Annotated in this window: 35 protein-coding genes (2 of these 35 only partly in view); 24 read left to right on the forward strand and 11 right to left on the reverse strand. The window is 70.6% G+C overall.

The window, feature by feature from the left end:
• Together ACH4S9_RS17925 and ACH4S9_RS17930 are read left to right on the forward strand one after the other, a co-directional pair.
• On the forward strand, nucleotides 1–134 hold the 3' end of the coding sequence (locus ACH4S9_RS17925; protein WP_398372802.1) for a class I SAM-dependent methyltransferase. 529 nt of this gene lie to the left of the window's left edge; 134 of the gene's 663 nt are visible here — the last part of the coding sequence; its start codon lies off the left edge, out of view; it ends in the stop codon at nucleotides 132–134.
• A gap of 7 nt (nucleotides 135–141) precedes the next feature.
• Complete coding sequence (locus ACH4S9_RS17930) at nucleotides 142–309, forward strand: hypothetical protein (protein WP_311721677.1); 168 nt, start codon at nucleotides 142–144, stop codon at nucleotides 307–309.
• Between the two features lie 65 nt (nucleotides 310–374).
• Here ACH4S9_RS17930 and ACH4S9_RS17935 read toward each other — a convergent pair whose 3' ends face one another.
• Nucleotides 375–1,568, reverse strand: a complete 1,194-nt coding sequence (locus tag ACH4S9_RS17935) for an MFS transporter (protein WP_398372804.1) — start codon at nucleotides 1,566–1,568, stop codon at nucleotides 375–377.
• Nucleotides 1,569–1,655: 87 nt separating this feature from the next.
• Between ACH4S9_RS17935 and ACH4S9_RS17940 the strand changes: the two genes are divergently transcribed.
• Nucleotides 1,656–2,237, forward strand: coding sequence for a TetR/AcrR family transcriptional regulator (locus ACH4S9_RS17940; protein ID WP_398372806.1), 582 nt, complete (start codon nucleotides 1,656–1,658; stop codon nucleotides 2,235–2,237).
• A gap of 126 nt (nucleotides 2,238–2,363) precedes the next feature.
• Nucleotides 2,364–3,065, forward strand: a complete 702-nt coding sequence (locus tag ACH4S9_RS17945; protein ID WP_398373018.1) for a 2-phosphosulfolactate phosphatase — start codon at nucleotides 2,364–2,366, stop codon at nucleotides 3,063–3,065.
• Between the two features lie 10 nt (nucleotides 3,066–3,075).
• Here ACH4S9_RS17945 and ACH4S9_RS17950 read toward each other — a convergent pair whose 3' ends face one another.
• Nucleotides 3,076–3,597 (reverse strand): GNAT family N-acetyltransferase, encoded by a 522-nt coding sequence (locus ACH4S9_RS17950; protein ID WP_398372808.1) that lies wholly within the window; start codon nucleotides 3,595–3,597, stop codon nucleotides 3,076–3,078.
• A gap of 300 nt (nucleotides 3,598–3,897) precedes the next feature.
• On the reverse strand, nucleotides 3,898–5,214 hold the full coding sequence (locus tag ACH4S9_RS17955; protein ID WP_385338730.1) for an MFS transporter: 1,317 nt from the start codon (nucleotides 5,212–5,214) through the stop codon (nucleotides 3,898–3,900).
• A gap of 136 nt (nucleotides 5,215–5,350) precedes the next feature.
• Between ACH4S9_RS17955 and ACH4S9_RS17960 the strand changes: the two genes are divergently transcribed.
• The 4 genes from ACH4S9_RS17960 (at nucleotide 5,351) to ACH4S9_RS17975 (ending at nucleotide 9,603) form a co-directional block, all read left to right on the forward strand.
• Nucleotides 5,351–7,135 (forward strand): IlvD/Edd family dehydratase, encoded by a 1,785-nt coding sequence (locus ACH4S9_RS17960; protein ID WP_398372810.1) that lies wholly within the window; start codon nucleotides 5,351–5,353, stop codon nucleotides 7,133–7,135.
• A gap of 19 nt (nucleotides 7,136–7,154) precedes the next feature.
• Nucleotides 7,155–8,171 (forward strand): sugar kinase, encoded by a 1,017-nt coding sequence (locus ACH4S9_RS17965; RefSeq protein ID WP_398372812.1) that lies wholly within the window; start codon nucleotides 7,155–7,157, stop codon nucleotides 8,169–8,171.
• A gap of 61 nt (nucleotides 8,172–8,232) precedes the next feature.
• Nucleotides 8,233–8,853: a bifunctional 4-hydroxy-2-oxoglutarate aldolase/2-dehydro-3-deoxy-phosphogluconate aldolase gene (locus tag ACH4S9_RS17970; RefSeq protein ID WP_311721684.1), complete on the forward strand. Its 621-nt coding sequence runs from the start codon at nucleotides 8,233–8,235 to the stop codon at nucleotides 8,851–8,853.
• Nucleotides 8,854–8,904: 51 nt separating this feature from the next.
• Nucleotides 8,905–9,603 (forward strand): FCD domain-containing protein, encoded by a 699-nt coding sequence (locus ACH4S9_RS17975; RefSeq protein WP_311721685.1) that lies wholly within the window; start codon nucleotides 8,905–8,907, stop codon nucleotides 9,601–9,603.
• Between the two features lie 28 nt (nucleotides 9,604–9,631).
• Here ACH4S9_RS17975 and ACH4S9_RS17980 read toward each other — a convergent pair whose 3' ends face one another.
• From ACH4S9_RS17980 to ACH4S9_RS17990, 3 genes are all read right to left on the reverse strand, one after another.
• Entirely contained in the window at nucleotides 9,632–10,792 is a 1,161-nt protein-coding gene (locus tag ACH4S9_RS17980) for an oxygenase MpaB family protein (RefSeq protein WP_398372815.1), read from the reverse strand.
• Between the two features lie 95 nt (nucleotides 10,793–10,887).
• Nucleotides 10,888–11,943 carry a polyprenyl synthetase family protein gene (locus ACH4S9_RS17985; RefSeq protein ID WP_398372817.1) on the reverse strand — a complete coding sequence of 352 codons (1,056 nt, stop codon included), beginning with the start codon at nucleotides 11,941–11,943 and terminating at the stop codon, nucleotides 10,888–10,890.
• Nucleotides 11,933–12,211 carry a polyprenyl synthetase gene (locus ACH4S9_RS17990; RefSeq protein ID WP_398372819.1) on the reverse strand — a complete coding sequence of 93 codons (279 nt, stop codon included), beginning with the start codon at nucleotides 12,209–12,211 and terminating at the stop codon, nucleotides 11,933–11,935. Before ACH4S9_RS17990 ends, ACH4S9_RS17985 begins: the two co-directional genes overlap by 11 nt.
• Nucleotides 12,212–12,509: 298 nt before the next feature.
• Between ACH4S9_RS17990 and ACH4S9_RS17995 the strand changes: the two genes are divergently transcribed.
• The 4 genes from ACH4S9_RS17995 to ACH4S9_RS18010 all read left to right on the forward strand — a co-directional run bounded on the left by ACH4S9_RS17995 (nucleotide 12,510) and on the right by ACH4S9_RS18010 (nucleotide 24,023).
• A complete protein-coding gene (locus ACH4S9_RS17995) occupies nucleotides 12,510–15,641 on the forward strand; it encodes a discoidin domain-containing protein (RefSeq protein ID WP_398372821.1) in 3,132 nt (1,043 codons plus the stop codon).
• Between the two features lie 490 nt (nucleotides 15,642–16,131).
• The gene (locus tag ACH4S9_RS18000; protein WP_398372823.1) at nucleotides 16,132–18,165 is read left to right on the forward strand and encodes a flotillin family protein; all 2,034 of its coding nucleotides are present in this window, start codon (nucleotides 16,132–16,134) and stop codon (nucleotides 18,163–18,165) included.
• A 75-nt stretch (nucleotides 18,166–18,240) separates the two neighbouring features.
• Entirely contained in the window at nucleotides 18,241–23,082 is a 4,842-nt protein-coding gene (locus tag ACH4S9_RS18005; protein ID WP_398372825.1) for a DNA repair ATPase, read from the forward strand.
• Between the two features lie 89 nt (nucleotides 23,083–23,171).
• A complete protein-coding gene (locus ACH4S9_RS18010; protein WP_398372827.1) occupies nucleotides 23,172–24,023 on the forward strand; it encodes a phosphotransferase enzyme family protein in 852 nt (283 codons plus the stop codon).
• Nucleotides 24,024–24,107: 84 nt separating this feature from the next.
• Here ACH4S9_RS18010 and ACH4S9_RS18015 read toward each other — a convergent pair whose 3' ends face one another.
• The 3 genes from ACH4S9_RS18015 to ACH4S9_RS18025 form a co-directional block, all read right to left on the reverse strand.
• Nucleotides 24,108–25,094 (reverse strand): WD40 repeat domain-containing protein, encoded by a 987-nt coding sequence (locus tag ACH4S9_RS18015; protein ID WP_398372829.1) that lies wholly within the window; start codon nucleotides 25,092–25,094, stop codon nucleotides 24,108–24,110.
• Nucleotides 25,095–25,177: 83 nt separating this feature from the next.
• Complete coding sequence (locus ACH4S9_RS18020; RefSeq protein WP_398372831.1) at nucleotides 25,178–26,653, reverse strand: FG-GAP-like repeat-containing protein; 1,476 nt, start codon at nucleotides 26,651–26,653, stop codon at nucleotides 25,178–25,180.
• Between the two features lie 243 nt (nucleotides 26,654–26,896).
• On the reverse strand, nucleotides 26,897–28,276 hold the full coding sequence (locus ACH4S9_RS18025; protein WP_398372833.1) for a helix-turn-helix domain-containing protein: 1,380 nt from the start codon (nucleotides 28,274–28,276) through the stop codon (nucleotides 26,897–26,899).
• Between the two features lie 158 nt (nucleotides 28,277–28,434).
• On the opposite strand from ACH4S9_RS18025, the gene ACH4S9_RS18030 reads away from it, so the two are divergent.
• Nucleotides 28,435–29,061 (forward strand): DUF4232 domain-containing protein, encoded by a 627-nt coding sequence (locus tag ACH4S9_RS18030; protein ID WP_311721696.1) that lies wholly within the window; start codon nucleotides 28,435–28,437, stop codon nucleotides 29,059–29,061.
• Between the two features lie 122 nt (nucleotides 29,062–29,183).
• Nucleotides 29,184–29,789: a helix-turn-helix domain-containing protein gene (locus ACH4S9_RS18035; protein WP_361181839.1), complete on the forward strand. Its 606-nt coding sequence runs from the start codon at nucleotides 29,184–29,186 to the stop codon at nucleotides 29,787–29,789.
• A gap of 12 nt (nucleotides 29,790–29,801) precedes the next feature.
• Here the strand turns inward: ACH4S9_RS18035 and ACH4S9_RS18040 are convergent, their stop codons facing one another.
• Nucleotides 29,802–33,122: a right-handed parallel beta-helix repeat-containing protein gene (locus tag ACH4S9_RS18040; protein ID WP_398372836.1), complete on the reverse strand. Its 3,321-nt coding sequence runs from the start codon at nucleotides 33,120–33,122 to the stop codon at nucleotides 29,802–29,804.
• Between the two features lie 152 nt (nucleotides 33,123–33,274).
• Between ACH4S9_RS18040 and ACH4S9_RS18045 the strand changes: the two genes are divergently transcribed.
• On the forward strand, nucleotides 33,275–34,546 hold the full coding sequence (locus ACH4S9_RS18045; RefSeq protein ID WP_398372838.1) for a S8 family serine peptidase: 1,272 nt from the start codon (nucleotides 33,275–33,277) through the stop codon (nucleotides 34,544–34,546).
• 335 nt (nucleotides 34,547–34,881) lie between these two features.
• On the opposite strand, the gene eccCa is transcribed toward ACH4S9_RS18045, so the two are convergent.
• Complete coding sequence (gene eccCa / locus ACH4S9_RS18050) at nucleotides 34,882–38,859, reverse strand: type VII secretion protein EccCa (protein ID WP_398373020.1); 3,978 nt, start codon at nucleotides 38,857–38,859, stop codon at nucleotides 34,882–34,884.
• A gap of 381 nt (nucleotides 38,860–39,240) precedes the next feature.
• On the opposite strand from eccCa, the gene eccD reads away from it, so the two are divergent.
• From eccD to ACH4S9_RS18095, 9 genes are all read left to right on the forward strand, one after another.
• Nucleotides 39,241–40,641 carry a type VII secretion integral membrane protein EccD gene (gene eccD / locus ACH4S9_RS18055; protein ID WP_385338696.1) on the forward strand — a complete coding sequence of 467 codons (1,401 nt, stop codon included), beginning with the start codon at nucleotides 39,241–39,243 and terminating at the stop codon, nucleotides 40,639–40,641.
• Nucleotides 40,642–40,673: 32 nt separating this feature from the next.
• A complete protein-coding gene (gene eccB / locus ACH4S9_RS18060; protein WP_398372841.1) occupies nucleotides 40,674–42,125 on the forward strand; it encodes a type VII secretion protein EccB in 1,452 nt (483 codons plus the stop codon).
• Between the two features lie 53 nt (nucleotides 42,126–42,178).
• Nucleotides 42,179–42,514 (forward strand): hypothetical protein, encoded by a 336-nt coding sequence (locus ACH4S9_RS18065; RefSeq protein WP_385338690.1) that lies wholly within the window; start codon nucleotides 42,179–42,181, stop codon nucleotides 42,512–42,514.
• A gap of 76 nt (nucleotides 42,515–42,590) precedes the next feature.
• The gene (locus ACH4S9_RS18070) at nucleotides 42,591–42,914 is read left to right on the forward strand and encodes a WXG100 family type VII secretion target (RefSeq protein WP_385338687.1); all 324 of its coding nucleotides are present in this window, start codon (nucleotides 42,591–42,593) and stop codon (nucleotides 42,912–42,914) included.
• 110 nt (nucleotides 42,915–43,024) lie between these two features.
• The gene (locus ACH4S9_RS18075) at nucleotides 43,025–43,513 is read left to right on the forward strand and encodes a type VII secretion system-associated protein (protein WP_361181833.1); all 489 of its coding nucleotides are present in this window, start codon (nucleotides 43,025–43,027) and stop codon (nucleotides 43,511–43,513) included.
• A gap of 100 nt (nucleotides 43,514–43,613) precedes the next feature.
• Nucleotides 43,614–47,507, forward strand: coding sequence for an AAWKG family protein (locus tag ACH4S9_RS18080; RefSeq protein ID WP_398372844.1), 3,894 nt, complete (start codon nucleotides 43,614–43,616; stop codon nucleotides 47,505–47,507).
• A gap of 82 nt (nucleotides 47,508–47,589) precedes the next feature.
• Nucleotides 47,590–48,054 carry a YbaB/EbfC family nucleoid-associated protein gene (locus ACH4S9_RS18085; RefSeq protein ID WP_385338680.1) on the forward strand — a complete coding sequence of 155 codons (465 nt, stop codon included), beginning with the start codon at nucleotides 47,590–47,592 and terminating at the stop codon, nucleotides 48,052–48,054.
• Nucleotides 48,051–48,458 (forward strand): hypothetical protein, encoded by a 408-nt coding sequence (locus ACH4S9_RS18090; RefSeq protein WP_385338677.1) that lies wholly within the window; start codon nucleotides 48,051–48,053, stop codon nucleotides 48,456–48,458. Before ACH4S9_RS18085 ends, ACH4S9_RS18090 begins: the two co-directional genes overlap by 4 nt.
• Nucleotides 48,459–48,462: 4 nt before the next feature.
• On the forward strand, nucleotides 48,463–57,671 hold the beginning of the coding sequence (locus tag ACH4S9_RS18095; protein WP_398372847.1) for a lonely Cys domain-containing protein. It continues 52,372 nt past the right edge of the window; 9,209 of the gene's 61,581 nt are visible here — the first part of the coding sequence; its start codon is at nucleotides 48,463–48,465; its stop codon lies beyond the right edge, outside the window.

The following is a 57,671-nucleotide window of genomic DNA, read 5'->3' on the forward strand; positions in this document are numbered from 1 at the left end:
CTCTTCCGCAGGAGACCCTGGAGGACATCCGGGCCGCGGCCGCGCAGGAGCTGCCCGGCGCCCGGATCCGGCGTCGCCTGTTCTGGCGGTACAGCCTGGTTTACGACGCTCCCGCCGGGCACAGCCCGGCCTGATGCCGTTTTGGCATCGGTCACCGACGTCGAGGGCGGTCACCGAGCCGCCCAGGGCCTCCGTGGCGGCTGTCAGCCCCCGGCCGCCGAGGCCGCCCAGCTCATGCGCGACCACATCACGTACAGCCTCACCGCGACCGCCATCAGCGCCCTCGAAGAGAGCGAAGGTCACGCCTGAGCCCACTTGCCGGCGGGACAATCCCGCCTCCGCCTCGTGTGGTGCCGTCCGTTCGTCGGCGCTGTTCACGGAGTATGTGCAGGGTCGGTTGTGCGGGCGGCGGGTGTGGCGAAGGACGCGGCCAGCACGAGTATCAGGACCAGGAACAGTGCGTTGCGGAGTCCGAAGTGCTCGCCGAGCTGGCCGAGTGAGGGAGGCCCGACGAGGAAGGCGACGTAGCCGAGGGTGGCGGCGAGGGAGACCCTTGCGGCGGAGTTGTCGCCGGAGTCGCCGGCCGCGGAGAGCGCGACGGGGAAACCCAGGGACGCGCCGATGCCCCACAGGACGGCGGCCGCTGCCGCGACGGCCTGGTTGTCGACGAGGATCACGAGTGCGATGCCGACGGCGCCGATGACCGCGCTGGCGCACAGGGCGGCCGCGCGTCCGTAGCGGTCGACGAATCGGCCGCCGGCGAAGCGGCCGACGGTCATCGAGGCCGCGAAGACCACGTACACGGCCGATCCGAGCGCCGGGTCGAAGCCATGGCCGTCGACCATGACCAGCGGCAGCCAGTCGTTGGCCGTTCCCTCGGCCATGGCAAGGGCGAGGATGATGCCGCCGATGAGCAGGAGCCTCGGCTCCCTCCACACCGCGGGGCGCGCGGAGGCCTGCGCGGGCGTGCCGCTGCCGCTGCCGTTGCCGGTTCGTCGGCCCACTCCGGCGGGAACATATCGGATCGTCGGTGCCAGTACGGCCAGTACCACGGCGGTGACGATGGCCAGATGCCACAGGACGGGGAACGAGACGGCGGTCAGAATCATGCCGCCGGCCGCGCCGACCACCGTGCCGAGACTGTAGAAGCCGTGCATCGCGGGGAGGGTGGAACGGCCGAGCAGCCGTTCCACCTCCGCCCCTTCGATGTTGAGGGCCACCTCGCCGCCGCCCATCCCGAGGCCGATCAGTCCGAGCCCGAGGGCCACGACCGCGTCCGCGCCCGCAGCGGCCCCCAGGCCGATGACACCGGACCCCGCGGCGGTCGCCAGTGTTCCGGCGGCGATGAGGGGCCGGGCGCCCCAGCGGGCAACGAGCGGCCCCGAGCACAGGATGCCCGCCATGGACCCGACCGAGAGCCCGAACAGGACCAGGCCCATGCGTCCGGTGGAGGCCCCGAGCAGGTCGCGCACGTCGGGGGTGCGGGTCACCCAGGACGCCATGGCCAGGCCGGGCAGGAAGAACAGGGCGAACGCGGCGGTCCGACGCCGGCCGGGGCTGACAGTCACGGGGAATGCCTCCAGGAGATGACCGAACACAGAAGTCTGTACGATCGTACACACTTGGGTGGAGTCGCCTTGTGACAGATTGGGGGCGTGAGCGGCACACGGCGCGCGATCCCGAACGACCCCGGACGCAGGGACCGGATTCTCGATGCCGCCCTCGACGTCATCGCCGAGGGTGGTGTTCACCGGACGACCCATCGCAAGATCGCTTCACGGGCCGGCGTCCCTCTGGGCTCGCTGACGTACTACTTCGACGGCATGGACGATCTGCTGGCGCTGGCGTTCGCCCGCCTCGCCGACACGATGTCCCAGCTCTACCGCCGCACCGTGGCCAGCGCCGGGTCGACCGCGGAGGCGGAGGCGGCCGTGGTCGAGCTGATCTGCGGGCCGGCCTATGCCACTGACCGCGACATGACGCTCATCTTCGAGATGTACGCCTACGCCAACCACAACACCGCGGTAGCCGCAACCACCCGCTCCTGGCTGGCGCGCAGCCGCGAGAGCCTCGCCCTGCACTTCACCCCCGGAGTGGCCCGAGCTCTCGATGCCCTGGTCGAGGGCTGGCCCATGCACCGCCGCTTCGATGCTGCCCCCCTCAACCGGCAGCTCGTCGCCGGAGTCGTGCACGCCGTCGTCGACGCCGCGCCTCACCTCCCCGACGAACAGCTCTGATCTCCTCGCCTTCGCCGCGGGCGTCGCCGCGGCGTAGAGCAGGTGTGTGTCGCATTCCGAGACCGTCGATATGACGTGGATCACTCACTGGCCGCTTTGGGCCGGGCGTGCGTGATCATGATCGGAATGGACACTCGTTTCGTTGGCATCGCTGAGCTGGTCGAGGCCCCGTCCGTGGCGGTCGTAGTCGACGTCATGCGTGCTTTCACCGTGGCTGCTTGGGCCTTTGCCCAGGGGGCGGAGAAGATCGTTCTTGCTGAGTCGCTGGACGACGCTCTGGCGCTCAAGGCTCGCCACCCGGATTGGGTGGCGCTCAAAGACGGTCCGCCCGCGCCCGGGTTCGACATGGTCAACTCGCCGGGCCTGCTGCGGTCTGTTGACCTTGGCGGACGGACCGTTGTGCAGAAGACCACGGCAGGGACGGTCGGCGCCCTTGCGGTCAAGGAGGCGTCGCTGGTGCTGTGCGCCGGCTTCGTGGTGGCGGAGGCAACGGCTCGGCTCTTGCGGACGCGCAAGAGTGACAGTGTCACGTTCGTGGTCACTGGCGAAGATGGGCAGGCCGATGAAGATCTGGCGTGTGCTCAATACATCGCTCGCAGGGTCACCGCGGCTGGGACGGACGCTGCTGAGTTCCTCCGCCGCGCTGCCGAGTCGCGCGCCGCTGCCGAGCTGGCGGAGGGTGTGCGTCAAGGAGTCCATCCTGATGACGTCGCACTCTGTCTTGAGCTCGACCGGTTTCCCTTTGCCATGGTGGCGGCCTTGGAAGACTCGCTCATGGTCCTGCGTCGGTGCGCCGTGCCTTCGCCGGCCGAAGCCGGGCAGGGGTAGGCGGCAGTGGTCAGCCTCGCTGTCGAAAGTCCAGCATGTAGAAGACCTTGTCGTAGCGGCGTTCGCCGACGGCGACGAAGCCGGGCAGACGGCCGTATTCCGTGAAGCCCAGCGACCGGTAGAGGTGTAGGGCATTGGCGTTGTCGCCCCGGGCGTCCAGGGTGAGGACCTCGATCCCCACCTCCCGGGCGTCAGTGATCAAGGCAGCGGTCAGCGCCCGACCGACACCACGACCATGGACAGCAGGAGCTACCGCGATCTTCTCCAGATCGGCGTGTGGCCGATGAGTCGGTCGGGCATAGCGCAGCCAGTACCCCAACCCGACCAGCCGACGGTCGAGGTAAGCGGCGCGCAGGGCCGCATCCCCGGCCTGCACCGCAGAGACGACGTGGCCGAGAAGTTCCGCCACCTCATCCCGCGAGGGTGGTTCGACCCAGCCCAGCGCGGCACCTCCACCGACCAGATCCGCCAGCATCCGGTGGGCCGACTCCGCAAACCGGACCTCCAGCTCCGGATCGGAAGTCAGCTCCATGGCGTCAAGGATGACAGGCTCAGGGGTCACACCGCTGATCACAGTCGGCAGCATAGCCAGCACAGGGCCCAGCCGGGGCCCCGCGCTCCAGCCTCTGCGCGGTCAGGCCGCTGACAGCACCGGTGGACCTCGACGTGCCGTCGCCATCGGCTGGTCACCACGGACCTCCCTCGGGGTGGCCTCGCCTCGCCGGTGGGGTCCCCTCCGCCTCGGGCGCGTCGGCCGTGGCTGCTTCGGCGGCCTGGGCGCCGAGTGAGCCGGCGGAGGGGCAGGCGGTGGCCGGGCGGTGGCCGGAGTGGATCAGACCGTGGAGCGCCCGCGCTCGGTGTCCTGCTGCGGTGTGTCCGCGATGACCGGCCTGCGCTCGATCAGCCGCTTGATGCCGAAGGTGGCGACAGTGGCCACGACCATCGCGGCGACCAGGAACCACAGACCGGTGACAGGGGACGAGGTGCGGTCCACGATCACACCGATCCCCATGGGGCCGAATCCGCCGCCCAGGTTGCCCACGGCGTTGATCATGGCGATGCCCGAGGCGGCCTGAACGCCCGCGAGGAACCGGGACGGCAGTGACCAGAGCACCGGCTGTCCGGCGAAGATGCCCACCGCGGCCACGCTGATGAGCGCCATCTGTAGCACGTGGTTGTCCACCAGCGCGGTCGCGGCCAGGCCCAGGGCGCCCACGGCCGTGGTGGCGGCGATCCACGGGTAGCGGGAGCCGCTGCGGTCGGCGAGCTTCGGCACGACGTACAGGCCGAGGGCGACGAAGACGTAGGGGATGGCGGTGATGAAGCCGGTGGCCGTGGAGGACAGGCCCCCGAAGCCGTCGACGATGGTCGGCAGCCAGAAGCTGAGGCCGTAGGCGCCGAGAGGGAAGCACAGGAAATACAGCGCCATGCACACGACGCGCTTGTCGCGCAGTGCGCTCAGCGGGTTCTCGTGGGCCGCGCCCAGCGCGTCCGTCTCTCGGGCGAGTTCATCGGCGATCCAGCCCTTCTCGTCGGCGGACAGCCAGCGCACCCCGTCCGGCCCATCGGGGAGCACACGGAGAGTGACGAAGGCGAGCAATATGGCGGGCAGTCCGGTGGCAACGAAGATCCACTGCCAGCCCTCCAGACCGAGGGTGCCGTCCAGGTCGCCGAGCGCACCCATGAGCGGATTGCCGATGATGAACGCGAGCGGGGACGCCATCATGAACCAGCCGGTCATCCGCGCCCGGTAGCGGTAGGGGTACCACTTGGTGAGGTAGTAGAGGACGCCGGGGTAGAAGCCGGCCTCGGCCACGCCGAGCAGAAAGCGGGCAGCGTAGAACTGCCAGCTGGTGGAGACCAGGGCCGTGAGGACGGTGACCAGGCCCCAGCTGACCATGATCCGGGTGAACCAGCGGCGCGCTCCGAACCGCTCGAGAAGGATGTTGCTGGGCACTTCGAAGATCGCGTACGCGACGAAGAACGCGACCTGTCCGAAGGTGAACGCGGCGCTGGACAGCCCCAGTTCGTCTTGGAGTGTCAGCTTGGCGAACCCGACGTTCGACCGGTCGACATAGGCGACCAAATAGAGCAGCACCAGGAACGGCATCAGCCGCCAGGTGACCGTTTTCATCACTTTCGCTTCCACGCGGCTCTCTCCCAGGAGTTCGACGTTGATCCTCTGGACGGTGACGGACGGTATCGTGATTTGATAGCACCATTGAAGAGGTGGATGGGACACAGCTTGGTCACGGCCACCTCAGCGCACGGAAAGGACATCGCGCATGGCCGCGCTCGACCCCCTGCCCACCGCCACCGCCGACAGCGCCACCACCACCGCCAAGGCCGGCGGCGCCGCCCCCCTACGCAGCCGCGCCTGGTTCGGCGACGGGGGGAAGAACGGTTTCATCTCGCGCCACCATCTGCGCGCCATGGGCCGCGGCGGTCATAACTTCGACGGCCGCCCCGTCATCGGCATCTGCAACACGTACTCCGAACTGACGCCGTGCAACGGCCACTTGCAGATCCTCGCCGACGCCGTGAGGCGCGGTGTGCTCCAGTCGGGCGGTTTCCCGCTGGAGTTCCCCGCGATGTCGCTGGGCGAGCCGTTCCTCCGCCCGACCTCGATGCTCTACCGCAACCTCGCCGCCATGGAGATCGAGGAGCAGATCCGGGCCAATCCGCTGGACGCCGTCGTCCTCCTGACCGGCTGCGACAAGACCACCCCCGCCGCGCTGATGGGCGCCGCGAGCGCCGGGGTGCCGGCGATCGTCTTCACCGGTGGTCCGATGCTCAACGGCCGGTTCCGCGGCCGCAACGTCGGCTCGGGTACGGACATCTGGCGGATGACCGAGGAGTTGCGGGCGGGCACGATCACCCAGGAGGAGTTCACCGAGTTCGAGTCCTCGCTGAACCGCTCGGCGGGCCACTGCATGACCATGGGCACCGCTTCGACGATGGCCTGTCTCGCCGAGGCGCTGGGCATGATGCTGCCGGGCGCCTCCGGGCTGCCCGCCGTGGACGCCCGCCGCGGCACACTCGCCGAGGCCACCGGCGCCCGTGCCGTCGAACTCGCGGGCAGCGCCCTCACTCCCGGCCGGATCATGACCCGTGAGGCGTTCGAGAACGCCATTCGGGTCAACGCGGCGATCGGCGGCTCCACCAACGCCGTCGTGCACCTCCTCGCCCTGGCCGGCCGCCTCGGCGTACCGCTCGCGCTCGACGACTTCGACCGGCTCGGCGCCGAACTGCCCCTGCTGGTGGACCTGATGCCGTCCGGACGCTTCCTGATGGAGGAGTTCGCATACGCCGGCGGGCTGCCCGCCCTCATCAACGATCTGCGGGACCGGCTGCACCAGGACACCGTCACGGTGACCGGCAGGAGCCTCGTCGACAACTGCGCGGGCGCCGAGGTGTACGACCGTGAGGTGATCCGCCCGCTCGACCATCCGGTGCAGCCCGCCGGCACCGGCACCGCCGTGGTCCGTGGCAACCTCGCGCCCGACGGCGCGGTCGTCAAGCAGTCCGCGGCCGACCCGGCACTGCTCCGGCACACCGGCCCCGCCCTGGTCTTCGACTCCCTGGAGGAGTACCTGGCCGTCGCCGAGGACGACGACCTCGATGTCACCGCCGACACCGTCCTCGTCGTACGCAACACCGGCCCGCGCGGCTACCCCGGGATGCCTGAGGTGGGCAATCTGCCGCTCCCCAAGAAGCTCCTCGACGCCGGGGTCCGGGACATGGTGCGGATCTCCGACGCGCGCATGTCCGGCACGGCCTTCGGCACCTGCGTGCTGCACGTCGCCCCGGAGGCGGCGGTCGGCGGCCCGCTGGCGCTGATACGCACGGGGGACCGGGTCCGCCTCGACGTACCGGAGCGGCGCCTGGACGTGCTGGTCGAGGACGCCGAACTGGACGAACGGCGGGCCGAGTGGCAACCGCCGAAGCCGCCCGCCGACCGCGGCTGGACGTATCTCTACACCCGGCATGTCACCCAGGCCGACACCGGCGCCGATCTCGACTTCCTGGTCGGCTCCACCGATTCCGCCCCGCCGCGGCAGGCGTTCTGAGGCCTTCAGAGGAGTACGCATGTCCTACGAAGAACAGACACACATGGCCGAGCGTTTCCCGCCGGAGCGCGGGAGTGCTGCCCCAGGGCGGGCGGCGCCCGAGTTCGTGACCTGCGGCGAGGCGATGCTCCTGATGGTGGCGGAGCCCGGGGTGCCGCTGGAGCGGGCGACGGTGTTCCGGCGCTCCGTGGCGGGCGCGGAGACCAACGTCGCGACCGGGCTCGCCAGGCTCGGACACCACACGCGCTGGCTCGGCCGCGTCGGCGACGACCCCTCCGGCCGGTCCGTGCTGGCCGCGCTGCGCGCGGACGCCATCGACACGTCGTACGCCGTCGTGGATCCCTCCGCGCCCACGGGGCTGCTGCTGAGGGACAGCCATCCGGCGCGGGCGATCGATGTGCAGTATCACCGGGCCGGCTCGGCGGCGTCCCGGCTCACCGCCGACGAGCTGACCGCCGAGATGGTGGCGGGCGCCCGGCTGGTGCACATCACGGGCATCACCCCCATGCTCTCGGACTCCGCCCACACGGCGACGCTGCGGCTGCTAGAGCTGGCCCGCGCGGCCGGCGCGACGGTCTCGTTCGACCCGAACATACGGCTGAAACTGGGCACTACCGAGCGCTGGCGCACGGTCGTCGCGCCGCTGCTGGAGCAGTCGGACATCACTCTGGCCGGCGAGGACGAGCTGGAACTGCTGGGCATGACGGCCCACGGGCTGCTCGCCGCGGGTGTCACTACGTCCGTGGTGAAGCACCGCGACAAGTCGGCCACCTGTAGTACGGCGGACGGCACGTGGCGACAGGACGCATTCCGGGTACCGGCCGCCGACCCGGTGGGGGCGGGCGACGCGTTCGCCGCCGGGTTTCTCTCCGGGGTCCTGAGCGGCACACCGTACGACCGCTGCCTGGCGGCGGCGGCCGCGGTCGCCGCGCTCGTGGTGCAGTGCACCACCGACACCGACGGCCTGCCCGATCGCCCGGGCCTGGCTCGCGCGCTGTCGTCGTTCACGGGCGCCGCGGAGACCGTCAACCGCTGACGCACCGCACTCACCGCACCGCACCGCACTCACCACACACCGCACCGCACCAGGAGCACGCATGTATCGATGGGACATCGTCCGGGCCGTCACCGCACAGCGGGTGTTCGGGATCGTCCGGACGGCCGGGCCGCGCGAGGCCCTGGCCGCGGCCGTGGCCGTGCTCGACGCCGGGCTGAACGCCGTGGAGGTGGCGCTGACCACGCCGCGCGCGCTGAGCGCCGTCGCCGAGTTGACCGCGGAGCGGCCGGACGCGCTGGTCGGCGCCGGCACGGTCATCGACGCCCCCGCCGCGCGGGCCGCGGTGGAGGCGGGCGCCCGGTTCCTGGTGTCGCCGAGCCTGCACCCGGAGGTGATCCGTACCGGACACCGCTACGGCGTGCCGGTCTTCCCCGGAGTCGCCACCCCGACCGAGATGGTCCGTGCCCTGGAGGAGGGCGCGGACGCGCTCAAGCTCTTCCCGGCCTCCGGCGCATCGCCGTCCTGGCTGCGCGACGTCCGGGCCGCGCTACCCCAGGCCCCCGTGATCCCGACTGGTGGTGTGACAATAGACAACGCACCGGAGTGGATCGCGGCCGGGGCCATCGCCTGCGGCATGGGCTCGGCGCTCACCTCGGGCGGCGCCCAAGCGGCGGGCGAGCGGGTTGGCACGCTCCTCGGCCGACTCGCACAGGCCCGCTGAAACCCCGGGACGGTCGAAGGCGGTCAAGAGCAGGACGGAGACGCGGAGCGCGTGGAACTACAGGGGCTGCACGGACAGGTCGTGGACCAGATCGGCCTGTCCCTCGCCGCGGAGGAGACCCGCGCCGGCGAGGTGCTGCGCCTGGAGGACGTCCAGGAGCGCTATGGAGTCTCGCGGACCGTCGCCCGGGAAGCGGTCCGAGTGCTGGAGTCCAAGCGGGTCGTCACCTCCCGCCCTCGCGTCGGCATCACCGTGCGGCCGATGACCGAGTGGAACCTGTACGACCCCCAGATCATCCGCTGGCGGCTGAACTCGCCGCACCGCGGGGCCCAGCTGCGCGAACTGGCAGAACTGCGCGCCGCCGTCGAGCCCTCCGCGGCCGCGCTCGCCGCGGCCTCGGGCGACGACGAAACCTGCGAGGCGCTCGTGGCGCACGCCCGGGCGATGGCGACCGCGGCCGCCGAGGCGGACACGGCCGGGTTCGTCGCGGCGGACGCCGCGTTCCACCGGGCGCTGCTCACCGCGTCGGGCAACGGAATGTTCGCCCAGCTCGCCGAGGTCACGGAGGAGTTGCTGACGGCCCGCCGCGAGCTGAGCCTGATGCCGGAGCGGGTCGACGAGGCGGCGGTCCGGCGCCACCAGGAAGTCGCCCAGGCCGTCGTCGAGCGGCGCCCGGCGGAGGCCGCGGCCTGTGTACGGTCCATCGTGGACACCGCCCACAGCGAGGTCGAGGGCCTGCTCGACGTCTGAGGGGGAGTCAGGGTCGAGCGCTGGGTGATCAAGAGACCGTGGTGGTCGGTGGGGTCCATCGGCGGGTGCGGGGCACCGTGCTCGGGACGTCGTAGTACTTTTTGAGCTGTTCGGGGATGGCGTAGTGCATGACGCGGCCCCGGGTGAGGGAGGACAGTTCGAAGACGGTGGTGAGGTGGCCGAGGCGGTCAAGGGCCCACGCGCCGAGCGGGGAGCGGTCCTCGATGGTCTCCAGGATGCCGAGGAGGTGGGGTACGGCCTTGACGACGGTGTCCCATGGGGTGTGCGGGACGTGAAGCCAGTCGGCGCAGGTGTCGCCGATGAGGTAGCGGATGAGGGCGGAGACGATCGGGTCGAAAAGGGTGCCGGGCACCACCTCCTCGTAGAGGTCGATGAGCTGCCGGGTCAGATGCGCGCCCTCCTCGGAGGGCCCCATGTGCCGGATCATGTACAGGTCGAGGAACCGGCGGGCCTCCTCCAGGGTTTTGGGGACGGCGTCCTGGTCGACGCCGAGCATGGCGCCGACCACGCGCCAGGCGTAGTAGTAGGCCTCCGCGCCTTCCTGTGACATATGGATGCCGAGGCGGTGCAGGCTGTCCAGGACGAGCAGAGAGAAGAACATCTGCCCGCCGATCATGTCCTCCTGGCAGATGGGCGTCCCCAGGGCGGGGGTGTCCCACCGGTTCTCGCGCTTGAGGTGGTGGCGGATGGAGGCGTGCAGAAGGCGGACCTTCTGGGCAGCGGGGATGAAGCGGCCGCCGGCTTCGAAGGCGTCCGGCTGCATCAGGTAGACGGTGAACTGGCCGGTCTCCGCCATGCGTTTGGAGGGGTACTTCAGCCCGTGGGCGGCCGACAGCAGCCTCGCCAGATGCGGGACGACATAGCAGGCGGGCATGGAGGCGAAGGACAGCGCGGTGGAGATGTGCACGTTGTTGTCGATGAAGAACAGGCGGGCCTTTTCCATCTCGCCCCAGTCGACCCAGCCCGGCGGTAGGCGGGTGGCTTCGAGGTACTCGTGCGCGACGTCGGGCAGACCGTCCGGCAGGGGAGCGCCGGCGGTGGAGACGTAGCGCATCAGGGTGTTGAACGTGCCCACCTGGCCGCGTTCGAAGAGGGCGGCGACGGTGGCGTCGGCGAGTTCGTCACCGGCCTGCCGCAGGGCGTCCATCGATGCCTCGGTGCAGGTCATGGCGGGGCTCCTTGTCTTCCACGGGATCGTCCACGGGCGGCGGGAGAGGTCGGCGGGCGGGGATGGCACGGGCCGTGCCACCTGGGGGCAAAGGTTCAGGACAGGCGGTCCGCCGCCGACTGCGCCAGCGCGGTCAGGGCGGCGGCTGCGTGCGGCGGTACATCCAGTTCGTGGAGAGCGCCAAGTGCCTCCTCGACCCGTGCGCTGATCATGTCCTCGATGCGGTCGGGTGCCGTCAGCCGGTGCATCACCTCGCGGACCGCGTCCAGAGCATCCGCGTCCGGGCGGCGCCGGCCCAGCAGGGCGCGCAGCCGCTCGCGGTCGTCGTCGCCGGCCAGGCGCCAGGTCTCTGCCAGCAGGGCCGTGGGCCTGTGGCCTCGCACGTCGTCGGCGTTGGCCTTGCCGGTGCGTTCCGGGTCTCCGAACAGGCCAAGCAGGTCGTCGCGCAGCTGGAACGCCTCGCCCAGGGGCAGTCCGTACGCGGAGTAGCCCTCGCGCAGCCGCGCGCCGGCCCCGGCCAGGGCGCCACCGATCAACAGGGGCTGCTCCACGGTGTACTTGGCGGTCTTGTAACGGATCACCTTCAGCGACGCGGTGGTGTCCGGACCGGTCCCGGTGCGCAGGATCTCCAGGCACTCGCCGGCGATCAGCTCCCGGGCCATCACCGACCACAGCGGACGGGCGCGGGCGAGATAGGCGACGGGCAGACCGCTGCCGGCGAACAACTGCCCGGCCAGCGCCATCAGCAGGTCCCCCACCAGCATCGCCAGTGACCTCGCGGCGGCGTCGGCGCGCGGGCGACGGCGCACCGCACCGCGCAGGGCGACGTGCGCGGTAGGGCGCCCGTGCCGTAGCGGGCTGTCGTCGATGAGGTCGTCGTGCACGACGGCGGCAGCGTGCACCAGCTCCATCGACGCCGCCGCCCGCACCAGCGCGTCGCTGTCCGGCTGCCCCACCGCGCGCCACCCCCAGTAGCAGAACGCGGCCCGCAGCCGTTTGCCGTCCGCGGCCGCCGCCTCCACCTGCGCGGCCACCGGGGTGAGGAGCGGATCGACCGCCGCGAACTGGTCAGCCTCCTGGGCGACGAACCGGCGCACCACGTCGTCGACGCGGGTCTTGAACGCGGCCGGCTCCCACCGGTCAGACCTCATCGGCAGCCCTTCGGGCCCGGGCGTGCCGGGCGAGGACCTCCAGGTGGGCCGGGGGCACGGCCGCGTACCGGTCCAGCACCAGACGCCCTCGAGCCATCAGCTCGTGCTCAGCGTCCACCGCGAGTTCCGCAGTGTCCGAGCGGCGCAGCAGCCCCCGCACCGCCCCCAGGGCCGAACCCAGGGTGCCCACCGCGAGATCGGCCAGCCCAGCCACGAGCAGCACCACCTGCTCATCCAAGCCGTCGCGCCGTCCCACTTCTCGCGTCATGTTTCCCCCCACCCACCACACAGCCGGGCGGCATCGGTCACGCACCGCCCTCCGAGCATCGCGCCGGACCGGGCGCCAGAGCGGAAGAACTCACGATCGAGGGATCAGTCGGTCGGCTGTGCGGATCGACGCCGCGGGCTCGGTACGGAGGGCTCGCTTGGCCTGGGTCCTACGCCGACTCCCCCTTTTGTTGTTACGGCAGCTGACGTCACACCCGTTGACGCGCAGACCGGGACCGTCGAAGAATGTGCGGCACCCCTCCTCTGACAACGTTGTCCAGTCTGTGAGGTATCGCTCCGTGTCGCACCCATCCCAGCCCCTCGACCGCCGCCGCTTCCTGCACCTCGCCGGTCTCACGGGCGCGCTGGCCGCCCTGCCCCCGCTCACCGGAGCCGCGAGCGCCCACGCGGCGCACGGCCGCGCGGACACACCGCCCGACGCCGTCGCGGCCACCTACCTGCGGGTGCTCCTGGATCACACCCGGTGGTCCGAGACTCAGTGGGACGAGGCCCAGGGCCACTACCGGGCCAAGGACTTCGGGTTCGCCGTGGTCCTCGGCAACGCGGTCCTGCTCACCCACGGCACCTACGACGCGGCGCGCGCGGGCACCGACCGGGAGACCCTCGCGCGGCGCACGCTCGCCACTATCCGTCACTTCGCCGCGTCGAACCGGCTCACCGGCGGCAACGAGTGGGGTCGCACGCTGTTCTTCGACACCACCTTCCAGTCGTACTTCGTCCTCGCCGCCCGGCTGCTGTGGAAGGACCTCGACACCGCGACGCGGCAGAACGTCGAGACCATCGTCCGCGAACAGGCCGCCTACACCGTGTCGTTGGGCAGCGGTGACGACCCCGCCTCGGGCGGCTGGACGCCGAACGGCCTGAGCGGCGGACACGTCGGCGACACCAAGCTGGAAGAGATGGGCCTGTACGCGCAGACCCTCGCGCCGGCGCTCGCATGGGCCCACGACGACCGCCGCGCTGCCGACTGGGCCACGTGGTACGGCATCTGGTCGCGCAACGAGGCGGGGCTGCCGCCCGCCGATCTCGCCAACCCCGCCCGCGTGGACGGCGTCGCCGTCTCCGAGAACACCGCCCGCAACCTGTACGACACCTTCATCGTCGAGAACCACGGCTCCTTCGGCCCGCACTACCAAGAGGAGCTGTGGCGCACCTCCGGCCGCAACGCCGCGCACTTCCTGGCCGCCGGACGCCCCCTCCCGCAGGTTCTCGCACGGCAGCCGAACGCCCAGCCGCTGTGGCACACGCTGCTGGGCGTCATGAGCGACGCGGGCGAACCGCTGATGCCGATGGTCAACGACCGCGAGCACCTCTACGGCAGGGACGTCATCCCGCTCGCCTTCCTCTCCCAGGTGATGCGCGACCGGGCCGCGGCACGCGCGGAGCAGGAACTGGCGTCGCGGCTGGAGGCGTACCAGCAGTACCCGCCCGAGCACCGGATGGCGAAGTTCTCGGGGGAGCCGAAGTACGAGCCGGAGGCGCGCGCCGAGATCGCGATCAGCTACCTGCTGCACGTCTGGGCGGCGGCGTCCGGGCGGCCCGTCGAGGCGCTGTCGCGCGAGGAACTGTTCGCGCGGGCCTCCGGTGTCACGGACTTCGGGCCCGGCCCCGGACTGGTGTCGCACCAGTCGCGGGCCGCGTGGGCCGGTGCCGTGACGAAGCCCGGGTTCGTGAAGTTCGCCTGGCAACCGGCCCACGACGACTGGCTGTTCCGGCTCAGCGGCGCGACCCCGATGTTCCTGCCCGCCACCGCCGCGAAGGTCCAGGGCCGTACCGTGCGCGTGTACGAGTCCCTGCGCGACGGCTTCGACGGCAGCGCGACGCTCCTGCGCCTCGACGGCGGCTGGGCCGGGTTCGCGACGCTCCCGACAGGCGCCGTCGTCTACGCGAGCAGCGGCACCGCCGACGCGGAGGGCCACCTCGACGTGCACAACCTGACGATGCCCGGCATGCCGGGGCTCGACGGCACGCGCACCTACCGCTTCGAAGAGGGCGAGGCGACCGTCCGCGCCCGCGACACCTCCACCGACACACCCGCCGGACGGGTCGACGACCTCGGCTTCACCCCCACGACGGTGCGCCACGTCCGCATGCTCGGCGTGCGGCCCGAGCCGGCCTACGGGTACTCCCTGTACGCCTTCGAGGTGCGCGACGGCGCCCAGGGGGCGGACCTCGCGCGCGGCGGGTCCGCCACCGCCTCGTCGGCCGACGCCGGGAAGGGCGCGCCGCTCGCGGTCGACGGCGACGCGGCCACCCGCTGGGCGGTGTCGAGGGCCGACCGTCCGCGCGCCGACAGCTGGCTGGCCGTCGACCTGGGCGCCGAGCGCCGGGTCGACCGGGTCACCCTGCGCTGGGAATCGGCGGCCGGCCGCGCCTACCGCATTCAGGGTTCGACGGACGGCCGGGACTGGACCGATCTGGTGACCGGGCCGAGGCCGGCGGTGAGCAGCCGCGGCGGCTGGCTCGACGTCGAGGGACGCGCCGGGCTCGTGGTGCGTGACGGCCGGAACCCGATCGGCGTCTACGACGACAAGATCGTCCTCGGCGACGGCCCGGCGGCACCTCTCCTCGTCGAGGGCTTCCCCGGCACCTCGGCCGAGAAGCTGCGTGCGACCGCCCGGGGGACCGCACCCACGGCGGAGGCCACCGAGGTACGCACGACGCTGACGGACGGGCACCTGACCCTGTTCAACTTCTCCGGCGAGTCCGTCAGGACGCGGATCACCATCCCGCGCACCGGCGCGGACACGATGGTCTTCGAGGGCACGCAATGGCTGACCGCCGGCGGCACGTCCTTCGAGGCCGTGCTGCCCGCCGCCACGGCGGTCGTGCTGGCCCCGCGCTTCACGCTCACCCCCCTCACGAGCCGACGGCTGCCGTCGGGCCTGCGGGTCCAGGTCGTCGACGGTGCGACCGTGCGCCTGTCCGGGGCCTCGTGCACCGTGCGCGTCCGGGCCCAGGGACGCAGCAGGGTCGCCGTCGTCAGAGCGGGCCGGACGATCACCGTCGTCCTGGACGGCGCGGCCGCCCACCCGCACGACGACCTGGCCCTCGGCAGGACCGTCTTCCCCACGAGCCCGCTGCCGGAGGGCATGTCCGACCCCGCGGCGGCGGTGGACGGCGACGCCCTCACGGCGTGGAATCCGGGCACGCGCGGCCGCATGGTCGTGGACCTCGGCGCGGCCAGTCCGGTCCGCTTGGTGGAAACCGAGTGGACGGCGGCCGCGGTGCCGGGCGCGAAGGTCGGCTTCAGCATGGACGGGATCACCTACCGGGACGCCGGAACCCTCACCGGCCGGGGCCCCGTGCGCCGGCTGACCGCTTCCGAGACGGCCCGTTACGTCAGCCTCGAGGTCGACGGGTCGGCGCACACGGCGGTGTCACGCCTGCGGCGCCTGACGGTGCGCTGAGCGCTCCGCGTGTCATCCCATCGGCGGGTGACGAGCGTGCGGTTCCGCGATCCTGATGCGCCGGTGATGGCTTCTTAGCAGTTCACCGGCATGCAGACCCTGGTGAACACTGCCGGGAACCGGCAATGCGCGGGCCGGCCCCGGTGGTGCACCATGGCGGCCGGGGAGCGCCGCGAATGGTTCCGGTGCCGGACACCGGCAGGTGCGCCGACGAGTGCCCCACGGAGGCCGCGCGCCATCCACAGGTGCTGGGTGCGGGAAGGGGGCCGGACGATGCTGATGCTCGTGGCGGATCGGCCTTCCCCGCCGACCGGGCTCGCCCGGCGGACGTCCTCACTCTTCGTCCGGCCGCGGCATCGTCTCTCGCCCGACGAACCCGGGCCCGCCCGCGTGGCGGCGCACGTGCGCGCCGCCTGAACGGCGGCCCGACTCCGCCCGGGACCGGCCCCGCTTTCCCCTTCGACTGCCTTATGCCTCAAGGACGTATGCCATGGATGTCATCGGCGTGCTCGCCGCCGTCTGCCTGATTCTCGTTGTCGTCGTACTGCTCTTCGTCTCCCGGCTGTTCCGCAAGGTGGAGCAGGGCAAGGCGCTGATCGTTTCCAAGATGCGCAAGGTCGACGTGACCTTTACCGGCCAGGTCGTGCTGCCCGTGCTCCACAAGGCCGAGGTGATGGACATCTCGGTGAAGACGATCGAGATCACTCGGGCCGGTAAGGAGGGGCTGATCTGTAAGGACAACATCCGTGCGGACATCCGGATCTCGTTCTTCGTCAAGGTCAACAAGACCGTGGAGGACGTCATCAAGGTCGCCCAGGCCGTCGGAACCGCGCGGGCCAGCGACCGGGACACCTTGCAGGAGCTGTTCCACGCGAAGTTCTCCGAGGCGCTGAAGACCGTCGGCAAGCAGCTGGACTTCACCGACCTGTACACCAAGCGCGATGAGCTGCGGTACCGGATCATCGAGGTCATCGGTGTCGACCTCAACGGCTACCACCTCGAGGACGCGGCGATCGACTACCTGGAGCAGACGCCGCTCACCCAGCTCGATCCGGCCAACGTCCTCGACGCCCAGGGCATTCGCAAGATCACCGAGTTGACGGCCGTCGAGCATGTGCGTACCAACGAGGCCCAGCGCAACGAGCAGAAGGAGATCACCCGGCAGAACGTCGACGCCCGCGAGGCGATCCTGGAGCTGGAGCGCCGCCAGGCCGACGCCGAGATCAAGCAGCGGCGGGAGATCGAGACCGTACGGGCCCGGGAGGAGGCCGAGACGGCGCGGGTGGTGGAGGAGGAGCGGCTGCGGGCGCAGAGCGCGTTCCTCCGCACGGAGGAACAGCTGGGGATCCAGCGGGAGAACCAGGCCCGCGAGGTCGCCGTCGCCGCGAAGAACCGCGAGCGGGTCATCGCGGTCGAGAGCGAGCGCATCGAGAAGGACCGTCTGCTGGAGGTCATCGCCCGGGAGCGGGAGACCGAACTGACGCGGATCTCCGCCGAGAAGGAGGTCGAGGCGAACAAGCGGGACATCGCCGAGGTCATCCGTGAGCGGGTCGCCGTGGACCGTACGGTGGCCGAGCAGGAGGAGTCCATCAAGAAGCTGCGGGCCGTGGAGCAGGCGGAGCGCGACCGCCAAGCCGTGATCATCGCGGCCGAGGCGGAGGCGCAGGAGAGGCTGGTCAAGGACATCAAGGCCGCCGAGGCGGCCGAGCAGGCCGCCGTCCACCGCGCCGCCGAGGAACTCACCCTGGCCGAGGCCCGGTTGAAGAGGTCCGACCTCGAAGCCCAGGCCAAGCTGCGGGTCGCCGAGGGAATCCAGGCCGAGGCCGCGGCCGAGGGCCTGGCGGCCGTGCAGGTCCGCGACAAGGAGGCCGAGGTCGTCGAGAAGGCCGGCCGTGCGGAGGCCGAGGCGACCGGGGCGCGGATGCGCGCCGAGGCGGAGGGCGCCAAGGCGAAGGCGCTCGCGGAGGCGGCGGCCATCGGCGAGAAGCTCAAGGCGGAGGCCGCCGGCCTCACCGAGAAAGCGGCCGCGATGGCCGCCCTCGACGAGGCGTCCCGCGGCCACGAGGAGTACCGGCTGCGGCTGGAGGCCGAGAAGGACATCCGGCTCGCCGGTCTCGAGGTGCAGCGGCAGATCGCCGAGGCGCAGGCCACGGTCCTCGCGACGGGGCTGGAGAACGCCGACATCGACATCGTCGGCGGGGAGTCCGTCTTCTTCGACCGGCTGGTCGGGGCGATCTCGCTGGGCAAGGGCGTCGACGGCTTCCTCGAGCACTCGCAGACCGCCCAGGCGCTGGCGAAGCCCTGGCTGGACGGCACGGCGAGCCTGACCGACGACCTGAGCCGGATCCTCGGCTCGGTCTCGACGGCGGACGTACGGAACCTGACGGTCTCCGCGCTGCTGATGAAGCTCGTGAAGGCGGGTGGCCCGAACACGGGCCAGGTGCGGCAGCTCCTGGACCGGGCCGATGAGCTGGGACTCGCCGACCTGCCGCTGACCGCCCTGAACGGCGCCGTCAGGACCTGATGACCAGCGGTCAAGGGAGCTGCCGCACTGGGGACGGCAGCTCCCGCACCGCCTCTTCGAAAGGGATCGCGATCCATGGCAACCGGCCTGGACACGGAGACGTACGACGCCGTCGACGTCGGCACGTACGAGGTGCTGCGCGACCGGCTCGCCGGACAGGCCGCCGAGCTCGCCCGCCGGGCCGAGGCACTGAACGCCCGCCGCATCGCGGAGTTCGGCGCCACCCGGCTCGAACTGACCGGAACCGAGCGGCTGCGTACCGAGCGCGCGAGCGTGCCCCGCGACATCGTGTCCGTCGGCGGCCGACTGCTCTTCGGCTACAACGACGCCTCCGGTCCGCACACGGAGACGGCCGTGGGCGACGTCTTCGCCCTGTACGACCGGGACCGGACCCGGCTGCCCGAGGACGCGGTGCCCGGCCTGCTCGACGACCCGGCCTTCGTGCGGGAGTTCAAGGCTCTGTACCGCTACTACCGGCAGGCTCGCCTCCTCAGGCTCCGCCGACTCGGGGACAGGCTGCTGGCCGTGTTCCAGACGGGCGACAAGGCCGAGGACACCAAGGTGCTGCGCTGGGCCGTCTCCGACGACGGGCGGCCGTCGTTCCTCGACCCCCGCGGCGAGCACGACGACGTGCTCCCGCCCTCCCACGACTTCGCGTGGACCGAGGCCACCCGCGAGGACCACGTACTGGGCAGCCACCCCACGGTCCGGGTGCGGGGCGAGATCCTGGTCTCCACCGTCGGCGGCGCACTCGCTGTCCGGACGGAGGCGGGGGAGGAGCTCTTCGGCGAGCCGGTGGACGAGCCGCTCCAGTCCCTCGCCGACGCCGACATCGCCCACGCGCGCGTCGGGGCGCTGATCCTGCTGAGGATCCGCCCCTACAAGGAGGACACCCACCGGTACCTGGTCTTCAACACCCTCACCAGGACGGTCATCCGCCTCGACGGCATCGGGCAGGCATGCCGCCGGCTGCCCGACGATCAGGGCATCGTCTTCCCCGGCGGCTACTGCCTGGCCACGGGCGAGCACAAGACCTTCGACCTCGACACATCGGACCTCGAGTTCGAGGGCGAGGTGCGTTCGCCGTACGGCGAGGACACGCTGTACGCGTTCCACGCGCGTGCCGAGGGCCGCAGCCTGCTGCTGTCGTACAACACCATCCGCAAGGAGGCCGCCGCCCCGCTGTCCTGCCACGGCTGGGCCCTGTTCGACGACGGCACCCTGCTGGTGCTGCGGGCGGACGGTGCCGAGCCGGCCCGCGTACACCCCCTTCAGGTGTGGACCTCCCCCTACGCCTCCGACACCTACGCCGCCGCCCAGCCCCTGGGCGAGGGCCCGCTGGCCCGCATCGGCAACTCCGACCTCGTACGCGCCATCTCCACCTGCCTGTCCCTCACCCGCGCGGTCGCCGAGACCACCCCGACGAGTGAGGTGTACGAGGCGCTCGCCGCGGCCTGCGTCCGGGCGGCCGACGCCCATCACTGGCTGGGCGAGGCCGAACTCGGCGACCTGCGCACCCCCCTGGACGCGGTCCGGGACACGGCCGAGCAGGTGCTCACCGAGTTCGAGACCGTATCGACGCTGACCCGGCAGGCGTCCGAGGCGCTCGACCAGGCCGCCGGCCGTCTCGCGACGGTGGTGCGGCGGCTGCGCGGCGGGGCTCCTCGCGAGGCCACCGCCTGGGTGAGCGGGCTGACGGAACTCCGCCACGCCCAGGGCCACCTGCTGACCCTGAAGGACATGCGGTACGCGGACACCGCCCGCATCGACGAACTCGCCGCCGAGGCCGAGGCGGACCTCGCGTCCTTCGGGCAGCGTGCCCTCGCTTTTCTGGCCCGCGAGGACGCCTTCGCCGGGCACCACCGGAACGTCGAACAGCTCGCGGCCGACGCCGAGTCGATCCGCAGCGTGGCGGAGGCCGCGCCCGTCGCGGCCCGGCTCGACGCTCTCGCCGACGCGCTGCGCACGGTCACCGAGGTCGTCGCCGGCCTCGACACCGGCGACGCCACCGTACGGACGTCCGTGCTGGAGCGCACCGCCGAGGTGTTCGGCGGCGTCAACCGAGTCCGCGCCGTTCTCGACGCCCGGCGCCGGGCCCTGCGCGACAGCGAGGGGCGCGCCGAGTTCGCGGCCGAGTTCACGCTGCTCGGCCAGACGGTCGCCGGTGCGCTCACCGCCACCCGTACTCCGGAGGAGTGCGAGGCGCACCTGGCCTCCGTGCTGGCACAGCTGGAGAACCTGGAGTCCCGCTTCGCGGAGTTCGACGACTTCCTCGGCGAACTCGCGGACCAGCGCACCGAGATCTACGAGGCGTTCTCCGCCCGCGAGCAGACCCTCCTGGACGCCCGCGCGCGCCGCGCCGAACAGCTCGCGGCATCCGCCGACCGCGTCCTGGAGACGATCACCCGCCGTGCGGCCACGCTCGGGGACGCCGACGCGGTCAGCACGTACTTCACCTCGGACCCGATGGTCGCGAAGGTCCGCCGCACGGCCGACCAACTGCGGGAACTCGGCGACCCGGTACGGGCGGAGGAGCTGGACGGCCGGCTGCGGGCCGCGCGTCAGGAGGCCGTCCGTGCGCTGCGCGACCGCGCCGACCTGTTCGCCGACGGCGGCCGCACCCTCCGCCTGGGCGCCCACCGCTTCGCCGTCACCACCCGGCCCCCAGGCCTCACCCTTGTCCCGCACGGCGACGGCCTCGCCTTCGCCCTCACCGGCACCGACTACCGCTCACCCGTCTCCGACCCCGACTTCGCCGCCAGCCGCCCGTACTGGGACCGGCACCTGCCGTCCGAGTCGCCCGGGGTCTACCGCGCCGAACACCTCGCCGCCCGACTGCTGCGCCGGCACGGGCCGGCCGCCCTCGCGGCGGCCGACCTCCCCACGCTGGTACGCACGGCGGCGGAGGAGGCGTATGACGAGGGCTACGAGCGCGGCATCCACGACCACGACGCGACCGCGATCCTCACCGCCCTCCTTCCCCTGAACGAGCAGGCGGGCCCGCTGCGGCACGAGCCCGCCGCCCGGGCCGCGGCCCAGCTGTTCTGGGCACACGGCACGACGGCCGGGGCACGGACCACATGGGCCCGCCGGGCGAGCTCCCTGGCCCGGGCCCGGGACACGTTCGGCCTGACGCCCGCGATCGCCGAACTGGAGGAGGAGCTGGCGCGGGCCATCGGCGCCTGGTCCCCCGACGCGGATCCCACGGCGTCCGCCGGGTACCTCTTCGAAGAGCTGACGACCGGCCCCGACGGCTTCACCATCAGCGCCGCCACCCGCACCCTGCTGGACAAGTTCCACCGAACGGTGGGCGACCCGGGCTACGCCGAGGACCTCGCCGCCCTCGACGACCTGGCCGCGCGCCGCCAACTGGCCGCGGCCTGGCTGTCGGCGTACGCCTCCGCCACCGGCACGGAGATCACCGCCGGCGACCTGGCGGAGGCGGTGGCCGCCGAGCTGTGCCCGGAGCTGAGCCGCCACACGTCCGACGCGGTGCTGGAGACGGCCGTCGAGGGCCTGCTCGGCACGCACCCGCGCATCACGGGCCGCCGCATGCTCCTCCGGATCGACGAGTTCCGCGCCCGCACGCGGCGCTTCGCCGACCAGGACGTCCCCGCCTTCCGCGGCTACCAGCGCCGGCGCACCGCCCTGGTGGCCGCCGAACGGACCCGTCTGCGCCTGGACGACCACCGCCCGCGCTCCATGGCGGCCTTCGTGCGCAACCGGCTCATCGACGAGGTGTACCTGCCGCTCATCGGCGACAGCTTTGCGCGGCAGCTCGGCACCACAGGCGAGACGAAGCGCACCGATACCGGGGGCCTGCTCCTGCTCGTCTCCCCGCCCGGCTACGGCAAGACGACGCTGCTGGAATACGTCGCCGACCGTCTGGGCCTGATGCTGGTGAGGGTCAGCGGCCCGGCGCTCGGCCAGGCCGTCACCTCGCTCGACCCGGCCGAGGCCCCGAACGCCACCGCCCGGCGGGAGATCGAGAAGATCAACTTCGCGCTCGCGGCGGGCAACAACACCCTCCTGTACCTCGACGACATCCAGCACACCTCACCGGAACTGCTCCAGAAGTTCATCCCGCTGTGCGATGCCACCCGCCGTGTCGACGGTGTGTGGGACGGCGAGCCGCGCACCTACGACCTGCGCGGCAAGCGCTTCGCCGTGTGCATGGCCGGCAACCCCTACACCGAGTCCGGCGCCCGCTTCCGCGTGCCCGACATGCTCGCCAACCGCGCCGATGTCTGGAACCTCGGCGACGTCCTCACCGGTAAGCGGGAGGTCTTCGCCCTCAGCTTTCTGGAGAACGCGCTCACCTCGAACCCGGTGCTGGCCCCGCTCGCCGGACGTGACCGCCACGACCTCGACGTGTTCCTGCGGCTCGCGGCCGACGACCCCACCGCCCGCGCGGACCAGCTCACGCACCCCTACGCCCCGGCCGAGGCGGACCAGATCGTGGCCGTCCTGCGCCATCTGCTCACCGCGCGCGAGACCGTTCTCGCGGTCAACGCCGCCTACATCGCCTCCGCGGCGCAGTCCGACACCACCCGCACCGAGCCGCCCTTCCGGCTCCAGGGCTCCTACCGCACCATGAACAAAATCGCCCAACGTCTCCGGCCCGTCATGAACGAGGCCGAACTCGCCGCCGTCCTCGACGACCACTTCACCGCAGAGGCCCAGACCTTGACCAGCGGAGCCGAGGCCAACCTGCTGAAACTGGCCGAGCTGAGCGGCAGGCCGACCCCCGCCCAGGCGGAGCGCTGGGCCGAGCTGAAGGCCGCGTACGTCCGCACGCAGGCCCTCGGCGGCCCCGAGGAGGACCCCCTCACCCGGGCCGTCGCCGCACTCGGCCTGCTCGCCGACCGGGTGGCAGCCGTCGAGTCCGCCATCATCCGGGCCGCGGAGCAGCCGTAAGCCCGCCCCGGGCGCATGGTTGGTATGGTGCGCAGGTCGCACCGCTTGGAGAGACATGGCAGCGCTCAAGGGAGAGGGGCCAGGCGACGATGCAGGCGTCAGAGGTCTCGCGTGCGGTGGCCGCGGCCATGTCGATCGCCTCATCACGTGGCCTGACAGCCGACGACGCGATCGTTCTTCATAACTCGAACAAGCTCAGTCTGCGTCTGCTGCCTTGTGACGTCCTGGCCCGGGTGGCACCAATAGCGCATCAGGTCGCACAGTTCGAAGTCGACCTTGCTCAGCGGCTCGCCGCATCCGGGTGCCCCGTGGCTGCTCTCGACCCTCGAGTGGAGCCACGCGTCTATGAGCGTGACGGTTTCGCGGTCACGCTATGGACCTACTACGAACCCGTGACACCTCGAGAGGTCTCACCAGCCGACTTCGCCCATGCGCTCGAGCGGCTGCATGCCGGCATGCGCAAGCTCGATGTCCCGACGCCGCGATTCACGGATCGAGTCGAGCAGGCTCAACAACTCGTGGCGAACCGCGACCTCACTCCGGCGCTCGCCGACGCGGACCGGGAGCTGCTCGGCGACACGTTACGAAACCTGAGACGAGTGATCGGCGAGCGCGGCGTCGCCGAGCAGCTGCTGCACGGCGAGCCGCACCCGGGCAACCTGCTCACCACGAAGAACGGGCTGCTGTTCATAGACTTCGAGACGTGTTGCCGTGGGCCCGTCGAATTCGACCTCGCCCATGCGCCCGAAGAAGTCAGCGAGCACTATCCGGGTGTCAATCGGGACTTGCTGCGCGAGTGCCGGATCCTGGTGCTGGCGATGATCACAACGTGGCGCTGGGATCGAGACGACGAATTCCCCAACGGGCGTCGGCTGGGCACGGAGTGGCTCGGCCAGATCCGAGCGGCACTCGATCGCAACGGCCTGGATGCCCAGGGCTGATCGCGGACCCTCGAGGTCGTAGCCGGCTGTGCGGGTGCCGACCGGGCGAGGGTCCGAAACCATGCCGCCGTGCCCACGGGATTGTCAGAGAGTGAGGTCCCAGACACGTATGACGCCGTCCCGACCGGCGGTCAGGGCGACCGGGCGATCCCGCATCGTGGTGACCGCCACGGCTTCAACACGCGCATCGTGGCCGGTCAGAGGCGGCCCGACTGGTCGACCGCCGACGAGGTCCCAGATCCGCACCGTCCCGTCCTCGCCGCCGGTCACCGCGACCGCCCGGTCGCCGACCATGGCGACGTCCAAGGCGTTGATCCTGCCCTCATGACCGGCAGCCGGTTCGTGGATCGGGTCCCCGTCTTCGCTCCCGGACAGGTCGAACACGTACACCTTTCCGGAGTCCGTGCCCGCCACGACGACAGGACGGTCGTCGAGCTGGGAAAAACCGACAGCGTATGTGACTTCCCCGTCGTGCACGGAGAACGACGCGAGCTCCTCGCCGTTCGCGACATCCCACACCGTCACCCCCTCTTCCCCGCCACCGGCGACCAGCGAGCGGCCGTCGATCCGCGCGGTGGCGAGACCCCAGACGGATCCGGCCTCCAGCTCGATCGACGGCTCCTCGCCGGGCCCCCACACCTCGGCTCCGTCCCAGTGGACCCCACTGCTTGCCACGAACAGCGGTGGTCCCTCGTTCTTCACTGCGGCGATGGACGAGATATAGGGCCCGTTGTCGGCCGTCCCACGCAGCAACTCGCCGCTGGACAGGTCCCAGATGGCCGCTCCCTGCTCATCACCCCCGGCGGCCAGCACCACGCGCCCGTCGAAGACGGCCGCGGCCACCGAGTCGATATCGTTCACGGCATCCGGGTGCTCGGCGCCGAGCGGGCCCTCGGCGAAGGGGGACGCCAAGGGCCGCTCCAGCCATTCGTCCCGCAGCGGAGCCCAGCTCCACAGCTTGTGGAAGCCGGTGCACACCACCAACGGCTCCCCGTCCACATCGACGACGGCAAGGCCGTGGATCGGGCCGCCGGGCGCCACGCTGCTCAGAATCAAACGTTCGTCAGACACCCCGGCAGAATATTCGGCGCGTACGACAGCCATGGCGGATGTCGTCATACAGATGCCACACGAGGGGCGCGGTTGCGGCGTGCTCAGTCGGCGAAGTTGGCGCCGAACCCCGGCGTGCCGGTGGTGGAGACACCCGACGAGCTCGGCGAGACGGAGCGGGCGCCGGTTGTGGTGATCTTCGTGCCGCTGGAGGGCAGGTACGTCACCGCGCCGTTGCCGGAGTTTTCCCAGGAGCTGACCAGCAGGTCGGCCTTGCCGTCGCCGGTGACGTCGTCGAGCTTGGTGTCGAGGCCGAACCCGTCGTACTTCTCGTCGTCGCCGGGCACGCCCGCGGTGCTCTGTGCGAAGTACTGGGCGCCGGAGCTGGTGTTCAGGCCGCTCGCGGAGCCGTACAGGACGGTGACCGCGCCGGTGTCGGCGATGCCGTTCAGGTCCTCGCCCGCGGCGCTGATGACGATGTCCTGGTAGTCGTCGCCGTTGATGTCGCCCAGGTCGAGCTCGTAGCCGAACATGTCGTTCTTCTCCGACCCGCCGGGGACGTTGCCGGTGTTCTGGGTGATGCCCGTGGTCGAGCCGGGGCCGGTGGCGGAGCCGTAGGTGATATTGACCTTGCCGCCAAGGGCGGAGCCCGGGATGGTCGTGCCGTCGTCGGTCGTGTTGTTCCAGTAGGCGCCGCTGACGATGTCGCCGAAGCCGTCACCGTTGACGTCGCCGATGGCGGTGATCACGCCTGGCTTGAGGGCCTTCGCCGAGGAGGCGTTGAGGCCGCTCGCGGTGCCCGGCACGTAGTAGTTGGTGTTCCAGCCCCAGTCGGTCTGCGTCTCGAAGCCGTCGACCATGAGGTCGGTGCGGCTGTCGCCGTTGATGTCACCGGCGGTGAGGTTCATCGGGCCCCGGGCGCTGCCGCCGGACTGGATCGGGGGCTTGATCGTGTAGCGGCCGCCGGCGGTGCCGGAGGTGCTGATGCCGCCCTTGTAGACGTAGACGGTGCTGGAGGTGTTGCCCACGGCCAGATCGTCCTTCCCGTCGCCGTCGAAGTCGCCGGCGGCCAGGTTCTTGCCCCAGAAGTCGTGCGACGAGGCGGCCGGGTCCGCGATCGTGACACCGGTGCCGGTGATGCCCGAGGCCGAGCCCCACAGCACGGCGAGGGTGCCGCCGTCGATGTCGCCGCCCACGTCCTCCCCGGCCGCGGCCACGGCGATGTCGTCGTAACCGTCGCTGTTGAAGTCGCCGTAGGCGGTCTCGCCACCGAAGGCGTCTTTGGCCTCGGCGGTGCCGGGGACACCGGCGCTGTTCTGGCTGAGCACGGTCCGCTTGGCGGACGACACACCGGTGGACGTGCCGTAGAGCACTACGAGCTGGCCCGCGGTCTCCTTGCCGCTCACATAGGCGCCGGCGGCCGAGAAGGCGACGTCGCCGATGCCGTCGCCGTTGAAGTCGGCCTGGGGGACCGTCGTCGAGTCCGCTGCCATGGCTGTCGTCGTCGGTAACGTGAGCGCACCGCCCGTCAGCGAGGCCGCGGCGGCGGTCGCGAGGGCGATACGAAGGTGCTTGTGCATGCGGGGTTCTCCTGCGGCATGCGGGGGATGCCTGACAGGCATCCGCGGTCAATGGGGTGTGTTCCGCCCGCGTTCGCCGCGAGTTCACCGGAAGGCGGCTACGGCTTCGCGAGGCGGTTGGCGATCAGGAGACTCGCGAGGGAACCCAAGGGTTGTAGGCGAAAATGAAAAATGTCCGGGCGTCCCAGGCTCACCGGGAAAACACAGCCTTCCCCTCCGAACTCGCGCTCGCCGCTTGACGAGTTACCGCTTGACCCACTCGCTGCTGCCCGGCTGGTAGGTGTAGCCGGGGCGGCGGGCGCTGGTACGGAACGGGGTGCCGGTGTTGTCGATGTGCACGGTGCCGTGGCGGTCGCCGCTGGACCAGTCCAGGGCGAGGTTCCAGCGGACGTCGTGCGCTTTGGTGCGGGCGGTGACGTAGAAGACCTCCGGGTCGGACTCGCTGACCTTGTACGGGAAGTCGCGCTGGCCGTTCTTGAGGGTGACTTCGGGGCTGCCGTTGTCGAGGTCGACGTCGAACGACTCGGTCTTGACGGCGGCGCCGCCGCCGGGGCAGACGACGCCCATCGAGTAGTCGTTCCAGGCGAGCGGGGTGCCCTTCGTGACGATGCGTACATGTAGCGCCTCCAGGACGACCGTGTCCTTCCCGGTGCCCTGTACGGAGAGGGCGATGCGCTGGTCCCCCGAGGGGACCGCGCCGTACGCGGCGGCCCAGCGGGGCGCGTCCTGCTCGACGGCGGGCGGGCCGACCTGTTCGGGCTCGCTGTCGACAAGGAAGTGCTGGTTGCACGGGTCCTTGTAGACGTAGGGCCGGGTGGTGACCTTGACCGGTGCCGCTTCGGCCTGCTCGGTGGTGACTCCGCCGGTGTGGGCGGCGGACTTCGACGCCGAGGGTTTGCCGTTCTTCGCAGGATGGGACGGGGAAGGGGAGTCCGAGGCGGCCGGGCTCGTGTCGGCCGGGATGGTGTCGTCCTCCGGGCCGGCAATGGTGCCCACGGTGATGTCCCCGGCCCTCCGGTCGTCGGCCTCGCCTGTGAAGGACGGCAGAATCGCGGCGAGCGCGACGGCTCCCAGAGCGGCGGCCGCGGCGACGGGGGCGATGAGCGCGATGCGGCGCCGGCGGGCGCGCGCGGGGGCGGACGGCACGGCGCCGCTGACGACTGGTTCGTCACTTCCGCCCGGCTCGCGGTGTTCGCTGCCGGTGGATGCCGACGCCATTCCCTCCGGTTCCGCCCCGCCCGGCGCCGTTACCTCCGGTGCCGTTACCTCCGGCTCTGTTCCGCCCGGACTCGGCCTCCTGCGTGTCCGCGCCGCATCCGCCAGAATCCACCTCCGGTGCAGCTCGACCTGCTCCTCGCGGGTCGCCCGGCACACCCGGGCGAGCCGCTCGATCGGCGCGTAGTCCGTCGGCACCGCGCTGCCGTTGCAGTAACGGTGCAGCGTCGAGGTGCTCATGCCGAGCCGCTTGGCCAGCGCCCCGTAGCTCAGCCCCGAGCGTTCCTTGAGCCCCCGCAGCAGCTCCGCGAGCGCTTCCGCGTCCTCGGTGGGCCCGGTCGCTCCGGTGGACCCTATCGACCCTGACACCGTTCCTCCCCATGTCCCACGTGGCCTGCCGCGTCCCATTCCCGCATTCCAGGCTCCCTGGATCGCTCCTGGTCAAAGCCTGTTCCGGCGTCCCAGCGTATCCAATTGCCGGTCCTTCGTAGCGGCTGGGATGGATCACCCCACACACTCCGGTTATCCAAGCACCCCCCACTGCGCCACAGAAGGGCACCACCCACATGTCCAGTGTCCGGGACATCCGTACCCGCCTGCCTACCGCCACCGCGGTCGTCGTGATCGCCGTTCTCTCCCTGACCGCGTGCGGCGACGGATCGACCTCCGGTAAGTACGCGAAGTCCGGAGCCGGTTCGGGGCATGGCGGGGACGCGCCGGCGGGGCAGGGCAAGGCCGGTATCGGGGATTCCGGTGGGAGTGGCAACAAGGCCGTCGTCTGTGGGGGTTCCGGCATCAAGACGGTCGCGGCGCCGGTGAACCGGCCGGTGAACCACATGCTGCTCACGGTCACCAACACCGGCAGCGCCCCCTGCGACCTCTACGGCTACCCGGCCGCCCGCTTCGGCAAGGCCCAGTCGGTGCCGCCGGTCAACGAGGACTCCAAGCCGCGGGTCGTCGTCAGACTCGCCCCGGGCGAGTCCGGCTACGCCGCCGTGAACCTGTCGGCCACCGACGGCAGCGGCACGAACGGCCGCACCGTGAAATCTCTCGCCGTCACCTTCCAGGACCGCGCCGGAGAGGACACTTCATGGGCCGCCCATCCGCCTCTGCCCGCCAAGGGCCTTTACGTCGATGACTCCCTGAGCGTCACGTACTGGCAGCAGTCGATGGACAACGCTCTCAGCTGGTAACACCACCGCCGGCCGCGCACTGCCGCGCATCGGTTCATTTTTGGAGAGGAGAAGGGTTGATGAGTGCCATGGCGACGGAGAGCCGCCCTGTGGGAGGGATGAGTGAGCGGCGGCGTTCGCGGTTGCGGCTGGAGATCTCGCGGGAGGCGGCGCGTCTGTTCTGGAAGCAGGGTGTGGCTGCGACGAGCGGTGATCAGATCGCGGATGCGGTGGGGTTGTCCACGCGTACCATCTGGCGGCACTTCCGGAGCAAGGAGGCGTGTGCCGAGCCGATCGTGATGCAGGGCGTCGTCACGTTGATGAGTGTGCTGCGCAGCTGGCCGAAGGACAGGTCTCTTGAGGACCACTTGGTGGGGGAGCTGGTCCGGCTTCAGTATGAGACGCGGCCGGCCGATCTGGCGGATGAGATGCTGGCGATGAAGATGATCCGGCTGGCCGACACCGAACCGGCGTTGCGTACGGCCTGGCTGATGGCTTGTGATCAGATCGAGCAGCAGATGCGGGTGATCATCGGTGATCGGCTGGGGTGTGCGGCCGGTGATCTGGAGGTGCGGGTGCATGCCGCGGCCGCTGCCGCGGTGGTGCGGGTGCTGGACGAGCAGATCGGCGTCGCCTTCCTCGCCGGCGCCGGTGCCACGGAACTGACCGAGGTGAAGGCCGCCGCCCGGCGGTTCGCCCACGCGATCCGCGCGGCCACCGGCGGGGCCGTCGGCGACCCCATCGCCTGACGGCCCCTTCCGTCAGCCCGCTGGTTGCCGTGTGTCCGTCGGGAGGTCTTCCGGCAGCAGCAGCCGCAGGTCGTCCAGGCCTGGTGCGGCCATCGGGCCGATCCGCCGGGCCTGCCGCGTCATCATCGCCTCCAGGATCTGGCGGGCCGTACGGGCGTTGCCGAACGAGCGGTCGCGCGGCAGTCCGGCCACGTACTGGAGCAGCGCCTCGACGGTGTCGGGTGCGCAGTCGTAGCCGGATGCCGTGGCGTGGCGGCTCATGATCTCGACCAGTTCGTCCGTGGAGTAGTGCTCGAAGTTCACCGAGCGGGAGAAGCGCGAGGCCAGGCCCGGGTTGGAGGCGAGGAAGCGCGCCATCTCCTCGGTGTAGCCGGCGACGATGACGACGACCTCGTCACGGTGGTCCTCCATCAGCTTCAGCAGCGTGTCGACGGCCTCGCGGCCGAAGTCGGAGCCGGCGCCCTCGGGGGTGAGGGTGTACGCCTCGTCGATGAACAGCACGCCGCCCAGGGCGCGTTCGAAGACCTCCTTGGTGAGCTGCGCGGTGTGGCCCACGTAGCGGCCGACCAGGTCGGCGCGGGCCACCTCCACCAGCTGGCCGGTGGCCAGCACGCCCAGGGAGAGCAGCAGGTCGGCGTAGAGCCGGGCCACGGTGGTCTTGCCGGTGCCGGGCGGCCCGGAGAAGACCAGGTGGTGGCTGATTTTCGGGGTGGGAAGGCCCGCGGCCTGCCGCCGTTTGGTGGCCGACAGCAGGTTGACCAGGTCGGTGACCTCGCGCTTGACGGCCTCCAGGCCGATCATGGCGTCGAGGTCGGCGAGCAGTTCCTCGGAGCTGCGGCCGCCGTCCGCTCCCGCCCCGGCCGCCGACTTGTCCGCGATGTCCTCGGGCAGCAGCAGCGAGAGGTCGGCCTCGGCGGGGTTGGCCATGGAGCCGAGCCGGAACGCCTGCCGGTCGACCATCTCCTCGAAGACCTGGCGGGCCGCGCGGCCGTTGCCGAACGTGGCGTCGCGCGGCATCCGCTCGTAGTGCCGGTCGAGAGCGTCCAGGGTGCTCGGGGCCAGCTCGTAGCGGTGCGCCGCGCACATGCTCTCGGTGATGGTCACCAGCTCCTCCACCGAGTAGTTGGCGAAGTCGATGGTGCGGGTGAAGCGGGAGGCCATGCCCGGGTTGGAGGCGAGGAACGAGCCCATCTCGTCGGTGTATCCGGCGGCGATGACGACGACCTCGTCGCGGTGGTCCTCCATCAGCTTCAGCAGCGTGTCGATGGCCTCCTTGCCGAAGTCGGCGCCGGAGCCCTTGCCGTCGGACAGCAGCGTGTAGGCCTCGTCGATGAACAGCACACCGCCGAGTGCCTCGTTGAACGCATCGGTGGTCTTGATGGCCGTACCGCCGATGACCTGGGCGACCAGATCGGCGCGGGAGACCTCCACCAGATGCCCGGAGCGCAGCACGCCGAGTTCGGCGAGGATGCCGCCGTAGAGCCGGGCCACGGTGGTCTTGCCGGTGCCGGGCGGGCCGGAGAAAACGAGGTGGCGGCTCATCGGCGGGACGGGCATGCCGAGGCTGGCCCGGCGCTGCGCGAGCTGGTTGAGGTTGACCAGGGTGCGCACCTGGTGCTTGACGTCGGCGAGGCCGATCAGCGACTCCAGCTCTGCCAGCGGGCCTTCGGGCTTCTTCTCGCCGGGGCCGGCGGCGGCCTTGCCCTCCTGGGCCAGGTCCCCGGCGGTCTCGCCCCAGGCGTCGGGAGTGGCGTTCCCGCTGCTGTTCAGGCCTTGGACGGTGAGGCGCTCGGTCGCGCGGGTCTGCTTCAGGCCCGCGCCGCGGTTGTCGCGCACGGCGCAGTCGGTGAGGGTGACCTGCTCGGAGCTGTCGACGCGGATGCCGTCGCCGACGCTGCCGCTGATCTGGCAGGTGTCGAGCGTGGCCCGGCCGCCGTTGGCGACGAGCACGCCGTGTGCCCCGGCCTCGGCCACCTGGGTGTGGCCGGCGGAGAGTTCGGCGCCGCTCTCCACATGGAGCCCCGCGGCGGTGCTCGCGTGGATCTGGCAGTCCCGTACGGTGGCGCGGCCTCCCGTGCCGACCCAGACGGCGGCCTGGGCGGTCGAGCGCAGCACGGTGCCGGTGATCTCGGGGGCGCCGCCGACCGCGACCCGGATGCCCGCGCCCGCGGAGTGCGCGACCGTACAGTCCTCCAGGCGCCCGCGGCCGTCCTCGACGACCTCCACGCCGTGGCCGCCGGGCGCGAGGAGACGGGCGTTGCGCAGCAGGGGGTTGGCCCCGGTGCGTATGGAGACGGCGACGCCGGCCGCGTCCACCACCTCCAGACGGTCGAACTCGGCCGAGGCGTCCTCGGACAGCAGGACGGCCGCCGTCGCGTCGGCACAGTCGCGCACGGTGGTGTCGGAGAGCAGCGGGGCGCTGGAGCCGACGACGCGGATCGCGGAGGAGGCCGCGGCGTCGAACGCGCAGTCCTGGAACGTGCCCCGGGAACGCTCGGTGACCGCAAGGCCGTTGCCCTTGGTGCGCGCGGTGCCGCAGCGCAGCAGCTCCGGGTCGGCGCCCTGGGCGAGCACGATGCCGGGTCCTGTGGTGTCGCTGACGGTGACCTCTTCCAGCACCGGCCGGGCGGCGCTGGTGACGTAGACGCCGACGGAGGTGTCGTGCACGTGAGTGCGCGCCACGTGCGTGGCGCACCGGCCCTCCAGGGCGATGGCGGGCTTCTCGGTGCCGGAGATGTCGCAGTCCTCGACCCGGCCCTGCGCCTCGCCGTTGGCGAGCAGGCCGTTGCCCTTGGCGTCGCGCATCCGGCAGCCGCGCACGGTGGTGCGGGCCTGCTCGCTGAGGACGACGGCGGAGGTGCCCAGGTGCTCGATCAGACAGTCGTCGATGATGCTCCCGGTGGGGGCGGTGTCCACGACGCCCGCGCCCTCGGGGTTGGAGATCCGGCAGCCGCGCATGGCCAGCGAGCCGTTCTCGCGGGCGAGGAGCGCCGTCCAGCCGGAGCCGACGACGGTGCAGCCGTCCATGGCGACCTGGCCGCGCGGCGCGTCCACCACCGGCAGGTCCTCGCTGCCGCCGCGCAGCGTCAGGTCGGTGAGCATCACGGCGTCCGCGACGAGCACCACGGCGGTGCCGCGCGGCGGGCAGATCTCCACGCTGCCGCGGTCGCCGTCGGCGACGATGGTGAGCCGGGTCCTGACCGTGAGGTTCTCGCGGTAGCGGCCGGGCTTGACGCGGATGACCGCTCCCGTGCGCGCCTTCGCCAGGGCCTCGCCGATCGTCCGGAAGTTCTCCGTCTGGTCCGGGCCGACCGTGAGCAACTGCCGTGACACGCAGGGACCTCCTTGTTGTGGTGCCTGGGCCGACTTCCCGGCCAGACAGAACGAGCCATCCAGGTAAACGGAACTATCGAGTTGAAGAACTTTATATGGGTAAATCGACCACCTTGCGGTGGTTCCTCCCTGGGCCGCGTAACATGCGCGCCATGCGACGTGCTCTCTCTCATCGTCATCCGGTGGCGCGGGTGGTCGCCGCCGCCGCGCTGGCCACCGCTCCGCTCGCCACCGCGGCCACCCCCGCCGCCGCGGACCCGGGCTCGGGCTCGGTGGAACTGCCCCCCGTCGTCGCCGTGTTGGCGTCGGACGTCCCGTGTGCGAAGGCGTCCACCAGGAAGGCCGAGGACGCGACCTGGTCCCGGTCCACGCTCGGGCTCGGCCGGGCCTGGGAGCTGTCCCAGGGCGCCGGGGTGACCGTGGCCGTGGTCGACTCCGGCGTCGGTACGGACATCCCGGCGCTGTCCGGCCGGGTCACCGCGGTCGGCGACGCGGGCGAGGACTGCGTGGGCCACGGCAGCTTCGCCGCGGGCCTGATCGCGGCGGCACCCGTCAAGGGCGTCGGCGTGGCGGGGGTCGCGCCCGGGGCGCGGATCCTGGCGGTGCGCGGGACGCAGCCGCGCGGCGAGACCACCGCCGCGACCCTCGCGGCGGGCATCCGCACCGCGGTCGACAAGGGCGCCGACGTCATCTACGTCGGGCGGGTGCTGGCGACGGGGAAGGCCGAGCTGACCAAGGCCGCGGCATACGCGGCCGAGCGCGACGCGCTGGTGGTGGCGCCGGTCGGCCCGGACTTCCTCCCCAGGGACCGGAACACGGGCCAGACGGTCGAGCCCGCGCCCTGGTACTGGCCCGCGTCCGCGCCCGGCGTGCTCTCGGTCATCGACTACGGCCCGGACGGCAAGCGCCCCGACAGCGCGCCCGCGCTGGACGGCGCGGACCTGGCGGCGCCGGGTGACGCGGTGGTCAGCGTCGGACCCAAGGGCTCGGGCCACTACATCGGTTCGGGCTCCTCGCTCGCCGCGGCGCACGTCGCGGGCGCGGCGGCGCTGGTACGGGCCCGGTACCCGGAAATGTCCGCGGCCGAGGTCGCACGGCAGCTCACGGTGGCCGCGTATCCGTCGGACACACCACGGGTGGACCCGTACGCGGCGGTGAGCTCGCTGCTCACCGACCAGCAGGGCGCCACCCCGAAGCCGGCGGCTGCCCATGTCCCCCCGGCCGCCTCGCCCGAGCCGCGCCATCGCGCCGTGATCATCGCGGGCGCGGGCGGCGGCCTGCTGCTGCTGGTGGCCGCCGGGGCCGTGGTGATCCCCCGCGGCCGGGCCCGGCGCTGGCGCCCGGGGGACGCGCGGGACCGGCAGCCCACGGAGGCCATAGCGCCCACGACGCCCACGGAGCCCGCGGGGACCGGGGCTTCCTGAGGACCGCTGCCCGCACGGCCCGACGGGGCCGTGCGGGCCCTCTGCCCGTTCCGCCGGAATTCCAGCCCGTTTCGGGTGGCAACTCACTCCCCGTGCGGGCAGCCGCTTCGCCGATATGGGCAACCACCCCGCCCGCATGGACGGCCCACCGCGCTCTTTCCGGTAATCGCCGACTCGTCGCCGACTCTTTTCCGGGCAGTCCCGCAAAGGAAATCGGTCAGCCTCCGGGGTAATTCGGGCAGCCGCCCCGCCCTTATATTCCGGGCGGGTGTCCGCGACCTTGCGGGAAGGTGAATATCCCCGGGGGGACCGGGCCGTTTTCCCGCGCCGGCGCGTCATTGCGCCGGCCCGTCGTCCACGAGCGCCGTCTGCACCCGCGTCGTCTTGTGACGGGCGATACGCGTGGCCCGCCCCGGCGCCAGCACCCGGCCCTTGATACTGCCGAAGAGATATCCCTCCGCCGGCGGGCAGGACAGCAGCAGACTGGGGGTGTTGACCTCCAGCATCCGCCGCAGCAGGCGGTCGTTGAGGCCGCGCGAGGCGCCCGCCGCGGCGCGGGCCACGACCAGGTGCAGCCCGACCTCGTAGCCGAGCGCGAGGTGCGCCAGCAGCGGGTCGAACGGCGCGTTCATCGAGTCGCCGCCCACCATGTCGTAGTCGTCGACCAGGATGAACAGCCGCGGGCCCGTCCACCAGTCGCACAGCTTCATCCGGGCCGGTGTGATGTCCGGGCCCGGCACCCGCTCCTTGACCGCCGGGGCCGCCCCGCCGATCATGTCGCGCAGCGCGTCGATGGAGACCGCATGGCCGAGGCGGTACTCGTCGGGGATGGCCTCCACCAGGGTGCGGCGGTAGTCCACGATCATGATCCGTGCCTCGGCGGGGGTGTACCGTTCCATGATCGCCTTGGCCGTCAGCCGCAGCATGTTGGTCTTGCCGCTCTCGGTGTCGCCGACGACGACCATGTGCGGGGTCTCGCTGAAGTCGTGCCAGACCGTGGACAGTTCGTTCTCTTCCAAACCGATCGGCATCCGCAGGTCGCCCTCGGGCGGCGGGAGCTGGGAGACCGGCAGCCTGGTTGGCAACATCCGCACCTGCGGGGTCCGCGGCCCCGGCCAGCTCTCCTTGACCGCCGCGACCAGTCCGGCGACCCCGTCCGCGAGGTCCTCCGCGCTCTCCACGCCGTCGATGCGGGGCAGCGCGGAGAGGTAGTGCAGCATGCCGTCCCGGGTCAGACCGCGGCCGGGCAGCCGCGGCACGGTGGCCGCGCGGCGGCTGTTGATCTCGGAGTCCATCGAGTCGCCCATCCGCAGCTCCAGATGGGTGCCGGCCTGGTCGCGCACGCCCGCGGACAGCTCCACCCAGCGGGCGGTGGTGACGATCAGGTGGATGCCGTAGTTGAGGCCGCGGGCGGCCATCGAGTTGAACGTCTGCATGTGCTGGTCGAAGTCCTGCCGCACCGTCGACCAGCCGTCGATGACCAGGAACACGTCCCCGTAGGGCTGGTCCGCGAACTCCCCGGCGGCCCGGCGGCGCCGGTAGGTGGCCATGGAGTCGATGCCGTGATCGAGGAAGTACCGCTCGCGCGCGGCCAGCAGCGAGTTGACCTCCGCGATCGTCCGGCCCACCCGCTCGGTGTCCAGCCGCGCCGCCACCCCGGCCGTGTGCGGCAGCTCCGCCAGGCCCGCCAGCGCGCCGCCGCCGAAGTCCAGGCAGAAGAACGACACCTCGCGCGGGGAGTGGGTGAGCGCGAGCGCGGTGAGGATGGTGCGCACCAGGGTGGACTTGCCGCTCTGCGGGCCGCCCGCGATGGCCACGTGCCCGCCGACGCCCGACAGGTCGATCGTCAGCAGGTCCCGCAGCTGCTCGAAGGGCTTGTCCACGATGCCGATCGGGACGGTCAGCCGCCCCCGCCCCGGCCAGCCGACGGTGGTCAGCCCCAGGTCGGGGTCGGGGGTGAGCGGGGGCAGCACCTGGTCGAGGGTCGCGGGCAGGTCCAGCGGCGGCAGCCACACCTGGTGGGCGGGCGGCCCCGCGGTGAGCAGCCGCTCCACCGCGACAGACAGCAGCGTGTCCCCCGTCTCCTCGGGCTCCGCCCCCTCTTCGGGTTTTGGCTCGGGGACGTCGGGCATCTGGCGCGGCACCACATAACCGGAGGTCCACGGCATGGTCTGGCTGGCCACCCGGGCCTGGTTCGCGCCGGCCCGCCGCTCCTGGTACGGGCCGGAGACATACGCCGCGCGGAACCGGGTCAGCGCCTCCACACCGGACTTCAGATAGCCGCTGCCGGGCCGCGGCGGCAGCTGGTAGGCGTCGGGCACGCCGAGCACGCCGCGGCTCTCCATGGCGGAGAACGTGCGCAGCCCGATGCGGTACGACAGGTGGCTCTCCAGCTGGTGCATCCGGCCCTCGTCGAGCCGCTGCGAGGCGAGCAGCAGATGCACGCCCAGGCTCCGCCCGAGCCGCCCGATCATCACGAACAGGTCCATGAACTCGCGGTGCGCCGCGAGCAGTTCGCTGAACTCGTCGACGACGATGAACAGGCTGGGCAGCGGCGTCAGCGGGGTGCCGGACGCCCGCGCCTTCTCGTAGTCCAGCGCGGAGGTGTAGTTGCCCGCCGCCCGCAGCAGCTCCTGCCGCCGCATCAGCTCGCCGTGCACGGCGTCCTGCATCCGGGAGACCAGCGCCGCCTCGCCCGCCAGGTTGGTGATCACCGCCGAGGTGTGCGGCAGCTCGTCCAGGCCGAGGAAGGTGGCGCCGCCCTTGAAGTCGACCAGGACGAAATTGAGCGTTTCGGAGGAGTTGGTCAGCGCGAGCGCCAGCACCAAGGTGCGCAGCAGCTCGCTCTTGCCGGAGCCGGTGGCGCCGATCAGCATGCCGTGCGGCCCCGTGCCGCCCTGGGCGGACTCCTTGATGTCCAGCTCCAGCGGGGTGCCGTCGGCGCACACCGCGATCGGCACCCGCAGCCGGGCGGAGCCGGTGTTGCGCTGCCACAGCGTGGCCGGGTCGTGCCGGCGCAGGTCGCCGATCCCCAGCAGGGTGGTCAACTCCACGTTCGTCGCCAGCGGTTCGGCGACCTCGCTGCCCATGCCCATCCGGTACGGGGCGATCCGCTTGGCCAGCGCGGTGGCGCCCCTCGGCCCGAACCGGTCGGGGCGGCCGAGTCGCGTGGGCTGCTCCTTGCGCTCCCGGTCGGTACGGACCAGCGTGAAGTCCTGCCCGGACACCTCGAAGCGGAGCGTTACCCGGCCGGGCCGCCAGGTCAGCGCGCCGCTCAGATCCAGCACGACGGCGTTGCGGAAGCCCGGCCCGTCCAGCCGGTGCCCGCCGGGGACGCTCCCGCCGTCCACCACGATCACGGTGAACGGCTCCTCGCGCCCGGCCGCCGCGTCCGGGTCGAAGGCCGGCCGCTCCAGGAACTCGGCGCCGAGCAGGTCCTCCAGCTCGTTGAAGGCCGAGACGCACATGCGGGCCGGGCCCGCGCCGTCGCTCTCCTGGGGGTGGAGGTTGTGCGGCAGCCACTTCACCCATTCCCAGTCCGCCCGCCGCTCGTCGGACACACACAGCGCCACCCATATGTCGTCGGGCGCGTGGAAGGTCACCAACTGGGCGATCACGGCACGGGCGACGGAACGTATCCGCTCCTCGTCGCCGCGGAACAGCACCCGCGCCCAGGCCCGCAGGTAGATGGCGATGGGCTGGTCGGGCACGGTGGAGTACGCCCGGATGAAGCTGCGCAGGGCGTGCGCGGCCAGCGGCTCCAGGTCCTCCACCGGCGTGGTGGCCTTCGGCGTCAGCCGCAGGCCGAGCTTCTGCTCGCCGACGGCCACCCGGACCTCGCCGAAGTCCTCGTCCTGCGGGCGGCGTTCCCACAGCCGGGTGGTGCCCACCAGCGCCCACAGGGCCGCGGGCTCCGGGTGGCGCCAGGCCAGCGCCTTCTTCTGGTCGGCTACCGCGGTGCGCACCTTGCGCCGGATCTGCGTGAGATAGCGCAGGTAGTCGCGGCGCTCGCCCTTCAGGCGCTGCTTGCGCTCACTGATCTTGCGCATCATCTGGCCGAGCATCATGGCGGCGGACGCCAGCACCATCATGCCGACGGCCAGGTACATGAAGTGGCTTCCGGACGCCCGGCTCATGCCCGGCCGCATGAACATCAGCATCATCGACACCGACATCAGCGCCATGGGCAGATACGTCCACACGGCGGAGCTGTCGGGCACCACCTCGGGCAGCGTGGGCGGCTCCTGGAGGTTCAGCTCGCCCTCGGGCATGTCCGGGCCGCGGCGGCGGGCCGGCCTGCGGAACAGGACCACACTCAACGAACGGTCTCCTTACGGGCGGTGTGCGGATGAAAACCATGCCCTATTGAAATGCAGGCCCAGCCTTTTCCGCCACCGCGAGAGCTTACGCCTGGAGTTTCAGTTCCATTGCGTCAATGAACTCCAGTGACATTCTGTCATTTAGTGACACGCTGTCCTTTGGTCTCTTTACTTGTGCACGCCATGGAACGTGTGTACTTTGCCGAAAGGTAAGTGCATTACCCAGGTGTGCGGACGGAGCCATGTCCTACCGAAATACAGGTCCAACCCGTTTCGCCACCGAGACAGCTTCCGGCCGGAGTTTCTGTGTCATTCTGTCATTTCGCGACACGATTTCTTTCGGCGGAATACCCCGGAGGAGCGTGAGTCGGCCAGATGACTGACACCCAGGTTGCCGACCTGTGCCGGCTGACCGTCCGCGCGCCCGCCAAGAGCGTCGACCTGGCGGTGCCCTCCGATGTGCCCGTGGCCGACTTGCTGCCCGCCGTCCTCGGCTACGGCGGCGAGGACCTCGACGAGACCGGCATCGACCACGGCGGCTGGGTGCTGCAACGCCTCGGCGCCGGGCCGATGGACGAGGAGCGCACCCTCGACTCCTACGATCTGCGCGACGGCGAAACGCTCTACCTCCGGCCGCGCACCGAGGCGCTGCCCGATGCCCACCTCGACGACCTCGTGGCCGGCATCTCCGACACCATGCAGTCCCGCCCCTACGGTTGGACCCCCGAGGCGAGCCGGCGGCTGCTGCTCGGCCTCGCGGTGACCGCGCTCACCGGCGGGCTCGTGGTGCTCGCCCTGCCCGGCGGCTCGGTGGGGGTGCGCGCCCTGTGCGCCGCCGTGGCCGGACTGTTGCTGATCGCGGGCGCCGGGTCGGCGAGCCGCGCGGTCGGCGACGCCGGAGCGGGCGCCACGCTCGGCTTCATGGCCGCGCCCTACCTGGCGTTCGCCGGGTGGCTGCTGCCCGGCGGCGACCTCACCGGCGCACACGCCAACGAGGTTGTGGGCTCGCGGCTGTTGGCGTCCTGCGTGGCGGGCGCGGGCGGCGCGATCGTCGTGCTCGCCGCAGTGGCCGCGTACGCCGCGCTCTTCCTCGGCACCGGCGTGGTCGCGGCGTTCGGCGCGATCACCGGGACCCTCATGATCACCGCGGACCTGGCGCCGCACCATGTCGCCGGGATCATCGCCCTGGCGGCGGTGGTGCTCGGCGCGTTCGTCCCCTCGCTGTCCTTCCGGATGTCGGGGCTGAAAGTGCCACCGCTGCCGACCAACGCCCAGCAACTCCAGGAGGGCATCGAACCGCACCCGACCGCGGCGGTCATCGGCCGCACCGCGCTCGCGGACGGCTGGATGAGTTCGCTGTACGGGGCGGTCGGCGCCACCTGCGCCGCCTGCCTCGCGGTGCTCGCCTGGTACGCCAACCTCCCCTCCGTGCTCACGGTGGTGGTGCTGTCGCTGCTGCTGATGCTGCACGCGCGGGGTCTGGGCAACACCTGGCAGCGGCTCTCGCTGACCCTCCCCGGCGTGGGCGGGCTGCTCCTGCTGATCCTCGTCGGCGCGGAGTCGTACGCACCGGACCGCCGACCGCTGGTGGCCGCCGCACTGCTCGGCCTCACGGCGGTCATCGCCATCGTCTCCTGGACGGTACCGGGGCGACGCCTCGTCCCGTACTGGGGACGGGCGGCCGAGATCCTGCACTACCTGATGGCGCTCAGCCTGCTGCCCCTGGTCCTGTGGGCGCTCGGCGTCTACAGCGCACTGCGCGGGCTGATGGCGTGAGCGAGACGGACCGAGACGGAAGGGAGTGACCGATGCAGACGAAGCGCGATCAGGTCCAGGCGCACATGTTCGTCATGGGGCGGCTGACATCCGCCATGCTGCGCGCGGATCCCGACGCCCCGGAGAGCCCGCAGGGCAGGACCAACCGGGCCGTGACCATCAGCGTCCTCATCGGGATCCTGCTCTGCGCCGGATCGTTCGTCTTCGGCCTGCTCAGCCCCGGCACGAAGAGTTCCTGGCGGGACCCGGGCACGCTGGTCATCAACAAGGAGACCGGCACCCGCTACCTCTACCTGGGCGGACGGCTGCGCCCGGTGCGCAACCACACCTCGGCGCGGCTGCTCGCGGGTGACCAGATGAAGGTCATGACCATCGGGAGCAAGTCGCTGCGCGGCACCCCGCACGGCTCGCCGGTCGGCATCAGCGGCGCCCCCGACGAGCCGCCGGGCAACGGCAACCTGACCGGTGACCCGTGGCAGGTGTGCTCCGGCAACACCAGCGGAGCGACCGGCACCACGGTGGCCGTGGGCGCCAAGGCCGACGGCGCGGGGCTGAAGTCGGGGCAGGGGCTGCTGGTGAGCGGGCCCGACAACGACGACTACCTGGTGTGGCAGGGCCGCAGGCTGCGGCTCGACCAGAAGGCCAACGCCGCCGAGGCGCTGGGCTACGGCTCCACCAAGCCGGTGCCGGTCTCGGCCGCGTTCCTCAACTCCCTGCCCACGGGCCCGGACCTGGCCCCGGCCGACGTGCCGGGCCGGGGCGGGCAGGGGCCGGCATTGGGCGGACTCAAGACCCGGGTCGGCCAGGTCTTCAAGGTCGCCGCGCCGGGTGGCACCGCCCGCTACTACCTGTTGCGCAAGGAGGGGCTTGCCCCGCTGACCGCCACCGGTGCGGCGCTGGTCCTCGGCGATCCGGACACCCGGAAGCAGGCGTACGCGGGCGGGGCGGTGTCGCCCGCGAGCCTGGGCGCCGACGTGCTGAGCGGCCATCTGGCCCCGGACACGACGGAGGTGGAGACGGGGAAGCGGCAGCCGGCGACCCCGCCGGAGCCGGTGGACCTCGGCGCCGGACGGACACCGTGCGTCGGAGTGGAGTCCGGGAGCGACGGTACGCGGGTGAGCGTGGCCCTGATCCGCGACGTGGATCTCGGCCCGACCACGCAGGCCCCGCCGGAGGGGCTGGTCCCGGCGTGTGTGACGGTCAACCGGATCACGGTGCGGCCGGGCGGAGGCGCACTGGTGCATGTGCTGGGCGCGGGCGGCGGCGAGGTCGGCAACACGCTGTACCTGGTGACGGACACCGGAATGAAATACCGGCTGCCCGCGGCCGATTCCCTGAAGGCGCTGGGATACAGCGAGGGCGAGGCGCAGGCCCTTCCGTCCTCACTGCTGGCCATGCTGCCAACGGGCCCGGATCTGACCCCAGAGGCGGCGAGCGAGGGGCGCAGTAAATCCTCGGCGCCGCGGTGTGGAACAGAGAAATGACAGGCCGCCAGCGCACCCTGCCTGGTGGCGGATAACAGCCGAAGGGGCATCGCATGTCAGGACTGACGAGGTCAGAAGAGAGCGCAACCCGCAACGGAATCTCCGCCACGGAACAGACGTTCAGCAACATCCAGCTCAGCCGCCAGGACGTCGAGAACACGAAGATCAACGTGGGCAACGCCTACGGAGGCAGTGACGGTCAGAAGTACCAGGACCTGCTGCGGCAGTGGGACGACCAGGCCGAGGTCATCTCGAAGAACCTCAGCGACGTCATCGACCAGCTGAACGAGACGCTCCGGCAGAACAACCTGACGCAGGGTTCGCAGAACGACGCCGTTGACCAGCAGTACTCGCAGTCGCAGTCGATTTTCGACGCGTTGCACGGCTGAGTGAAACCCCGGGTGACGGACACCCGGACCCGTCCCGCATTTCCCCAACCCCCCGAAGCGAAATGAGGCACGTGCTGTGTCAACTGACTTCTCCGACGGGCAGATCTACGTCCAGTTCACGCATACCGACAACGCGGCTGAGGACATGCGTCTGCAGACTCAGCAGATAGAAAAGGCCCTCGCCCAGTACGAAGAGGACATGCAGAAGCTCATCAGCAGTTGGGAGGGTGACGACCAGGAGGTCTACGTCAAAAAGCAGCAGAAATGGCACGAGGCCGTCGAGAAGATGAAGTCACTTCTCGCGAGCCATGCGACGCTGCTCAACGAGATCGGCGACAACTACCGGACCAACCAGCGCAACCTCACGCAGGGCTGGGAAAGCGTGAAGATCGGCCGCTGAGGCACGGTGCGGTACGGGCGACCGTCTGCGCGTTTGAGACACGTGGGCGGTCGCCCGTTTCGGCATAGGACATCCACGGAGAGCAGCGACCGGCGAGAAGGGGCAGTGAGATGGCCGAACAGATTCAGCTGAACAAGAAGTGGATGGAGAACTTCATCAACGTCGATGTGCACAACTTCCAGGTGGAGCTGAAACACATCCTCAAGGATAGGGGTGATATTCCCGCGCTGGGCAGCCTGAAGAAGGAGAATCCGCATGATTTCGCGGATCCCCCCATCCCTTCGGGGACGCAGCTGCCCCTCACGATCGGCGCTATGACCGGTGATGGGGAGGAGCTGACCAACGGGGCGCACCTGCACAAGACCCTGGTGGCTCTCATCGACCAGATCGTGGGGATGATTGAGGAACAGCAGACGCTGTTCGACGACATCGAGGAAAACCTGCGGGAAACCGTCCATACGTTGCTGAAGACGCAGGATGGCAACCTGGCCAAGATCGATGGCGAGAAGTTCCTCGACGGCCTCGAAGACGTGGAGGACGACCTGACTTCCGGGGGGTCGGGCTCCGGCGGGGGCGATGGCGAGAACGATGAAAACTGATGGTCAAGAATCATGACAACAAGTGATCGGTAGTCGTCCCGGCTGAGTGCCGCAGTACCCCACACCCCCCTTCGTTCCCCCGCCCGATGGAGGCGCCGCCGTGCCGTTTTCCAAGGAAAGTGATCGTTGGCAGCAGGCGATCTACTATTTCACCGGTTACGAAGCGCCAAAGATCGACACGTTGTTTGAGGAGTGGTTCGGCAACGACGAAATCCCGCTGATGAAGGTGCAACTCACCAAGCAGAAAAGCGTCACCTACGTCGATGTGGATGACCTTCAATGGCGCGTCGATAACGCGGGTCGCAACATAAACAACACAGACTTCGTGATCCCCTTCTACAAGACGGGGGACGAGGAGGAGTCCGGCGAAGAAGCGTCGGGAGACGAAGTCACCTATTACAAGGCACGGTTCACGCTCCTGGGCAACCACAACATGGAAGACAGGCCGACCGGCGGTGTGTACGAGGGGGGCAAGAACAAGGCCAGGTACGACAACGACTTCAAGAAGTCGGACAACGGGACGGAGTGGGACACCGGCCCGCACACGCAGTACGCCTACGGAACGGGCCGGGCCCTTGAGGCTTTGCTCGACAACGACGGTGGTACGACTGGCTTCGAGTGGAACGGAATATCCGTGCCCCCCGAACGGGTCGTCGATCTCGCGTCGTTCGACAGGGCGGCCGGCGCCTTCGACCGCGTCGCCCGGTTCTACGTCAACCGCCAGGCGGAACTGGAGGAATGGCACAAGCGGGTCGGGATGCAGGAGAACGAGGCGTGGAAGGGCACGGCAGCCGGCGTCTTCTGGCATCTCATCCACATGCTGAACAAGCGGTACGAGGACTACGCCGACGACCTGCGCAACGGTGCGCTGTTTTCCGTACCGGGCGACGCCATCCGGATCGCAGGTGACGTGTTCAAGAACGCGGCCCGGGGACTCCAGCAGGACTGGGCCACGTGGGAAGCGAAAGATGGTAACCCGCTGAGCTTCCTCTCCGACCTGCTGTCGAAGATCACCGACCACGTGTGGGACCACAACATCACGAAAATCACCTACAAAGTGCATACCCGTGCCCGTGGCGAAACGGAAACCACCTATCACGCCACCGGTAAGTTCCGCCAGGATGCCGTCGACGAAAAGGGCCACAACTACGGCCCGCTGAACAGTCTGGAGACCTGGAAGGCGGTCGGTCAGGCGGCGATCGAGCGGTGGAAGAAATCCGTCGAGGAAAACCTGGTCGACAACGCCGACTTCGCGCTGCGGACGGTGCACGACGCGTGGAGCCCCTCGGTATTCGATCTTGGCACGATCAAGACATCGAGCGGGGACAGCCTGTCCAAGGAGTACGAGGAGGACGTGGCCGACAAGGAGAAGAAGGAGGCGGAGCAGAAGGAGAAGGATCAGGAGAAGAAGGAGAAGGAGTGGGAGGAGGAGCAGAAGAAGAAGGAGAAGGAGCAGGAGGAGAAGGAGAAGGAGTGGGAGGAGAAGCAGGAGAAGTACCAGAAGGAGCAGGAGGAGAAGGAGGAGAAGTACCGGAAGGAGCAGGAGGAGAAGGAGAAGGAGGCTAAGGAAGAGGCTGCCCGTAAGGAGAAGGAGTGGGAAGAGAAGCAGGCCGAGGCCGAGGCTGAGCAGGAGCGGAAGGAGAAGGAAGCCGAGGCCAAGCAGGACAAGTACATGCAGGAGCAGGAGGCCAAGCAGGAGCAGAAGGAGAAGGAGCAGGAACAGAAGGAGAAGGAAGCCGAAGCCAAGGCTGCGGCGAAGGAGAAGGAGCAGGAACAGAAGCAGGCGGAGCAGGAGGCCAAGCAGGAGCAGAAGGAGAAGGAGCAGGAGCAGAAGCAGGCCGAGGCCGAGAAGGAAGCTGAGCAGAAGCAGGCGGAGCAGGAGGCCAAGCAGGAGCAGAAGGAGAAGGAGGCCGAGCAGGAGCAGCAGCAGGCGAAGAAGGAGGCCGAGGCCGACCAGAAGGAGCAGGAGGCCAAGCAGGAGCAGCAGGAGCAGGAGCAGGAGCAGAAGCAGGCCGAGGCGGAGAAGGAGCAGGAACAGAAGGAGAAAGAGGCCGAGGCCAAGCAGGAGGAGCAGCAGAAGAAGCAGGAGGAGTACCAGCAACAGCAGCAGCAGTTCCAGATCAGCCAGGTGACTCAGCAGAAGGCCGAGCAGGAGCGGGCGAAGAAGGAGCAGGAGCAGAAGGAGGCGGAGCAGGAGCAGAAGCAGGCGGAGGCCGAGAAGGAGGCCGAGCAGAAGCAGGCGGAGCAGGAGGCCAAGCAGGAGCAGAAGGAGGCGGAGCAGGAGCAGAAGCAGGCGGAGGCCGAGAAGGAGGCTGAGCAGAAGCAGGCGGAGCAGGAGGCCAAGCAGGAGCAGAAGGAGAAGGAGCAGGAGCAGAAGCAGGCCGAGCAGGAGGCCAGGCAGGAGGAGCTTCAGAAGGAGCAGAAGCAGGAGCAGGAGCAGCTTCAGAAGGAGCAGGAGGCCAAGCAGGAGCAGCTTCAGAAGGAGCAGGAGAAGGAGCGGGAGCAGCTCCAGAAGGAGCAGAAGCAGGAGCAGGAGCAGCTTCAGAAGGAGCAGGGGCAGAAGGAGAAGGAGCAGGAGCAGCTTCAGAAGGAGCAGGAGAAGGAGCGCGAGCAGCTTCAGAAGGAGCAGGAGGCCAAGCAGGAGCAGCTTCAGAAGGAGCAGGAGAAGGAGCGGGAGCAGCTCCAGAAGGAGCAGAAGGAGGAACGGGAGCAGCTCCAGAAGGAGCAGGGGCAGAAGGAGAACGAGGCCGAGGCCAAGCAGGCGGAGCAGGAGAAGAAGCAGGAGCAGTACCAGAAAGAGCAACAGCAGTACCAGGAGGAGCAGCAACAGCGGCAGGAGCAGCAACAGGAAGAGCAGCAGAAGAGGGACGAGGAGTACCAGCAGCGGCAGCGGGAGTACCAGGACAAGCAGTTCCAGCAGCAACAACAACAGCAGCAATACCAGCAGGAGCAGTACCAGCAGCAGCAAGAGCAGTACCAGAAACAGCAGGAGCAGGCGCTCAACCAAATTGGCGGCGCACTGAACGGCGATAACTTGCCGCCGATGTCACACGACCTGATCACGGGGCCGGTGAACGGCGATGACTCACTGCACAACCCCGGTGGGAGCGAGTCGCACATTGACTCTCACGGCCGGGTGGTCACGGAGTACCCGGACGGTCACATCACCACGATCGATCCGGACAACCAGACTTCCAGCATCACCGACCCGGACGGCCACACGCGTTCCGGGCCGCTCAACGTCGATAACGTCCTCAACAACCCCGACGGCAGCAGGTCGCACATCGATCCGCAGGGACAGGTCGTCACGGAGTACCCGGACGGCAGCAAGACCACGGTCGATCCGGACACCGGCGGCACCTCGATCACCGACCCGGACGGCAAGTCGGTCACGGGGCACCTGAACGGAAGCGGCAACTCACTCCCGGACTTCCAGCAACAGTCCCCCGGATCCAACTTCGGCAACATCGGGGGCAGTGGAGGCGGCAACTCCAATTCGCTGTACGACCCGTCCTCGTACGAGGAGGAGCTGTGGGACAAGGATCCGTATCAGTCGCCCGGTGACCAGAACGGCAACGGCAACAACCAGGCGGCGGCCAACGCCGGCAACCAGAACCAGCCCGGGGCGCCGGGGGGCGGCGGCATGCCGCTCAACCCCGGAACGATGCCCGGACGCGGTGGCGGCGCCGGCGGTGGCGAGGGCGGCCCCTCCGAGCGGGTCCGCAACGTGATCGACAGCGACGACGTGGTCAGTAACCGCCGGGCGACCCCCAGGCCCGGCCGCCCCGGTGGCGGGCCCCTCGACGAGCGCGAGAACGTGATCACCAGTGGCGGCACCCCGTTCCTGCCGCCGATGGGCGGCGCGGGCGGAGCCGGGTCGCCCGGCCAGGTGGCGACCCAGACCGACGACCGCGAGCGCGACGCGTGGGTGCCGGAGGACGAGGACGTCTGGGGCAGCGACGAAGGCGGCTCGCCGGCCGTGATCGGCCGATGAGCCCCCGCCGCGCCGTTGTTCCGGGGAACCGTGCAGCCGGCCCGACCAGCCCAACCAGCTCGACCAGCCCGAGGAGCACCCGTTGAACGAGCCGTACGCAGAGCGCATTCATCAGGCCAGGGCCCACCTCGAAGCCACGAGGGCCGCCATCGCCCGCGCTGAGCAGGACCTCGCGGGCACCAACGCGACGGCCCGTTCGCGGGACCGTGCGGTCGAGGTCACCATCGGCCCGCAGGGAGAGCTGAGCGGGCTGACGTTCCTGGACAACAAGTACCTGAGCATGACCGGACCGCAACTGGCCGCCTCGGTGCTGGAGGCGGCCCAGCGGGGGCGTCAGCAGGTCGCCCAGCGGGTGATGGACACCTTCCGCCCGCTGATGGCGGCGAACCCCGATGTCCCGGGGTCCCGGGACATCGACGTCGACTGGGACCGGCTCTTCGGGTCGGCGTTCGAGGGCGGCCGGCGAGCGGGTGGCGGCAGGTCGTCCGGGGACCGGTTGCGCGACGAGATCCACGAGGACCCGGATGTTTCCGGAGGACGGCGATGAGTGACGACACGTATGACTTGGACCTGGGCAAGATTCGGGGAGCGCTCAACGGCCTGCACGGTCTGGGGGAACGAGCCAGGGTGCTGAAGGGGCAGTACCTGGCCGACCATGAGAGGTACAAGGGCTGGAACGGCGACCCCGACGATCCGGACGACTTCTACAAGAAGACCGAGCCCGACGACGAGAAGACGACGCTGACGCTCACCGAAACGATCGACTCGTTCGGGTTGGCGATAGAGGCGGTGGAATCCGCGCTGCTGGAGAGTCTCGACAGCGTCAAAGCCGTTCATGCCGACGTGACCGAGCTGATCGCGCAGCAGGAACGTCTTGCCGACTCCGACAGCGGCTACGAGTCCAACGACGAGGACTCCAGCGACGACGAGTCCGGCAGCGGAAAGCACTGACCCCGTGGAGGAGATCACCTACACCCCCGAGGAGGCGATGTGGATCCAGATCCTCATCGGTGAAAAGCCGATCCACGCCAAGGCGAACCTGGCGTGGGAGAGCCAAGACCAGTTCCCCGATCTCGCCGACAACCTGGTCGCGTTCGTGGACAGTGTCCGGGACGCCATCGCGGATGTCGCCCGCGCGTTTCCGAAGCCCGTCGGGGACGCGCTCACCAAGGCCATGGAGCCGCTGACCGGCTCCGGCGGATCGAACGGCATCGGGGACCTGCTCAACCGTCTCCGGATGGACCTGCCCAACGAGCGGGGCCAGCAGTCGATGAAGATCCAGCAGGCGCATTGGGAGATCATCGCCGAGATCACGATGATGCTCATCGAGTTGGCCGCGCTCGCGGCGATGTCCTTCTTCACCGGCGGGGCGTCACTGTCCATGGCAGCACTGGTGAGGGCGCGGCATGCGCTCGCCATCCTCATGGCGATGCAGCGCCTGCTCAACTTCTTCCCCATCGCGGGGGCCCTGCTGGAGGCGGTCCAGGAGATGATCCAGGCCCTCGCGGTCAACCTGGCGCAGCTCACCATCCCTCCCCCGAACCGCAGGCCGGACGGCATCGACGGGAAGAACGTCTGGGAGAGTGGCTTCTACGGCTTCGTGACCGGTCTCTTCATCGACGTCTTCCAGGGCGCGGCGAAATACTTCAAGAAGGGCATTTCGGACTTCTTCAAGAAGAATTTCGACAAGGACATCTTCGGTAAGTGGGACAGAGACTTCGGGAACACGTTCAAGGACATCGACTTCAACTCACCGGATCTTGATCGCATCTTCAAGAACCCCGGCGGGTTCAAGCCCGACCCGATCAAGAACATGGCCTACGACTTCCCGGCGGCGTTCGTCTCCCACGGTCTGGGCGAGGGCTTCGCCGAGGTGGTCGTCACGGGGCTGCTCCAGGGCAACTGGGCGTTCAAGTGGGAGACGTTCGTCTTCTCCGGTACCAGCGCCATGGCGGACATGGGCGCGGAAATGGCGCTGGGGTCCGGCGCCGGCTGGCTGCACGGCAAGGTATTCCCCAACGGGAACATCTTCACCGACTTCATCAACAAGAGCTATGCGATAGCTGATCTCCCGGACGGGGCGGGGAGCGATTCCCCAGCCGATTCCGGCTCCGACCCCGGCTCCGACTACGGCTCCGATTCCCGCTCCGGCGCGGGCCCGGACCTCCCGAAGTCCTCCCTCCCCATCACAACGTCCGCAGACATCCCCACCCACGGGGACAACAGCTCGTCGTACCGGGACAACTACTCCATGTACGAGGGCATCAGCTCGTTGTACGAGGACAACAGCTCGCTGTACGGCGACAACAGCTCGTTCACGCCCGGGTACCGCGACTCCGACACCTACTCCGTGGACTCGTACGGCTCCTCCAACTCCTCGGCCGGCTCCGTCTTCGACGACACCGCGTCCATCAACTCCGCCAGTTCCTCCGACTCCATCGGTTCGGACATCCCGGAGTACAACTCCTCATCGGCGCTGAACGGCGGGGGCTCCTCGTCGTCGTATGTGCCCCACGCGAACTTCCCGGCCGGCAAGGGGTTCCAGACCACCTCGCAGAGCCCGCCGCTGAACCTGCCCGGCTCCGCCGGGAGCAACCTGCCGCCGACGGGCTCCTACTCCGCGGGGTCCGGTCTCACGACGCCCGAGGGCGTCGAGGACTTCAAGGGGAACAAGGAGTTCCAGACGGGCCCCGATGGCTCCCTGGCCACCTCGGGCTCGCCGAACACCTCGGATCTGCCGGGCACCTCGGGTCTGCCGAACTCGTCGAGCCTCCCGGCGCCGCCGGCGACGCGCACCCCCACGGTCTCGAACCCGGACGCGGAATTCGACGGGGCTTTCGGCGAGAACGGCGAATCCACCCCCACGGGCCAGAACACCCCCGTAGGCCAGAACGGCCCCGCAGGCCAGAACGCGGGAGCGGTCCCGCCCCCCGTCTCCCACAGCGGCGGGCAGACCCCGGCCACCACTCCGCACACGCCGTCGGCTCAGCAGCCTTCCGGCACCCCTCAGCCGGGCCAGGCGCCCCGCGCCGAGCAGCAGCAATCGCGTCCGGACACGGAGACGTCCGGCGGCCCGTTGGACGACTCCGCCATCGACGCGGACACCGACACCGACACCCGGCCCGACACGGACCCCGCCGACCGGGGCAAGGCGCCGGCCACCCCGGCGCCCCCGGACCAGGAGGAGATCGACCGCGCCCGGCGGGACTACGAGGACGCGCTGGACTCCTTCCGCTCCGCCGCGACCGACGTGGACACCATCGGCGAGCGGCTGGACACGGGTGTCGGCACCAGCGCAGACACCGCCGCGCACCAGGACGCCGGGCACCGGGCCGAGCAGGCGCGGGGGCAGATGCTCGACGCGGCGGCGCGGCTGCGGGGCCTCGGCATCGACCCGCACGGCGACCCGTACGCCCCGGGCCAGGAGGGCACCACGGGCCAGGGCGCCGAGGGCGACGCGTGGTCGCGGCAGGGGCAGGTGCCAGACGTCCATCGCGACGACGCGCAGCGCCAGTGGATCGCCCGGCAGGTCATCCCGGACGACCTGCCGGAGAACCCGCCGCTGCTGGACCCGGACGACCACGTGGCCACCGCCGAGCTGAACGCCGCGGGCGTCACGCCAGGCCCCAAGCAACAGACCGCCGCGGCCCTCGGCATGGACCGGTTCCCGGTGCGCGACATCGACCTGGCCCCGGTGGACCACGTCAAGCTCCAGATGGTGCGGTCCGATCCCTGGCCCGCCCCGCTCGACGAAACCGCGGCCAACGCCACCCGGCGTATCTGGCAGTCGGCGTACGCGGACTTCGCGGGCGCGATACCGGACGACGGACCGGAGCGGTTGGCCGCCGGCCGCGCCTGGGACAAGGCGGTCTCCCTGGTGCTGCCGCTGGAGCTGCACCCGGTGCTCGCGGACTCGCGGCACGCCGGGCGCGACTTCCGCGACGCGGTGCGCCAGGTCGCCGAGCACCTGCTGACGCACGGCCCCGATGCGCCGTCGGGCGTCGCCCTGGCCGACACCCTCCGCGCGGGGCTGGGGTTGCGGCAGCGTCTGCGCGGCGCCCCCACGAAGTCCTCTGGCCCGTCCGCCCCGCCGCCGCCCGCGCCCCGCGTTCCCACCACCTCCAGCACGGTGGCGCCGACTCCCGAACCCGGCCCGGTGGCCCCGGCGCCGTTGTCGTCGGTGCCCACCGCGTCCGGCCCCGCCGATCCCTCCGGTCCGTCGGACGATGAGTCCGCGGCGGTGGGTGACGCGCGCCCGGACGAGGAACCGACCGACCGGAGTGCCGCTGAGGCGGTCGGGCCGTTGCCGGCGCCGCCGGCTCCGGGGGAGGGGCCGTCACGTGTGTCGCATGTGCCGCAGGTGTTGCGTCTGGCGTTCGGGGCGCAGGTGGCGCAGGACCCGCGGTACGGGGTGATGATGCGCGGGCTGGCCGCGCTGGAGCTGGCGCGCAGGGGGGATGCGCGGTTCGGCACCGGGGGCCTCGATCTGGAGCGGATCGCGCGGGGGATCCTGCACCTGGGTTCTTCGGAGCCGATGACGCGTGGGCGGTATTTCGAGGCGTTGTCGGTGGCGGCGACCGCGTACCGGGACGGGCGTGCGGAGAGTCTGGCCGCGGTGGCGGCGTATTGGTTGCACAAGAAGGCGGGGGTGTTGGGTGATGCGAGTGCGCTGACCGGTCCTGACGACTGGTTCCAGGGGTGGAACTTCACCGGGCAGGCTCTGGACCTGCTGCTGGACTACGTGGGGCGGCAGGATCCTGACGGTCTGAAGTTGTCGCCGTTCCCGGGGCAGGGCCCGCCGTACGTGCTGGTGGTGGAGCCCGGTTCCGAGGAGGGCCTGGTCGTGCTGCGCGACGGGCAGGGCAACTCGACCGAGGTGCCGTACGAGGAACTGGCGGAGCTGGTGGCGCACGACCCCCGGCGGCCGGCGGGCGCTCCGGTGGTGCTGCTGATGCCGGAGGCGGGCGCGGGCATGAGGGCGTTGCCCAGGCTGATGGCCGCTCGGCTCGGGGAGCGGGTGTGGTCCACGTACGGCGGTCTCCGGTTCGAGCCGGTGGGCGACGGCACGTCCAGGCGGCGCGTGGTGCTCGCGTCGGTGAATCCGGGGTCGGCGCCCGTGGGGGCGTGGGTGCCGAGCGATCCGGGTCAGCTTCCGGACGGTCCGTGGGAGGTGACGGCGGCGGACGGTTCGACGTTCCCGGACAGCGACGTGGAGATGTTCGCGCTGCCCACGTCCGACGGGCAGCGGCTGACCGGACTGGCGTTGCTGAACGCCAGGGATATGGCCGCCGGTGAGAGTGATCTGCGGAACGTGTCGCGGATTCGGCACTACGGCGACCAGTTCGAGTACGAGGGGATCAGTACTACGGGTCCCCTCCTGCCTCTGCCGAGGGGCCTGACCGACGCGATCGTCGTGGTGGGGGACGGCGAGGCGGGGCTGCCCCGGAAGAGCACGGGGCGGAGCCACATGGTGACGAGCGGGGAACTGTCCGCGTTCCTGTGGCGCCAGATTGCCGCGTCCGTCCCGGCGCATTGGCCGGTGTGGCTGGTGGGGCGTGGGCTGGCGACGCTGCCGGAGGGCGCCGACCGGCTGGAGTACGTGCCGGCCGCGCAGGAGGTGGCGACCAGGCTGGGGCGGACGGCGCTTGCCCCGGAAGGCAAGCAGATTGTGAGGGGAGACGCGGATACGCCGTATCTGGCCAACGTGTACGACACGGACAATCCGAAGTCCGGGTACCGGGAGTTCCCTCCGGAGCCGTGGCCGCCCGCGTTGTCGATGTGGGCGGACGTGGCGGGACTGCCGTGGGACGTGCCGGACCGGGAGGAGCGGGTGCGGCGGTGGGTGCGGGCGCTGCGGGAGGTTCACGGCTTCGATATCGACACCAATCCCAGGCTGGCCGGGGAGTTCCAGCGGCTGCTCCTGGGTTTCGGGGCGCTGGAGCGGCAGTCGCTGGCGCAGGGTCTGGGGCCGTTGACGTGGGCGGGGCTCGAACAGACCGCGGGGGAGTACGCCGGGCAGTTGGGCTGGGACCCGACGCTGAGCCCGTATCTGCTGGGCCAGTTGCTGGAGGCGTACCGGGCGGCGGAGGCCCTCGATGCCGGGGAGCCCCCCCAGCCCGGTGCCGAGAGCGAGGACATGTCCGGTGTGCTGGGGGTGGGGCCCCAGGACGTGTCCCGTGTGCTGGGGCGGGGGCACCAGGATGGTGAGGTGGCGTTCGGCCCGGTGCGGGAGGACGAGTCGCGTCTGCTGGGGATGTCGGCGGAGGACCGGTTCCGGGAGTTGTCGCTGCTGTCGCCCGACGAGCGGCGGAAGCTGGCGTCGGATCCGGTGTGGGTGGACGAGTTGCGGCGGGCTCTGCCCGGTGTGGAGTTCGCTGAGACAGCGGCCCAGTTGATGGTCGTGGTGCAGGACGGCCCGGGTGAGCCGATGGCGGATCAGCCGGTGTCGGCGGGGCGGGTCGCGCGGGCGCGGGCCGCGCGGATGCTGGTCAATCCGAAGATGGCGGTCGCGCTGCTGAAGGGCGGTGTGCGGGTTCTGGTGGTGCCCAGGGACGTGGCGATGACCCGGCTGCGCCGGTTCCGGGGTTATGCGGGGAAGTCTGACTGGGACACCTGGCGGGGCGTCATGGACGGACGTGCCGTGGCGGTGCCGGAGGAGAATCTTCTCGGTGAGGCCACGAGTGTGCCGGATGCGAAAAATCATACGGATGGTTACGGCACGCCCGATCACGAGTTCGCGCACGCGCTCCATGTGCACGCGCTGGGTGATTCCGACCGGAAGGCCATCAAGAATGCCTATCAGGCCAAGCTGAACCCGCGGCGGGGCATCGATCCGTCTGATGTGGAGTGGCCGGACGGGATTCGGCGGGACCTGGATGGCGATCCGGTCGACAACTATTCCTCGGAGAACGAGTACGAGTATTTCGCGCAGGCGGTGAACGCGTACCTGGGGGTCAACGCGGGGACGGACATGAACACCGGTCGGCCGCGGAACAACGGGGCGGCCTGGGTGCGGGAGCACGAGCCGGCCCTGCTGCCGATTATGAGGCGGCTGTTCGGCCACTACGAGAATCTGCTTGACGATGCTGAGCGGAAGGTCGTCCAGGACGCCTATCGGGCCAAGCTGAATCCGCCGCGGGGCTTCGATCCGCTCCATGTGCGGTGGCCGGACGGGATTCGGCGGGACCTGGCTGGTGTGCCGACCGACAACTATTCCTCCACGGGCGAGTCCGCGTATTTCGCGCAGGCGGTGAACGCGTATCTGGGGCTGAACGCGGGGACGGACGGCTACACCGGCCGGTCGCGGAACAACGGGGCGGCCTGGATACGGAGGCACGAGCCGGCCCTGCTGCCGATTCTGGAGCGGCTGTTCGGTCGGGATCCGCAGGGCCCGGGTCCGGCGAACCCGAGGGAGGAAACGCGGGCGGAGAACGACCTGTGGGAGACCTTCCGCGCCTTCTGGGACGAGGTGGAGGGGGTGTACCGGCCGCAGCCGCACGCCCTGGCCCCGGCGGGACGGATGGCTTCGGTGCCACCGGTGGCACCGCCGGCCCAGGACACCGCCACCACCCCGGCGCCCGGGCGGCGTTCGGGTTCCCCTGAGGATGTCGGGCCGTTGCCCGCGCCGCCGGCTCCGGGGGAGGGGCCGTCGCGTCCGCGGCGGGGGTGGTCGGGTCTGCCGCAGGTGTTGCGTGAGGTGTTCGGGGCGCGGGTGGCGGAGGACCCGCGGTACGAGGTGATGGTGCGCGGGCTGGAGGTGCTGGAGGCGGCGCGCGGGGGGCGTTCGCGGTTCGGCACCGGAGATCTGGAGCGGATCGCGCGGGAGGTTCTGCGCCTGGGTCCTTCGGATTCGATGACGCGTGGGCGGTATTTCGAGGCGCTGTCGGTGGTGGCCGCCGCGCACCGGGACGGGCGCGCGGGGAGTCTGGCCGCGGTAGCGGCGTACCGGCTGCAAGGGACGGGGGTGCTGGGGGATGCGAGTGCGCTGGTCGGCCCGGACGGCCGGTTCCTGGGGCGGAACTTCACCGGGCAGCTTCCGGATCTGCTGCTGGACTATGTGGGGCGGCAGGGGCCTGGCGGTCTGAGCTGGACACTGCCCCCGTGGCAGGGTTCGCCGTACGTGGTGGTGGTGGAGCCCGGTGGCGAGGCGGGCATGGTCGTGGTGCGCGACGGGCAGGGCAACCCGTCCGAGGTGACATACGTGGAACTGGCCGAGCTGGTGAAGTATGACCCCCGGCGGCCGGCGGGCGCTCCGGTGGTGCTGCTGATGCCGGAGGCGGGCGCGGGCATGAGGCGGCTACCCCGGCTGATGGCCGACTGGATCGGCGGGCGGGTGTGGTCCACGTACGGCGGTCTCCGGCGGGAGCCGGTGGGCGACGGCACGTCCAGGCAGCGCGTGGTGCTCACGGCTACGAATCCGGGGTCGACGCCCGTGGGGGTGTGGGTGCCGAGCGATCCGGGTCAGCTTCTGGACGGTCCGTGGGAGGTGACGACGCCGGACGGTTCGAGGTTCCTGGACACCGACGTGCATACGTTCGCGTTGCCCACGTCGGACGGGCAGCGGCTGATCGGGGTCGCGTTGCTGAACCCCGGGGAGATGGCGGAACGCGAGGAGCAGCTGCGGAATTTGTCGCAGATCCAGCACTACGTCGATGTGCCGGCGCTCGGCGGGCCCCGCACCCGTGCCGTGCATCGCCTGCCGCGGGGGCTGACCGACGCGTTCGTCATGGTGGGGCACAGCTACAACGGCCTGGCGGCGTTCCCCCGGGCGAGCACGGGGCAGAACAATGTGGTGTGGAGCGGGGTGCTGACCCGCTTCCTCCAACGCCAGATGGCGACGATGTCCGTTCCGGCGGACTGGCCGGTGTGGCTGGTGGGGTGTGCGCTGGGGAAGCTGCCGGCGGGCGCCGACCGGCTGGCGTACGTGTCGGGCGCGCAGGTCGTGGGGACCGGGCTCGGGCGGACGGTGTTCAGCTCGGACGCGCACCTGGACGTGTTCGGGAACATGAATCCGCCGTCTCTGGCCAAGGCGGATGATCCGGACAACCCGATGTTCCGGTGGCAGGAGCTCCCGCCGGAGCCGGGGCCGGCCGCCTTGTCGGCGTGGGCGGACGTGGCGGGGCTGCCGCGGGACGTGGCGGACCGGGCGACGCGGGTGCAGCGGTGGGTGCGGGCGATACGGCAGATCCACGGCGTCGACATCGACACCAATCCCGCGCTGGCCGAGGAGTTCCAGCGGCTGCTTCAGGGTTTCGGGGCGCTGGAGCGGCAGGCGCTGGCGCGCAGTATGGGGCCGTTGACGTGGGCGGAGCTGGAGCGGGTCGCGGCGGGCTATGCCGGGCAGACGGGCTGGGACCCGACGCTGAGCCCGAATCTGCTGGGCCAGTTGCTGGAGGCGTACCGGGCCGCGGAGCAGCTGGGGCACGCGGCTCCGCCGGCTCCGGGTTCGGCGGCTTCGGCTCCGCCGGCTCCGAGTTCGCCGGCTCCGGCTCCGCCGGCTTCGGGTCCGCAGGGGTTGCCCCTGCCCGGTGCCGCGGGCCGGGGCCTGCCGCGCGAGGTGGTGTTCGGCGGGGTGTCGGCCGGCCCGGTGGGGCAGTTCGGGTCGCGTCTGCTGGGGATGTCGGCGGAGGACCGGTTCCGGGAGTTGTCGCTGCTGTCGCCTGATAAGCGGCAGAAGTTGATGGTTGATCCGGTGCTGGTGGACGCGTTGCGGCGGGGTCTGCCCGCGGCGGAGTTCGCCGAGACGGCGGCGCAGTTGATGGTGGTGGTGCAGCCCGGGATGGATCGGCCGGTGTGGCCGTTCCGGCCGGAGACGGTGGAGGACTTGGCGCGGAAGCGCATCGCACGCATGGTGGTCGACCCGGGGGCGGCGGCCGCGCTGCTGAAGAGTGATGTGCGGGTCGTGGTGGTGCCCAAGGACGTGGCGGTGACCGCGCTGGGCCCGTTCCGGCATCTCACGGGGGTGCAGGTCGCCCCGAACGACTGGCGTATCTGGGACAACGTGCGGGGCGCGGGCGGTACGCGTGACACGGCGGTGACGGAGGAGAACCTCGTGGGTGAGGCCACGAGTGTGCCGGGTGCGAGCCTTTTTGAGGACGGTTACTCCACGTCCGATCACGAGCTCGCGCACACGCTCCACGAGAAGGCGCTTGATGATTTTGACCG

This window comes from Streptomyces sp. NPDC021225, assembly GCF_044332865.1.
In the GTDB taxonomy this organism is placed as follows: domain Bacteria; phylum Actinomycetota; class Actinomycetes; order Streptomycetales; family Streptomycetaceae; genus Streptomyces.

Coding starts and splice junctions, on each gene's coding strand:
- ACH4S9_RS17945 (WP_398373018.1), top strand. CDS start 2,364: ATGGACACTCGTTTCGTTGGCATCGCTGAGCTGGTCGAGGCCCCGTCC.
- ACH4S9_RS17950 (WP_398372808.1), bottom strand. CDS start 3,597: ATGGAGCTGACTTCCGATCCGGAGCTGGAGGTCCGGTTTGCGGAGTCG.
- ACH4S9_RS17960 (WP_398372810.1), top strand. CDS start 5,351: ATGGCCGCGCTCGACCCCCTGCCCACCGCCACCGCCGACAGCGCCACC.
- ACH4S9_RS17965 (WP_398372812.1), top strand. CDS start 7,155: ATGTCCTACGAAGAACAGACACACATGGCCGAGCGTTTCCCGCCGGAG.
- ACH4S9_RS17970 (WP_311721684.1), top strand. CDS start 8,233: ATGTATCGATGGGACATCGTCCGGGCCGTCACCGCACAGCGGGTGTTC.
- ACH4S9_RS17980 (WP_398372815.1), bottom strand. CDS start 10,792: ATGACCTGCACCGAGGCATCGATGGACGCCCTGCGGCAGGCCGGTGAC.
- ACH4S9_RS17985 (WP_398372817.1), bottom strand. CDS start 11,943: ATGAGGTCTGACCGGTGGGAGCCGGCCGCGTTCAAGACCCGCGTCGAC.
- ACH4S9_RS17990 (WP_398372819.1), bottom strand. CDS start 12,211: ATGACGCGAGAAGTGGGACGGCGCGACGGCTTGGATGAGCAGGTGGTG.
- ACH4S9_RS18000 (WP_398372823.1), top strand. CDS start 16,132: ATGGATGTCATCGGCGTGCTCGCCGCCGTCTGCCTGATTCTCGTTGTC.
- ACH4S9_RS18005 (WP_398372825.1), top strand. CDS start 18,241: ATGGCAACCGGCCTGGACACGGAGACGTACGACGCCGTCGACGTCGGC.
- ACH4S9_RS18010 (WP_398372827.1), top strand. CDS start 23,172: ATGCAGGCGTCAGAGGTCTCGCGTGCGGTGGCCGCGGCCATGTCGATC.
- ACH4S9_RS18020 (WP_398372831.1), bottom strand. CDS start 26,653: ATGCACAAGCACCTTCGTATCGCCCTCGCGACCGCCGCCGCGGCCTCG.
- ACH4S9_RS18025 (WP_398372833.1), bottom strand. CDS start 28,276: ATGGGACGCGGCAGGCCACGTGGGACATGGGGAGGAACGGTGTCAGGG.
- ACH4S9_RS18030 (WP_311721696.1), top strand. CDS start 28,435: ATGTCCAGTGTCCGGGACATCCGTACCCGCCTGCCTACCGCCACCGCG.
- ACH4S9_RS18045 (WP_398372838.1), top strand. CDS start 33,275: ATGCGACGTGCTCTCTCTCATCGTCATCCGGTGGCGCGGGTGGTCGCC.
- eccD (WP_385338696.1), top strand. CDS start 39,241: ATGACTGACACCCAGGTTGCCGACCTGTGCCGGCTGACCGTCCGCGCG.
- eccB (WP_398372841.1), top strand. CDS start 40,674: ATGCAGACGAAGCGCGATCAGGTCCAGGCGCACATGTTCGTCATGGGG.
- ACH4S9_RS18065 (WP_385338690.1), top strand. CDS start 42,179: ATGTCAGGACTGACGAGGTCAGAAGAGAGCGCAACCCGCAACGGAATC.
- ACH4S9_RS18075 (WP_361181833.1), top strand. CDS start 43,025: ATGGCCGAACAGATTCAGCTGAACAAGAAGTGGATGGAGAACTTCATC.
- ACH4S9_RS18090 (WP_385338677.1), top strand. CDS start 48,051: ATGAGTGACGACACGTATGACTTGGACCTGGGCAAGATTCGGGGAGCG.